The 57671-nt window shown below is 66.8% G+C and carries 55 protein-coding genes (1 of these 55 running past the window's edge); 32 read left to right on the top strand and 23 right to left on the bottom strand.

Annotated features, from left to right (window positions below):
• The 3 genes in view from ACLP9N_RS01755 to ACLP9N_RS01745 are tightly spaced (at most 25 nt apart) and all read left to right on the top strand, a layout consistent with a single transcriptional unit that may run on beyond the window.
• Positions 1-715, top strand: the final stretch of a protein-coding gene (locus ACLP9N_RS01755) for an acetyl-CoA acetyltransferase (RefSeq protein ID WP_442405786.1). It extends 1691 nt beyond the left edge of the window; the window shows 715 of its 2406 coding nt (coding positions 1692-2406); its start codon lies beyond the left edge, outside the window; the stop codon is at positions 713-715.
• On the top strand, positions 712-2811 hold the full coding sequence (locus ACLP9N_RS01750; protein ID WP_442405785.1) for an acyl-CoA dehydrogenase family protein: 2100 nt from the start codon (positions 712-714) through the stop codon (positions 2809-2811). Before ACLP9N_RS01755 ends, ACLP9N_RS01750 begins: the two co-directional genes overlap by 4 nt.
• A gap of 25 nt (positions 2812-2836) precedes the next feature.
• The gene (locus tag ACLP9N_RS01745; RefSeq protein ID WP_442405784.1) at positions 2837-5239 is read left to right on the top strand and encodes a CaiB/BaiF CoA transferase family protein; all 2403 of its coding nucleotides are present in this window, start codon (positions 2837-2839) and stop codon (positions 5237-5239) included.
• Between the two features lie 65 nt (positions 5240-5304).
• Here ACLP9N_RS01745 and ACLP9N_RS01740 read toward each other — a convergent pair whose 3' ends face one another.
• The 3 genes from ACLP9N_RS01740 to ACLP9N_RS01730 form a co-directional block, all read right to left on the bottom strand.
• Entirely contained in the window at positions 5305-5970 is a 666-nt protein-coding gene (locus ACLP9N_RS01740; RefSeq protein WP_442405783.1) for an HAD family hydrolase, read from the bottom strand.
• Between the two features lie 42 nt (positions 5971-6012).
• Positions 6013-6792, bottom strand: coding sequence for an enoyl-CoA hydratase/isomerase family protein (locus tag ACLP9N_RS01735; RefSeq protein ID WP_442405782.1), 780 nt, complete (start codon positions 6790-6792; stop codon positions 6013-6015).
• 155 nt (positions 6793-6947) lie between these two features.
• The gene (locus ACLP9N_RS01730; RefSeq protein ID WP_442405781.1) at positions 6948-7553 is read right to left on the bottom strand and encodes a MarR family transcriptional regulator; all 606 of its coding nucleotides are present in this window, start codon (positions 7551-7553) and stop codon (positions 6948-6950) included.
• Between the two features lie 167 nt (positions 7554-7720).
• Here ACLP9N_RS01730 and ACLP9N_RS01725 point away from each other — a divergent pair, with 167 nt between their 5' ends.
• Together ACLP9N_RS01725 and ACLP9N_RS01720 are read left to right on the top strand one after the other, a co-directional pair.
• Positions 7721-8542 (top strand): SDR family NAD(P)-dependent oxidoreductase, encoded by an 822-nt coding sequence (locus ACLP9N_RS01725; RefSeq protein ID WP_442405780.1) that lies wholly within the window; start codon positions 7721-7723, stop codon positions 8540-8542.
• Positions 8526-9182 carry a hypothetical protein gene (locus ACLP9N_RS01720; RefSeq protein ID WP_442405779.1) on the top strand — a complete coding sequence of 219 codons (657 nt, stop codon included), beginning with the start codon at positions 8526-8528 and terminating at the stop codon, positions 9180-9182. Before ACLP9N_RS01725 ends, ACLP9N_RS01720 begins: the two co-directional genes overlap by 17 nt.
• A 5-nt stretch (positions 9183-9187) precedes the next feature.
• On the opposite strand, the gene ACLP9N_RS01715 is transcribed toward ACLP9N_RS01720, so the two are convergent.
• Positions 9188-9793 (bottom strand): TetR-like C-terminal domain-containing protein, encoded by a 606-nt coding sequence (locus tag ACLP9N_RS01715; protein ID WP_442405778.1) that lies wholly within the window; start codon positions 9791-9793, stop codon positions 9188-9190.
• Between the two features lie 215 nt (positions 9794-10008).
• Between ACLP9N_RS01715 and ACLP9N_RS01710 the strand changes: the two genes are divergently transcribed.
• Positions 10009-10989 carry an acyl-CoA dehydrogenase family protein gene (locus tag ACLP9N_RS01710; RefSeq protein WP_442405777.1) on the top strand — a complete coding sequence of 327 codons (981 nt, stop codon included), beginning with the start codon at positions 10009-10011 and terminating at the stop codon, positions 10987-10989.
• A gap of 46 nt (positions 10990-11035) precedes the next feature.
• Here the strand turns inward: ACLP9N_RS01710 and ACLP9N_RS01705 are convergent, their stop codons facing one another.
• Positions 11036-11893: a spirocyclase AveC family protein gene (locus ACLP9N_RS01705; protein WP_442405776.1), complete on the bottom strand. Its 858-nt coding sequence runs from the start codon at positions 11891-11893 to the stop codon at positions 11036-11038.
• 107 nt (positions 11894-12000) lie between these two features.
• On the opposite strand from ACLP9N_RS01705, the gene ACLP9N_RS01700 reads away from it, so the two are divergent.
• Positions 12001-12672 carry a TetR/AcrR family transcriptional regulator gene (locus ACLP9N_RS01700; RefSeq protein WP_442405775.1) on the top strand — a complete coding sequence of 224 codons (672 nt, stop codon included), beginning with the start codon at positions 12001-12003 and terminating at the stop codon, positions 12670-12672.
• Between the two features lie 288 nt (positions 12673-12960).
• Here the strand turns inward: ACLP9N_RS01700 and ACLP9N_RS01695 are convergent, their stop codons facing one another.
• From ACLP9N_RS01695 to ACLP9N_RS01665, 7 genes are all read right to left on the bottom strand, one after another.
• A complete protein-coding gene (locus tag ACLP9N_RS01695; RefSeq protein ID WP_442405774.1) occupies positions 12961-13794 on the bottom strand; it encodes an SDR family NAD(P)-dependent oxidoreductase in 834 nt (277 codons plus the stop codon).
• 12 nt (positions 13795-13806) lie between these two features.
• Positions 13807-14964, bottom strand: coding sequence for an acyl-CoA dehydrogenase family protein (locus ACLP9N_RS01690; protein WP_442405773.1), 1158 nt, complete (start codon positions 14962-14964; stop codon positions 13807-13809).
• A gap of 15 nt (positions 14965-14979) precedes the next feature.
• Complete coding sequence (locus ACLP9N_RS01685; RefSeq protein WP_442405772.1) at positions 14980-15756, bottom strand: SDR family oxidoreductase; 777 nt, start codon at positions 15754-15756, stop codon at positions 14980-14982.
• Entirely contained in the window at positions 15753-16643 is an 891-nt protein-coding gene (locus ACLP9N_RS01680; RefSeq protein WP_442405771.1) for an enoyl-CoA hydratase/isomerase family protein, read from the bottom strand. The genes ACLP9N_RS01685 and ACLP9N_RS01680 overlap by 4 nt, the downstream gene beginning before the upstream one ends.
• Positions 16640-17833: an acyl-CoA dehydrogenase family protein gene (locus tag ACLP9N_RS01675; RefSeq protein WP_442405770.1), complete on the bottom strand. Its 1194-nt coding sequence runs from the start codon at positions 17831-17833 to the stop codon at positions 16640-16642. The genes ACLP9N_RS01680 and ACLP9N_RS01675 overlap by 4 nt, the downstream gene beginning before the upstream one ends.
• A 97-nt stretch (positions 17834-17930) precedes the next feature.
• Complete coding sequence (locus ACLP9N_RS01670; protein WP_442405769.1) at positions 17931-18773, bottom strand: amidohydrolase family protein; 843 nt, start codon at positions 18771-18773, stop codon at positions 17931-17933.
• A 5-nt stretch (positions 18774-18778) separates the two neighbouring features.
• Positions 18779-19930, bottom strand: coding sequence for an acyl-CoA dehydrogenase family protein (locus tag ACLP9N_RS01665; RefSeq protein WP_442405768.1), 1152 nt, complete (start codon positions 19928-19930; stop codon positions 18779-18781).
• A gap of 139 nt (positions 19931-20069) precedes the next feature.
• Between ACLP9N_RS01665 and ACLP9N_RS01660 the strand changes: the two genes are divergently transcribed.
• The 3 genes from ACLP9N_RS01660 to ACLP9N_RS01650 all read left to right on the top strand — a co-directional run bounded on the left by ACLP9N_RS01660 (position 20070) and on the right by ACLP9N_RS01650 (position 23590).
• The gene (locus tag ACLP9N_RS01660; protein ID WP_442405799.1) at positions 20070-21701 is read left to right on the top strand and encodes a pyruvate, phosphate dikinase; all 1632 of its coding nucleotides are present in this window, start codon (positions 20070-20072) and stop codon (positions 21699-21701) included.
• A gap of 33 nt (positions 21702-21734) precedes the next feature.
• Positions 21735-22490, top strand: coding sequence for a FadR/GntR family transcriptional regulator (locus ACLP9N_RS01655; RefSeq protein ID WP_442405767.1), 756 nt, complete (start codon positions 21735-21737; stop codon positions 22488-22490).
• A 68-nt stretch (positions 22491-22558) separates the two neighbouring features.
• Complete coding sequence (locus ACLP9N_RS01650) at positions 22559-23590, top strand: acyl-CoA dehydrogenase family protein (RefSeq protein ID WP_442405766.1); 1032 nt, start codon at positions 22559-22561, stop codon at positions 23588-23590.
• 23 nt (positions 23591-23613) lie between these two features.
• Here ACLP9N_RS01650 and ACLP9N_RS01645 read toward each other — a convergent pair whose 3' ends face one another.
• A complete protein-coding gene (locus ACLP9N_RS01645) occupies positions 23614-24138 on the bottom strand; it encodes an SRPBCC family protein (protein WP_442405765.1) in 525 nt (174 codons plus the stop codon).
• A gap of 97 nt (positions 24139-24235) precedes the next feature.
• On the opposite strand from ACLP9N_RS01645, the gene ACLP9N_RS01640 reads away from it, so the two are divergent.
• Entirely contained in the window at positions 24236-25324 is a 1089-nt protein-coding gene (locus ACLP9N_RS01640; protein WP_442405798.1) for an NAD(P)-dependent alcohol dehydrogenase, read from the top strand.
• Between the two features lie 221 nt (positions 25325-25545).
• On the opposite strand, the gene larC is transcribed toward ACLP9N_RS01640, so the two are convergent.
• Positions 25546-26796, bottom strand: a complete 1251-nt coding sequence (larC, locus tag ACLP9N_RS01635) for a nickel pincer cofactor biosynthesis protein LarC (protein ID WP_442405764.1) — start codon at positions 26794-26796, stop codon at positions 25546-25548.
• Complete coding sequence (gene larB, locus ACLP9N_RS01630; RefSeq protein WP_442405763.1) at positions 26793-27491, bottom strand: nickel pincer cofactor biosynthesis protein LarB; 699 nt, start codon at positions 27489-27491, stop codon at positions 26793-26795. Before larB ends, larC begins: the two co-directional genes overlap by 4 nt.
• Before the next feature lie 73 nt (positions 27492-27564).
• Here larB and ACLP9N_RS01625 point away from each other — a divergent pair, with 73 nt between their 5' ends.
• From ACLP9N_RS01625 to ACLP9N_RS01600, 6 genes are read left to right on the top strand one after another with little or no spacing between them, the layout of a single operon-like run.
• On the top strand, positions 27565-28359 hold the full coding sequence (locus tag ACLP9N_RS01625) for a hypothetical protein (protein WP_442405762.1): 795 nt from the start codon (positions 27565-27567) through the stop codon (positions 28357-28359).
• Positions 28356-29195 (top strand): adenine nucleotide alpha hydrolase, encoded by an 840-nt coding sequence (locus tag ACLP9N_RS01620; protein ID WP_442405761.1) that lies wholly within the window; start codon positions 28356-28358, stop codon positions 29193-29195. The genes ACLP9N_RS01625 and ACLP9N_RS01620 overlap by 4 nt, the downstream gene beginning before the upstream one ends.
• 40 nt (positions 29196-29235) lie before the next feature.
• A complete protein-coding gene (locus tag ACLP9N_RS01615; protein WP_442405760.1) occupies positions 29236-30546 on the top strand; it encodes a TetR/AcrR family transcriptional regulator in 1311 nt (436 codons plus the stop codon).
• A gap of 31 nt (positions 30547-30577) precedes the next feature.
• Positions 30578-31231 carry a 4Fe-4S dicluster domain-containing protein gene (locus tag ACLP9N_RS01610; RefSeq protein ID WP_442405759.1) on the top strand — a complete coding sequence of 218 codons (654 nt, stop codon included), beginning with the start codon at positions 30578-30580 and terminating at the stop codon, positions 31229-31231.
• A 2-nt stretch (positions 31232-31233) separates the two neighbouring features.
• Positions 31234-32682, top strand: coding sequence for a hypothetical protein (locus ACLP9N_RS01605; protein WP_442405758.1), 1449 nt, complete (start codon positions 31234-31236; stop codon positions 32680-32682).
• Positions 32675-33547 (top strand): molybdopterin-binding protein, encoded by an 873-nt coding sequence (locus ACLP9N_RS01600; protein WP_442405757.1) that lies wholly within the window; start codon positions 32675-32677, stop codon positions 33545-33547. The genes ACLP9N_RS01605 and ACLP9N_RS01600 overlap by 8 nt, the downstream gene beginning before the upstream one ends.
• Positions 33548-33807: 260 nt before the next feature.
• Here ACLP9N_RS01600 and ACLP9N_RS01595 read toward each other — a convergent pair whose 3' ends face one another.
• From ACLP9N_RS01595 to ACLP9N_RS01580, 4 genes are read right to left on the bottom strand one after another with little or no spacing between them, the layout of a single operon-like run.
• Positions 33808-35289, bottom strand: a complete 1482-nt coding sequence (locus ACLP9N_RS01595) for an aldehyde dehydrogenase family protein (RefSeq protein WP_442405756.1) — start codon at positions 35287-35289, stop codon at positions 33808-33810.
• Positions 35279-36166 carry a hypothetical protein gene (locus ACLP9N_RS01590; protein ID WP_442405755.1) on the bottom strand — a complete coding sequence of 296 codons (888 nt, stop codon included), beginning with the start codon at positions 36164-36166 and terminating at the stop codon, positions 35279-35281. The genes ACLP9N_RS01595 and ACLP9N_RS01590 overlap by 11 nt, the downstream gene beginning before the upstream one ends.
• On the bottom strand, positions 36166-36948 hold the full coding sequence (locus ACLP9N_RS01585) for an SDR family NAD(P)-dependent oxidoreductase (protein WP_442405754.1): 783 nt from the start codon (positions 36946-36948) through the stop codon (positions 36166-36168). Before ACLP9N_RS01585 ends, ACLP9N_RS01590 begins: the two co-directional genes overlap by 1 nt.
• 55 nt (positions 36949-37003) lie before the next feature.
• Positions 37004-38923, bottom strand: coding sequence for a linalool dehydratase/isomerase domain-containing protein (locus ACLP9N_RS01580; protein WP_442405753.1), 1920 nt, complete (start codon positions 38921-38923; stop codon positions 37004-37006).
• A gap of 362 nt (positions 38924-39285) precedes the next feature.
• Between ACLP9N_RS01580 and ACLP9N_RS01575 the strand changes: the two genes are divergently transcribed.
• The gene (locus ACLP9N_RS01575; protein ID WP_442405752.1) at positions 39286-40008 is read left to right on the top strand and encodes a TetR/AcrR family transcriptional regulator; all 723 of its coding nucleotides are present in this window, start codon (positions 39286-39288) and stop codon (positions 40006-40008) included.
• On the opposite strand, the gene ACLP9N_RS01570 is transcribed toward ACLP9N_RS01575, so the two are convergent.
• On the bottom strand, positions 39959-40801 hold the full coding sequence (locus ACLP9N_RS01570) for a mycofactocin-coupled SDR family oxidoreductase (RefSeq protein ID WP_442405751.1): 843 nt from the start codon (positions 40799-40801) through the stop codon (positions 39959-39961). The two genes, ACLP9N_RS01575 and ACLP9N_RS01570, sit on opposite strands and share 50 nt — an antisense overlap.
• 120 nt (positions 40802-40921) lie before the next feature.
• Here ACLP9N_RS01570 and ACLP9N_RS01565 point away from each other — a divergent pair, with 120 nt between their 5' ends.
• From ACLP9N_RS01565 to ACLP9N_RS01505, 13 genes are all read left to right on the top strand, one after another.
• The gene (locus ACLP9N_RS01565; protein ID WP_442405750.1) at positions 40922-42142 is read left to right on the top strand and encodes a CaiB/BaiF CoA transferase family protein; all 1221 of its coding nucleotides are present in this window, start codon (positions 40922-40924) and stop codon (positions 42140-42142) included.
• Between the two features lie 92 nt (positions 42143-42234).
• On the top strand, positions 42235-43767 hold the full coding sequence (locus tag ACLP9N_RS01560) for a class I adenylate-forming enzyme family protein (RefSeq protein ID WP_442405749.1): 1533 nt from the start codon (positions 42235-42237) through the stop codon (positions 43765-43767).
• Positions 43768-43913: 146 nt separating this feature from the next.
• Positions 43914-45068 (top strand): amidohydrolase family protein, encoded by a 1155-nt coding sequence (locus tag ACLP9N_RS01555; protein WP_442405748.1) that lies wholly within the window; start codon positions 43914-43916, stop codon positions 45066-45068.
• Positions 45065-45337, top strand: a complete 273-nt coding sequence (locus ACLP9N_RS01550) for a hypothetical protein (RefSeq protein ID WP_442405747.1) — start codon at positions 45065-45067, stop codon at positions 45335-45337. The genes ACLP9N_RS01555 and ACLP9N_RS01550 overlap by 4 nt, the downstream gene beginning before the upstream one ends.
• Positions 45334-45978 (top strand): HAD family hydrolase, encoded by a 645-nt coding sequence (locus ACLP9N_RS01545; protein WP_442405746.1) that lies wholly within the window; start codon positions 45334-45336, stop codon positions 45976-45978. Before ACLP9N_RS01550 ends, ACLP9N_RS01545 begins: the two co-directional genes overlap by 4 nt.
• A gap of 68 nt (positions 45979-46046) precedes the next feature.
• Positions 46047-48704: an NAD-dependent epimerase/dehydratase family protein gene (locus ACLP9N_RS01540; protein WP_442405745.1), complete on the top strand. Its 2658-nt coding sequence runs from the start codon at positions 46047-46049 to the stop codon at positions 48702-48704.
• A gap of 15 nt (positions 48705-48719) precedes the next feature.
• Entirely contained in the window at positions 48720-49727 is a 1008-nt protein-coding gene (locus ACLP9N_RS01535) for a hypothetical protein (RefSeq protein WP_442405744.1), read from the top strand.
• Positions 49724-50173 (top strand): Zn-ribbon domain-containing OB-fold protein, encoded by a 450-nt coding sequence (locus ACLP9N_RS01530; RefSeq protein WP_442405742.1) that lies wholly within the window; start codon positions 49724-49726, stop codon positions 50171-50173. The genes ACLP9N_RS01535 and ACLP9N_RS01530 overlap by 4 nt, the downstream gene beginning before the upstream one ends.
• Complete coding sequence (locus ACLP9N_RS01525; protein ID WP_442405741.1) at positions 50173-51354, top strand: thiolase family protein; 1182 nt, start codon at positions 50173-50175, stop codon at positions 51352-51354. Before ACLP9N_RS01530 ends, ACLP9N_RS01525 begins: the two co-directional genes overlap by 1 nt.
• Positions 51355-51390: 36 nt before the next feature.
• Entirely contained in the window at positions 51391-52323 is a 933-nt protein-coding gene (locus ACLP9N_RS01520) for a 3-keto-5-aminohexanoate cleavage protein (protein WP_442405740.1), read from the top strand.
• Positions 52316-53500, top strand: a complete 1185-nt coding sequence (locus ACLP9N_RS01515; RefSeq protein WP_442405739.1) for a cytochrome P450 — start codon at positions 52316-52318, stop codon at positions 53498-53500. The genes ACLP9N_RS01520 and ACLP9N_RS01515 overlap by 8 nt, the downstream gene beginning before the upstream one ends.
• The gene (locus ACLP9N_RS01510) at positions 53497-53637 is read left to right on the top strand and encodes a hypothetical protein (RefSeq protein WP_442405738.1); all 141 of its coding nucleotides are present in this window, start codon (positions 53497-53499) and stop codon (positions 53635-53637) included. The genes ACLP9N_RS01515 and ACLP9N_RS01510 overlap by 4 nt, the downstream gene beginning before the upstream one ends.
• Before the next feature lie 17 nt (positions 53638-53654).
• The gene (locus tag ACLP9N_RS01505) at positions 53655-54698 is read left to right on the top strand and encodes a hypothetical protein (RefSeq protein WP_442405737.1); all 1044 of its coding nucleotides are present in this window, start codon (positions 53655-53657) and stop codon (positions 54696-54698) included.
• 39 nt (positions 54699-54737) lie between these two features.
• Here the strand turns inward: ACLP9N_RS01505 and ACLP9N_RS01500 are convergent, their stop codons facing one another.
• The 3 genes from ACLP9N_RS01500 to ACLP9N_RS01490 all read right to left on the bottom strand — a co-directional run bounded on the left by ACLP9N_RS01500 (position 54738) and on the right by ACLP9N_RS01490 (position 57219).
• The gene (locus ACLP9N_RS01500) at positions 54738-56237 is read right to left on the bottom strand and encodes a class I adenylate-forming enzyme family protein (RefSeq protein WP_442405736.1); all 1500 of its coding nucleotides are present in this window, start codon (positions 56235-56237) and stop codon (positions 54738-54740) included.
• Positions 56238-56260: 23 nt separating this feature from the next.
• Positions 56261-57013, bottom strand: coding sequence for a maleylpyruvate isomerase family mycothiol-dependent enzyme (locus tag ACLP9N_RS01495; protein ID WP_442405735.1), 753 nt, complete (start codon positions 57011-57013; stop codon positions 56261-56263).
• Between the two features lie 77 nt (positions 57014-57090).
• Positions 57091-57219, bottom strand: a complete 129-nt coding sequence (locus tag ACLP9N_RS01490; protein WP_442405734.1) for a hypothetical protein — start codon at positions 57217-57219, stop codon at positions 57091-57093.
• A 183-nt stretch (positions 57220-57402) separates the two neighbouring features.
• Here ACLP9N_RS01490 and ACLP9N_RS01485 point away from each other — a divergent pair.
• On the top strand, positions 57403-57671 hold a 269-nt coding region (locus ACLP9N_RS01485; protein ID WP_442405797.1), incomplete at its 3' end, for an alpha/beta hydrolase-fold protein.

Below are 57671 nucleotides of genomic sequence, written 5' to 3'. Positions count from 1 at the left end.
GCCCGACGTTCGCAACTGCCTGCATGCGCCGGCCCACGAGGAACTCGACGAGGTGTTCGACGCATTCTTCGCCGACCGGGACCTGTGGGTGGCGATCATCACCGGCGAGGGCACCAAGGCGTTCTGTGCCGGCAACGACCTGATCTACAGCGCCAGCGGTAAGCCGATGTACGTGCCGTTCAGCGGTTTTGGCGGCCTGACCGGTCGGCGGCACATGCACAAGCCGGTCATCGCCGCGGTCAACGGGTTCGCGATGGGCGGTGGCTTCGAGATCGCGCTGGCCTGCCACCTGGTGGTGGCCGACGCGTCCGCGAAGTTCGCGTTGAGTGAGGTCAAAGTCGGCCTGGTCGCCGGGGCCGGCGGGGTGATCCGGTTACCGCGATCCATCCCGCCGAAGGTCGCCAACGAACTTATCCTGACGGGCCGCCGCATCGGAGCGGAGGAAGCCCGTCAGCTGGGCGTCGTCAACCGGGTGGCCCCCGAGGGCCAGGCGCTGGCCGTCGCGCGCGAATTGGCGGCCGAAATCCTCCAGGCCTCACCGACATCGGTGCGGTTGTCGCTGAAGCTGATGGAGCAAACGCAAGGCATCGCCGACACCGTCGACGCGGTGACGGCCCCCCTCCTCATCCTCGACGAGTTGATGGCGAGCGCCGACGCGGTCGAGGGCATGACGGCCTTCGCACTCAAACGCCAACCGGAATGGAAAAACATGTGAGCAGCGCTGCGGCCGCCGATTTGGCGGCCTTCGAGGATTCGGTGGCGGGCGTTATCGAAAAATTCTGGGGTGACGCCACCGCGGCCGAGAACGGCGACGTGGGCGAGCTGTGGGAGGCTGCCGCCGAACAGGGCTGGTTCGAACTGGGCGAGGCCGGGGCGCTCGGCCTCGCGATCGCCGCGACGCGGCGCCTGGGCCGGGCGGCCTGCCCGCTCCCGGTCATGGACGGCTGCGCCGCAGCAGAGTTGTTCGACGAGCCCGGCATCGCGAGCGGTGAAGTGCGCCTGGTCCTCACGGGGGACCCGACCGCTCCCGTCGACGCGGGCGGTGCGGCCACGCACGCGCTGGTTGTACCCGCGGGGGGCGGCACCGTCCGGCTGCACACAATCACCGAGCAGACAAAGCTGCCAGGCCTCGCGGTCCCGGCGTGGAGTCGGGTCACTCTCGGCGCGACGTTGGCGGAGCGCGAAATAGACCGCACCCAGGCCGACCGGGCATTGCTGTTGACCCGGCTGGGCAAGGCGGTGCGCGCGTTGGCCGCCGCGGAGTACGCCCACGAGGTGGCGATCGAACATGCCAAGACGCGCAAGCAGTTCGGCAAGGTGATCGGCAGCTTCGGTGCAGTGCAACAGCGCACCGCGCAGTGCCAGATCGAGGTTCGGTCGGCCAACCTGCTCCTGGCGGACGCTGTGTCGGCTCTCGAGCACGATAGGGACGGCGCGCTGTTGGCCGCCGAGATCGCCGCCGCATACATCGCGGCCGTCGCCCCGAGGGTGCAACTAGGTGCCCACCACACGCTCGCCGCCATCGGCTACTTCACCGAGCACCCCGCCCCATGGCTGTTCCGGCGCGTGCACAGCGACGTCACCCTCCTCTGCACCGTCGAGCCGGCCTGCGGGTCGGTCGGCGACGTGCTCGTGGAGACCGAATCGCGTTTGCCGGCGGCCGATCTGGGGGAGACCGGCGAGGCGTTCCGCGCGGAATACCTCGAGTTCCTCGCCGAACACGGAGCGCGGGACAGGGCGCCGACCCCGGTGCACGTGGATTCCGGCGTGATCGGCGCGATAGCGGAGAACGGGTGGTTGGGATTTGGCTGGCCTCGCGAGTACGGCGGCCGCAACGCCTCGCTGGCGGAGCAGGTCGTCCTCAACGAGGAGACCACCTACAACCGGGTTGGCGCCACCAAGGCCCTGGGATCCGTGATGCTCCTTGGGTCTTCGATCCTGCGGCACGGGAGCGAAAAGCAGAAGCGGAAGTTCTTGCCGATCATTCGTGCCGGCGAGATGAACTTCTGCCTGGGCTACTCCGAGCCGGAAGCCGGGTCGGACCTGGCGTCGCTGCGCACCCGTGCGGTGCGCGACGGCGATGAGTGGGTGATCAACGGACAGAAGCTGTGGACCACGACGGCGCACACCTCCGACTGGGTGTGGTTGGCCGCGCGGACCGACCCGGACGCCCAGCCGCGGCACGCGGGCATCACCGTCTTCCTGTTCTCCATGCACACACCCGGCATCACGATCCAGCAGCACACCGCGCTGTCGGGCGAGGTGTCGTGCACCGTCTTCTACGACAACGTCCGGATCCCCGACTCCGCGCGCGTGGGCGAGGTCAACGGCGGGTGGTCGGTGATCGTCGACGCCCTGGCGGGCGAACGCATCACGATGGGCAATATCGCCGCCGCGCTGCATCGCCAACTCGACGATCTGCTCGACTTCGTCGGCCGCGACCCGGCGCACCTCGTCGGCCCGCGCGGCTCGGCCAAACGCGCGATCATCACCGACCTCGCGGTGCGGGTGCAGGCCACCCGGGCGCTCGTCACGGCGGCCGTGCAGGCCAGCTCGACCGATATCGGTGCGATGTTCGACGCCGCGATGGCCGGGGTGATGGGGGGTGACCTCGCGGAGGACTTCGGCGAGGCGACGCTCGAGATCTTCGGCCCGGCGGCCGCGTTGAGCGGCGCCGCGGGTGAGGACGAGATTCCCGGTGGCGGAGCTTTCGAATACGGGCTGCGCCAGTCGATCATGTACGTGGTCGGCGGCGGGACCAACGATGTGCAACGCGGGCTGATCGCCCGTGGACTGGGACTGCCGCGTTAGCCGGCTACCGGAGAGGACGGCGACGATGCCCGACAACACACTTCCGCTCACCGGCGTACGTGTCGTCGACTGCACCGACGGCGCGGCAGGTTTCGCAGGCCGGTTCCTGGCCGACCTCGGCGCCGATGTGGTGCTGGTGGAGCCGCCGGACGGTGCGGCGTCCCGCCGGGCAGAGCCTCAATACGCCGGCCACGGCTTGCAGTTCGCGACCGCGCATGCCAACAAGCGCGGTGTCGTCATCGACATGACCAGCGCCGAGGGACGTGAGCAACTGCTCGGATTGACCGACAGCGCGGACGTCTTTCTGGAGTCCTGCCCGCCCGGGTGCCTCACCGGCCTGGGCGTCGGTCAACGAACCATGCGCGGGCGCAACCCACGGCTGGTCGTGGTGTCGGTCACCAACTTCGGGCAGACTGGTCCGTATCGCGACTTTCACGCCAGCGAGGCGGTGTTCACGGCGCTGTCGTCGATGCTGACCCGCTCCGGGGCGCCCGGGCGCGAACCCCTTGTGCCGCCGGGCGAACTGGCGACCCAGACCGCCGCTGTCGACATCGCCTACGCCGCTCTGCTGGCCTATCTCAAAGCCGCGCGCAGCGGCAGCGGCGACTATCTCGACTGCTCGTTGTTCGATCTCGTTGCCCAGGACCTCGACCCCGGATTCGGGATGGCCGGAACCGCGACGATGGGCCAGCCGCTGTACACAGCGGCGCCGGGACGGCCCGACGTGCGGATGATGTATCCGATCGTGCCGTGCGCCGATGGACACGTCCGGATGTTCATCGCATCTGCCAAGCAGTGGCGGGCCTTGTTCAACTGGCTGGGGGAACCCGAGGAGTTGGCCGACCCGGCGTTGGAGCACCTCTTGGGCCGCTTCATGAACTGGCCCAAGATCCAGTCGGCAGTCGTCGACCTCTTCGCCGACAAGTCGCGCGACGAAATCGTCTCTCACGGTTCCCGTTTAGGAATCGCGGTCGCACCGCTGAACACCGCCCACGAAATCCTCACCAGTGACCACGTCCGCGAGCGCAACGCGTTCGTCGAGGACGAGATCGCGCCCGGCGTGCGCGCCGCCATCCCGAACGGCTACCTCGAATTCGACGGCGAGCGGGCCGGCTTCCGGCATCGCGCGCCCGAACTCGGGGAGCACACCCGGGAAGTGTTGGTCGAAACTCCCCGCGCGGCTTCAACCCCGGCCGCGGAGGTGGACGCCCGTCCGTTGGCCGGTGTACGGGTACTTGACCTCGGCGTCATCGTCGTCGGGGCGGAAACCGGTCGCCAACTCGCCGATCAGGGCGCCGAGGTCATCAAGGTGGAGAACCGCGCGTTCATAGACGGTGCCCGCCAGACGGATTCGCCCGACAAGGTCGGATACTCGTTCGCACTGGGCAATCGCAACAAACGCAGCCTGGGCCTCAACCTGCGCAGCGACGCCGGCAAGAAGCTGTTCGTCCGGTTGGTGGCGTGTTCGGATGTGGTGCTGACGAACTTCAAACCCGGAACGCTCGAGTCGCTCGGCCTGGGGTATGACCAGCTCACGGCCATCAACCCGCGCATCATCGTTGTGGAAAGCAGCGCCCTGGGCAGCACCGGATCTTGGTCCAAGCGGATGGGTTACGGCCCCCTGGTGCGGGCCACGGTCGGGCTGACCGCGCTGTGGCGTCACCCGGACTCCCCCGAGGCGTTCGGCGACGACCAGACGGTGTTCCCCGACCACGCCGCGGCCCGGGTGGGCGCCGCCGGGGTGGTGGCCGCGCTGATCGAGCGCGAACGAACCGGGGTGGGGCGATGGATCGGTGTGGCGCAGATGGAGACCGTGTTCTGTCAGCTCGCCACCGAATACGTGCGCGAATCTCTGGACCCCGGAACCATGGTCGCAAAAGGAAACGACAGCGAATTCGACTCTCCGTCAGGCGTTTACAAGTGCACGGGGGAAGACGCCTACTGCGCGGTGACGGTCCAGGGCGACGCCGACTGGGCCAACCTGGCTGAGGTCGTCGGCCGGCCCGGCCTCGCAGACAAGCCCGAGTACGCGACCGCCGCCGCGCGAGTCGCGCGCCGCGACGAACTCGACGCGCTGCTGCGGGACTGGATCGCGCCCTTGACACCGCGCCAAGCGCAGGAGCGCCTGCAGGCCGGGGGAGTGGCCGCGGGCGCCGCGGTTCACGTCAAGGACCTGCTCGCCGAGCCGCACCTGGTGGCGCGCCGTCGACTGGGCGAGCTTGCCCAGCCGGGCTACGAGCAGCCGCTGGAGGTCTTCATGGGTCCGGCTTTATTCGAGAACATCCCCGAGCCCGAGCTTCGGCCCGCGCCCGCGATGGCGGCGGACACCCGAGATATCTGCCGCAGTCTGCTCGGGATGTCCGACACCGAGATCGATGAACTCGCCGCCGCCGGCGTCCTGGAACTCCCGCATACCGCGAGCGGCTAACCGGGTGGTTGGAATGCGCGGACAGACATCAACGGATGGTTCGCCGCGCCGGCGGCCGAGATTGGTCAGGGTGAATCGCCGGTCACGCCCAATAGTCTGGCAAGCTCGGCGATCGTCGTCTCGGCCGCCTTGTGCAGCACGGCTGTCATGCCCAGCTCCCGCGCGGTCGCCAGGTTGACTTCGAGGTCGTCCACGAACACGCACTGGGCCGGCTCGACATCGACCCGCTCGGCGGCCAGCAGGTAGATGTCGCGGTCGGGCTTGCGCAGCCCGACTTCCGACGACACCACGGCCGCGGTGAACGCGGGAAGTTGTTCCCACGGATAGGTTTCGGACTTGCCCCAGGAATTGCTCACCAGCACCGTCGGCACCCCGGCCGCGATGAAGCCGTTGACGGCCGCTGTCATCGCCGCGTCCACGTCCCAGGTCACGTTCTGTACCGCCGAGAAGAACTGGTGGCCGTTCACCGGTCCCGTCGCGTAGCGGCGCAGCACCGGGGTGAGCCGTTCACTGAACTCTTCTCCGCCGATGTGACCGAGTTCCAGCAGAGCGAACGGGCTGTCCTTCGCGTGCGACGCCGCAAACGCTTCGTTGAGGAAGCCCTGACTGTCGACCCCGATCGAGGTGCATGCCGCAGAGAAAGCCTCGAGCACCGACGCCGTCAGCACCCCGCCGTAGTCGATCAGAAGTGCCATAGGCTCCCGCGCGCCGCGGGTCTCAGACGTGGTCATCGGCGCTCCATCTCGGTACTGTGGCGTGGCTGCCCGCCGGCCTCAACGGGTGCGGGGCGCCCGTTTGTTGGTGCGCGAATTCCCTTCGGCGCCCGCGTTGCCGATATGGGTGTATGACAACCCGTGCCGTTGGGCAACGCTCGGTGGCAGGTCGCGGGCTTCCCACAGCGCGCGCACGGTGCCCTGGATGGCCTGCGGTCGGCGCGCCGCGATCTCCGCTGCCAACTGGGCCGCCCGGGAACGCAATTCATCGTCCGGAACCACCTCGGTAACCAGGCCGAGGCGCAGCGCGGTGGGTGCGCTGATCCGTTCCTCGCTGCCGAGCAACGCCCAGCGCATCACGTCACCGAAGGGCACGCCCCGGGCCAGCATGCCCATCGGCTCGAGGGCGGATACGACGCCGCCGTTGGCGTGCGGGTCGAAGAACACGGTCGACTCCGAACAGATCGCAAAGTCTGCCTCGTTGACGAAATACATTGCACCACCGGCCACCATGCCGTGCAGCGCCGCGATCACCGGCTTCCACACCAGGTGCGCCTTGGGGCCCAGCAGCACGCCCGGATCCTCCTGGTTGAAGATCGGTTCGTGATACCACCACGGGCCTTTCTCGACGTCGATTCCGGTGCAGAAGGCCCGCTCGCCATTGGCCTGAACAATGGCCACCCGGATGTCGTCGTCCTCCCGGGTCCGTCGCCAGGCCGCGGCCACTTCCTCGGCCATGCGTTGGTTGAAGGAGTTCAACTTCTCGGGCCGGTTGAGCGTCAGGGTGGCGACATGGTCGCTGACGTGGAATTCGATGGTTTCAAAGCCGGGGTCTGTCACGTCGCTCCTCGTTTCCTCGGGGCCTCGGGTGCGTGCCAACGGGCAACGACGCCAATGATTCGCGCCTCGCCTAACCGGGCCTTCACGATATCGTCCCTAGCGACATAGCCAACTTAGTTTAACAGGTGTGAAATGGGTGCCGACGTCGCGTTCGCCTAGTGTGCGTGGCCGGCCTGCGCCTCGCTTTCGCGGGTGAGGCCGGCGGCGAGGATCAATTCCTCGTGCAGTTCGAACCACACGGTGTGATACGAGTCGATGATCGGCCGCGTCAGCCAGGTCGTCTCTCCCGATTGCACCTTCGCCAACGCCGTCGCCAATTTGTCCGAATAGGCTGCAAGGCGCGGAACTTCGGCTGCGACAGCCGTGGTGATCGGCAGCACTCGTTCGTGTACGTCGGCCAGCCGCGCCAAAACCGCCGAGTCGTATTCCGCGTCGTCGTGTGCGTTCGGCTCGCCGTTTTTGAGCTGCCAGTCCGCCACCAACGCCTTGAAATCGGCGTTGACGCTGCGGAAGTTGTCGTAGGCCGCCTCGACGGCGGCGTGGTTTGCCTTCTCCCGTTCCGCCGCCAGGAGCTCGCCGAGTCGGGTGCGGCCCTCTGGCGAGAGCCGGAGCGTCTTGCCCTCGACGAGGAAGCCCGCCTCGGTTGCGGCGCTGACCCCGTCGGCCACCGCCGCCGGGTCTTCGTTGGTGGTGGCGGCGATCTCGGCCGGGCCGACTCGGCCTTTGAGGCGAACTGCCTGCAGCACTTTCAGCTCGATCATCACCGAATCCTTTCGACGATCCGTCGATCACCATCGTGAGAAGGGCACTTTCCGGCCGTGGGGTCAATCCTCCAGCCCGAATGTATATCCTTCAGATGTATTGCAAGCCCCGATCATAGTCACGCCATGTCCTGGACCCGTCTTGCGACCGGAGGAGGAGACGATAGATGGCTACCAGAGTCGCGGTCGTCACGGGCGCTGCCAGCGGGATGGGCAGGTTGATGACCGCGCGGCTGGCCGAACGAGGCTGGGCGGTGGCCGCCGTCGACCTCCCCGGGCCGCAACTGGACGCTGTCGTGGCCGAGACCGGTGCCGCACCGCACCCGTGCGACGTGTCCGACGACGGCCAGGTAACCGCCGCTTCGCGCGCCGTATTGGACCGGTTCGGCGCGATCGACCGACTGGTCAACGCCGCCGGCATCGCGGTGTCGGGTCGCATCGAAGATCTACCGGGCGGTGCCTTCGAGCGTTCGATGAATGTCAACTATCTGGGAACCGTGCGCTGGGTGAAGGCGGTACTACCGGGCATGCGGTCTCGCGGCACCGGCGAGGTGGTGTTGTTCGCGTCGCTGGCCGGATGGATGCCCACGCCCGCGATGGCGGCCTACACGGCGACCAAGTTTGCGGTCGTGGGCTTCGCGGAGACGTTGGCGATGGAGGTGACGGGCAGCGGTTTGACCGTGCGGTGTGTCTGTCCCGGCGGGGTGCAGACGCCGATGCTCGACGACATCATGGCTCAGGGAATGCCCGAGAGGCTGAAGAATCTGACGTCGATAGCGGCCCCCGAGCAGGTGATCGACGCCATCGAGGCATCGCTGACGCACCGGCGCACCGGCATCTACGTGTTTCCCGGCGTGCCGGCGAAAGCGTTGTGGCGTGTGCGCCGGTTGGCGCCGCGGTTGCTCGGCGGCGCGATTCGCCGGCTCTCCGCCACGAACTGGACTGCGGGCGAGGGTTGCCCGAGGAGTAGGTATGGCAGTCGAAGGTGATGGCCCCGTGGAGGCGGCCGAGCGCGCCAAAGGCGGCCGGCATCGGCCTAGGAGTGGCGCCGATCTCGACGAAGAAGGTGTCGCGGCACCGGGTGACCGGGATGACGCCGAAGCGCCCGACGACGACGCGGCGAGCGTCGCCCCGGCGGTCGCCGGTAGCCGCGCGACGCGCGCCATCGCCTTTGGTGTGCTGCCGGCGCTGCTGGTGCTCCTGGGCGCCGGCGCCGGGTTTATGACCTGGACGGCGATCTCCGCAAACTTCCTGCGGCAGGCCCGCGTCGACTCGGTTCGTGCGGCCACGGACGGCGCCGCCGCGCTGCTGACCTACCACGCCGACAGCGTGGACAGCGATCTCCGAGCGGCGCGAGAACGACTGACCGGCAATTTCAAAACCTCCTACACGGCGTACACGCACCAGGTGGTCATTCCCGATTCGCACCGGAAGCACGTCTCGGCAGTCGCCACGGTCCCGGCCGCCGCTTCCGTGTGGGTCACCACGAGCCGGGCCGTGGTCATGGTTTTCGTCAATCAGACCTTCAACAGCGACCTCGACCCGCCGACCGCCACCGCGTCAAGCGTCCGCGTAACCCTTGCCAAAGTGGTTGGGCGGTGGCTGATTTCGGACTTCAGCCCGGTCTGAGGGTCTCACCTCTTCGGCACGGCGGCCAGAAGCATGTCGACCAGCGCTTCGGTGTAGTCGTTGCCCTCCTTGGCAAGTCGCCGGATTCGCGATGGCGGTGTCGCCATGAAATGCATCAGCAGGCCACCGAACAAGGCATCCAGCATCACCGTCACCGGCGCATTCTCCGGCAGATCGCCGCGGGCGATGCCCCGTTGCGTGATCGCCCGCATGGCTGCCGCCTGAGCCCCCACGAAGTCCGCCCAGCGCGGCGCCAGCTCGGGCACCGATCGGGCTTCGGCGCTCAGCCGGACGACAACGTCACCGATGTCGCTGGCGAGCAGGTCAAAGATGCTTCGGCTCAACACGATCAGATCACTGCGCAGGCTTCCGCTGTCGGTATCCAACGGCAGGGCGATGCGGGCCTGGAGCGTATCGAGGAGCAACGCCGTCTGGTCGGGCCAGCGCAGGTATATCGACGACTTGCCCACTCGCGCGTCGCGGGCCACCGCGTCGATGCTGAAACCGGCCCAGCCGACTCGTCCGTATAGGTCGCATGCGGCTTGGCGTACGCGTTGCTCCATCGTCGGGTCACGGGGACGGCCGCTGCCCGCATTCGCCGATGGTGTCATGACCGTCCTTGCCCTTTTCGACTCGGTCTCAGGTGCAAACTACCGGAGCGCTGTTATGGTCCGGAACAGGCGCTCGCAGCGTCGAAGATGACGGAACGTCAATGGGTCGTGAGCGGGTTGGCAGACTGTGGCGACGGAGCCTTGGGCTCCCGCTCCGCAGCAAATCGTATAACCTGGTTGCAGATCTCAGCAGCGAGGAGTGGTCGGAGTTATCGATGTTCGATGAGCGTTGGCCGCAGGAGGCGAAGGAACTCTCGGACGCGCTCGCCGCGCTGTTGGCCAAATATTGCACGTCGGAAGCCCTTCGGGCCATGGACACCACTGAATCGGAGGAAGTCGGATCCGTTGAGCAGCTCGATCGGGTGTTGCGCGATTTCGGGTTGTGGGACCTTCCCCCCCACCCGTACCTACTGACCGCGGCGGCGGTCGCGCTTGGCGCGCACCTCGCCCCGATACCGTTCGTCTCGGCAATGCCGGCGAGTCTCCTGCTCGGTGAGCCAGGGGTGGCCAATGGCGTCGACCGGCCGGTGGTGCCGGCGGGCCTTGCGCGGGTGGCGGTTTCGATGGGCTCCGGCCTCGGCCTGGCACCGCTGCCCACAAGGGTGCGCCGCAGCGCCGCGGGGGAGCGGGTTGTCCTGGTCGCCGATGCAGAGCCGCAGCCGTGCGACGGTGACGTCGACGCGATGCGCGCCTGGGGGTTTCTCCTGGAATCGGCGCGGCTGGTCGGTGCCAGCCAGGCGCTGATCCGGGATGGCGTCAACTATGTCGCCGGGCGCCGGCAGTTCGGGGTGCCGGTCGGAAGCTTCCAGGGGGTCTCCCACCCCTTGGCGGATGCGGTGACCGCCGTGCAGGCCGCCGACCTTCTCGTACGCCACGCGGCATACCTGGGCGCGACCGACGGCGCCGTGCCGATTTTCGCCGCGGTGATGGCGGCGGCCAAAGCCCGGAAAGCGTCGCGGCAGGCGGCCGCCACCGTGCATCAGGCACTGGGTGGTTACGGGTTCACTGTGGAGGCGGATTGTCAGCTGTTCTCCCGGCGCATCCGTGCGTGGAGCGCCGCGATGCCCGACCCCGGCCCCTGGCTGGCCCGACTGGCCCGGACTTTGGCCGATCCCGCGACCCGCGACAAGGTCACCGATTTGTGGCAGTTCGACCGCGGTTTCACCTTGCCGAGGTGGGCGCGCGAGATCGGCTAACTGTCGATACGAATTACTCTGCGCGGCCCGGCTATCCGGGCGCCGATCAGAACGGGAACGGATAGGCGGCCACTCCGAACGGATTCGCCAACCCCACCTGGGTCGCCCACCCGGCGTACCGGACGATGAGCGCGGGAACCATCACCAGCGCAAAGCCGATCTGGCACGACGCCATCGAGGCAATGAGGTTGGCGGCCACGCGGTCGTCATGCCCGCCGAACGCGCGCAAGTTGCCGAGTCGCGACCAGAGACTTGTCGGCTGCCTGGATGCGTGGCCGGCGGGCGCGGGCAGGGGTGCCGACGAGCCGACGCCGACGCCGGCAAATTCCTTGGCCGGTGCCGCCGGTACGGTCGATGCCCTCAGCCCGCGCACCATCATGATCGTGAAGAACGCCATCACGGGTGCCATATAGACGGCGACCAGCAACGGATACTGCTGCTGTGTGCCGGTAAAGAGCGCGAAACCCGGCACCGACCGGGTGTAGGAGTAGTTGCCGATGAACAGGAACGGAATCTCCAGGACCAACTCCGCGAACGCGCCGGCGACGATTGACAGGGCGACGATGTTGCGAGTGCTGACATTGCGCTCCACCAGTTTCTTGGCGAAGAAGTAGGTGCACAGGACGAACCAGGGGCCGTAGATGCATGGCATGACATACGGCCAGCCGCCGGCCATGCCCAGCACGGGAATCGATGACGGCATGAGCCAGTCCTGCTTCGGATTGAAGCGGTAGTACAGGGTCCAGTCCCAGACCGCTTCCAGCCAGGACATCGAGGTGGCGCCGATGAACATCCACGTCACGGTCCGCACGTGCCCGGCCGCCCTGTCGCCGCGATACAGCCATATGACCGAGGCCAGAAATACGGCCATGAACACGAAATTGATCAGCCGTTGCGGGTCCACGAATCCTCCTTTGCGCGGGCGGTACCGAGCATTAACAGTATGTAAATGCAGTGGCACGGTGTCAATGGCTTCGGCCGGGAACGTCCCCGCGGGTCACGCGGTGCTGCATGACGGTGCAGAATGCCGGGGTGGGTCGAACGAAGAGGTTTGGCGGACAGCGCGGCGGCGTGCAGACGTCCGTGCTCACCGAGACCGATATTCTCGACGCGGCCGTCGAGGTGATACGTAGCGCTGGACTCGATGCCTTAACGGTGACGAAAGTCGCTGAAGCCCTGGGGGTTACCGGGCCCGCGGTCTACTACCACGTTCGGGGCGGGCGCACAGGCCTGGCCTCGATGGTGGCTGCCAGCATCATGAAACGCGAATTCGCCGATCAACTGGTCCGCCGGCCCGATGAGGAGTGGGACGACGCCATCGAACGCGTGCTCCTCGTCACCGCCGACCTGACCGAAGAGTTCCCGGGCGTCGTCAACTATGTGCTCAATGCCCAGCACGGCCGGGTCGAAGATGTCGGGGTGGCCAGTTTCGTCGTGGCGCAACTGCGGGCCGGGGGCTTCGGTCCGGGCGCCAGCGCCGAGGCCTACACGGCCATATGCGCGCTGATCGCGGGATGGGCTCAACTCACGCCGTTCTCGTTGCCGCAAGACGAACCCCCGTCACCGGAACTGGCGGAAGCCATCGCGGCCAGCAGTGCGGTCTCCCCCCGCGACCACCTCCGTGCGGCCGTGCAGGCACTCCTTACCGGGCTGCGCATCAGACTTGTCGAGAGCCGCGACTGACCACATTGACGTCTTGACGGTGACACCGAAGGGCGTACCAGGGTCACCGACTCTGGTGATGATTTGGGAACCATATTGCAAATCAGTAGATTTCATCACCGTCTGTGACTCCACCGAGCCCGCTCGATTGAGCATCCGCTCGGACCGACCATTAGCTGAGTCTGATTTGCGATATCGCCGGTGATATCGCAAACGGGAATCGCCATAAGGTCGACTCAGGGTACGCACGTGGCCTATGTGATGACTGATACGACGACTATGAGGGTTGCCGCCGCAGCATGCGACAGCTCAGAAGTATTCTGAGCCGCCGTCGACGTTGAGCAGGACGCCGTTGATGTAGCCGGCGCGCTCGGAAAGCAGGAACACCATGGCGTCGGCGACGTCCTCCGGCACGCCGAACCGGTTGCCCCAGGTGGCGCCGCCCCAGGCCGCGTTGCGCTCGCGGAAGTCCTCGTCTTCGGTATGGCCGCTCTGCGCCATCCGCTGATTGCGCTCCTCGACGAGCTGCTCGTTCAAGATCATCCCCGGCAGCACGGCGTTAGAACGGATCCCTTGTGCCCCATACGCTTTCGCGAGATTCTTGGTGAAGTGCGCCAACGCCGCCTTCTGCGCAGAATAGTGAGCGATCCGCGGGATGAAGTGCCGCACCGACATGGCGGACGTGGTGACGATCGCGCCGCCGCCGCCTTCCAGCATGGCGGGGATGGCGGCGCGCGCGATCCGCACCGAGGTCATGAGAACCGACTGAAATGCCCGCTCCCACAAATCATCCGCCTCCACCGGTGAGCTCCGCACCTCACAGAGGCCGACGGTGTTGACCACCTTGTCCAGCCGTCCGTAACGCTCCAGGGTCTCCTCGACCACCTTCTCGGCGTCCCCGGACCGGGTGAGGTCGGCCACCACCGTCGACGTCGATGCCGCGCCGGCGTCGGAAACTTGTCGGGCGACCGCCCGCAGGCCCGGCTTTGTCACATAGCGGTACTCGGAATCGCCCTCTTCGCGCCCACGGGAACACAGGACCACATGCGCGCCTTCCGCGCCGAGTCGAACCGCCGTGGCGCGGCCCATCCCTTGGGTGGCGCCGAGCACCAGGGCAACCTGGCCTGTGAGACCCAGATCCATGTCGACCTCCGCTCAGCCCCGGGGGAGGCCCAGCCAGCGCCGGGCGATGATGTTGCGTTGAATCTCGCTGGTGCCGCCGATGATCGAGAGCACTGTCGACGCCCGCAGGAAGTGCTCGGCGTCCTCGGCCAGAGCGTCCCCGCTGTCGCGGGTGTAGGCGTCGGGGCCCAGGGCGTCGACGAGCCACTGGGCCACGCGCTGCGCGATCGCCGGCCCGTGCAGCTTGCTCATCGATGCCTCGCCGCTGGCCGACTTGCCCCGCTCGCCCAGTGCGACAACCTGCTGACCGAGCACTCGCTCGGCCTGCAATTCCATGACGAATTCCCCGATGTCGCGGTAGGCCGCATCGTCCAGCACGGTGCCCCGCGTGCCGACCCGGTCGAGGTAGCGGGCCAACAGCAGACGTGCCTCCCGGCCTCCAAAGCTCATCGATCGCTCCATGTCGAGCGCCTGCGACATCATGGTCCAGGCCTGGCCGGCCTGGCCGATCAGCGCCCTCCCGGCAACCCGCACGTCGTCGAAAAAACAGGCGTTGACCCGCCATCCGCCCATCACGCGCACGGGCTGGATCGTCACCCCGGGCGCTCGGGCGTCGATCATCAACAGCGACAGGCCACGATGCCGGGTGCTGTCGGGTTCGGTTCGCACCAGGGTGTAGATCCAGTCGGCCAGGTGCGCCCCGGAGGTCCACATCTTCTGCCCGGTGACAACGAAGTCGCCGTCGGGTGTCCGGGTGGCCCTGGTGCGCAGGGCCAGCATGTCGCTGCCGGCTTCGGGCTCGCTGTATCCGCCGGCGTAACTCCACGAGGCGTCCACTATGTGCGGAATGTGTTCCGCCGCCAGGTCGTCGGGCCCGAATGTGGCCAGCATCCAGCCGACCGCTTCGGCCTGCTCCAACCCGTAGGTGGGCAGTCCGGCCGAGTCGAGTTCTTCGTGGGCGACGAACCGGTCGGTCTGTGACGCGGGTCGCCCCAGTGGTTCGGGCCAGCCCAAGCCAATGACGTTCTGGCGAACCAGCCACGGATGGAAGCGCTTTGGCGCCTGGCGGTCGCTCTCCAGTTCGGCCATCTCGTCCCGCATGGCCGCCATGTCGTCAGGGCCGAACTCGTCGATGTGAGAACGCAGCTCGTCGCGAAGCGCGGCTTCACGGCCTTCCAGGCGGAATTTCACTGTCGCGAGGCCCTTTCACGCCAGCAGGCCGTAGCCGCCGTCGACGGGGATGGTCAGGCCGGTGACGAACCGGAAGTCGCTGGACAGCAGCGCGACGATGACCGAGGCCAGTTCGTCGGGACGCCCCAGCCGGCGCAGCGGGGTCTTCTGGGCCACCGCGGCCTGCATGTCTTTGACACCGGCGATGATGTCCTCCCCGCCGTGACCGGGGTTGTCCACCAGGGAGGGCGAAATGCCGTTGACCCGCACGCCGCGCGGCCCGAGTTCCGCACCGAAATAGCGGACGAGGTTTTCCATCGCCGCCTTCGCGGGGCCGATCGCCCCGTAGTAGCGCGCATAGTGATTGGCGCCCAGGCTGCTGACCGCCACCACCGAACCACCGACCTTCTCGAGTTCGGGCACGGCGGTGCGCACCGCCTCCCAGAGACCCCACACCTGCACGTCGAAGACGCGGTCGTACTCTTCGCGCGTCACCTTCATCGTGCGACCGGCGAGGATCGGCACCGCGGTGGTCACCAGTCCGCCCAGCCCGCCGAGCGCCTCGATCGCCGAGGTCACCAGACCGGCCGGTTCCGTCCCGAGGTCGCCGCGCACCAGCACCGGCTCGGGGCCGCCGGTGGCCGCGGCCATTCCCTGGGTCTCCTTGGCGGCGGTCTCGTTTTCGAGGTAGCCGATGGCGCATCGGCTGCCCGCGGCGGTCAGTTCCACAACGGTGGAGCGACCGATTCCGCGGCTGCCGCCGATGACGAGAACCTTGTCGGGCAGGGTGCGGGTGTAGGTCTGGGTCGTCACCGCGCGGACCCCTCCCCGTAGTGCTCGTCGCGTTTGCGGAACGCTTCGCTGGTGCCGCTCGCGGAGCGCTCCTTCACGAAGTTGAACTCGTCCGGTTCGAATCGCAGGTTCGTGCCGTAGCTGTGGAACAGGTAGGACGTGGTTTCCTCGAGACCCAGCGCGGAGCTTGCCTCCACGACGCGGTACGCCTCCTTGGCTATGGCGATGCCGTCCGCCGGCATCTTCGCGACTTGTGCGGCCAGCGCCTCGGTTTCGGCCGCGACGTCCTGCTCGTCGACGAAACGCGTGAACAGCTTGGCCGATTCGAATTCCGCCCCGGTGGCCATCCGGCCGGTCAGCATGAGGTCGCGCGCCACGACCGGGCCCAGCCGGTGCATGAACAAGGCGACGTTGCCCAGCACCGGTCCGAGGAAGCGGGCGGCCGGCATGCCGAGTTTGGCTTGGCGGGAAACCACCGCCAGGTCGGCGGCCAGCGCCAACTCCAGGCCCAGGCCGAGCGCATAGGACTCCACTTGGACGATGGTGGCTTTCGGGAAGCCGATGAATTCGTGGAACATCCTCTGGCCCTTGCGATCCACGGCGAGCCGCCGCCGTTGGCTGGGCCGGCGATCGTCACCCGGAGTGGCGTACCAGCCGTAGGCGCGGTTGAGGTCGACCCCGGTGGTGAAGACGCCGCCTTCACCGCGCAGCAGCACAACCTTGATGGCGTCGTCCTCGGCGATGTCGTCGAGATGGCGGCCCATCAGCTCGCAGTCCTCTGGAGCCATCGCGTTCTTCTTGGCGGGATTGCAGATGGTGATCCGCGCGATGTGCGCGTCGTGGTCCTTGGTCAGCGTCACCCGCTCGGCCTGCTCGGCCGGGGAGGTGGTGGTGTCCGCAGCGGTCATGTCAGCTCGCTCCTTCTGGGGCCTGGTGAAACTCGATCGGTGAAGAACGTCTTGTCGATGACGTCGCGGGAGAGCACCCGCAGCATCACCTCGTCGGCGCCGCCGCCGATCGACAGCAGCCGGGAATCACGGAAGAAGCGGGAGGTCCATGTCTCGGCCATGTAGCCCATGCCCCCGTGGTACTGCAGGCAGGTGTCGGCTACCCGGCGAATCAGCTTGCCCGCCAAAAGTTTTGCGCTGCTGGTGCGGCGTGTTACGTCGGCGCCGGCGACGATCAGCTCGGCGCAGGAGTGTGCGTACCGTTTCACCGCGTCCACCTCACAGGCCAGTTCGGCGAGGTTGTACTGCAAGTACTGGTTGTCGATCAGCTTGCCGCCGAATGCGGGACGCTCCGACAAGTAGTCCACGGTACGCGCGATGGCTGTCTCCATCTGCCCGACCGCCTGATAGACCGCGCAGATTCGCTCCGTTTGGAACTGCTGCATCTGCTGCTGGAAACCGCGACCGACCACCCCGATGGTGTTGCCGGCCGGAACGCGGACCCGGTCGAACGTGAGCTCGGCGGTGCCCGAGCACCAATTGCCAAGTTTCTTCAGCGAGCGGCTCACGGTCAGCCCCGGGGTGTCGGTCGGCACGATGACCTGGCTCATCCCGCGGTAGCCGCCCTCGTCGGAGGTGCGCACCAGCAGACACAACCAGTCGGCCTGCACACCGTTGGTGATGTAGGTCTTGGCCCCGCTGATCAGCCAGTCGCCACCATCCCGGGCGGCTTTGGTGCGGATGCCGGCCACGTCGGAGCCGGCGTCGGGTTCGGTCACCGCGATCGAGCAAATCCGCTCACCGGCGATCGCCGGTACGAGGAATTCCCGCTTGAGTTCGTCGCTGCCATGCCAATGCAGGGACGGCGTGGCCATGTTGGCCTGCACGTTGTAGGCCATGGGGACCCCGTTGCCGGGTAGCCGACCGAACTCCTCGCAGGCGATCACGGTGAACCAGTGGTCGGCGCCTTCGCCGCCGTAGGCCGGATCGTATTCCAGGCCAAGGAGTCCCAGCTTCGCGAATTCCGGGAACAGGTCGTGGCCCGGGAAAAGGCCCCGGTCCTCCCATTCGTCGAGGTGGGGTTCAACGGTTTTGGCCAGCATCTCTCTGACACTGGACCGGAACAACTCGTGTTCGTCGGTGAACTGCATGTCAGGCCTCCGTCGAGACGAACCGGCACCGCACCCTTAAAATAATAACCTGGTTATATAAAAGATCGGACGGGTTTGGCAAGCCGCGAGGTCCCCTTCAGAGCTTGAGCGCGAACGCCTCGACCGCGTTGTCATGCATGAACAACCGCTCGACCTCCGCGGACAGGTCGAGCGCCGCCAGCCCGGTCATTGCCGCCTCAAACGTCAGGATCGGCCAGTCGCTCGCCCAGATGCATTTGCGGCGGCCGTAGGTGCGGAGAAAGTGCACGAACTGAGGCGGGTAGTACTTGGGCACGTGCGCGCTGGTGTCGATCCACACGTTCGGGTGTTTGGCCGCGACGGCGATCATTTCGTCCGTCCAGGGCCAGCCGATGTGACCGGCGATAAGCCGCAGGTCCGGAAAGTCGATCGCAATCCGGTCGATGTGGCCGGGGCGGCCTGTCTCCGAGGTATAGGTCGACGGTCCGGTGCCGCCGACCTGTATCTGCACGGTGATGTCCAGGTCGGAACATGCCGTATACAACGGGTACCACTGGGCTTCGGTCGGCACCTTGTCGAGGATGAACGGCTCGAGTTTCAGCCCCTTGAAGCCGTATTCGCGGACGAGGGTGCGCAATTCGTGCACCGCGGGCATGACCCCGTCGGGCGACCACGGGTTGACGCTGGCCACCCCGGTCAGCCGTTCCGGATACCGCCGCACGGCCTCGACGACGGCCTCATTGGGAATGAGCGGTCCCGCCGAGCACATGGCCCTGCCGATCCCGGCCTCGTCCATCTCGTCGATCAGCGTCTCCAGGGGGATGCCGCCGCGCATCCGGGGTCCGTGCGCCATGCGGTCGGCCAGCGTGAAGTTGCGCTGCGGCATTTTGGCCACGGCGTCGGCCGGCCAGGGCTGCACCCAGGCATCGATGATCGGAACGCGGTGCGCTGCTGTGCTCATGGCCGTCAGCCTTTCGGCAATCCGAGCACGCGCTCGGCAATCATCGTCTTGACGATCTCATCGGTGCCCCCGGCGATGTGGAAGGCCGGCGCCGACAGCAGCACCAGTCGCCAGTCGTCCAGTCCGGGGTCCCGGTGCGAGAGCCGGTTGGCCAGTCGCTCCGCGACGGCATCGGCCAGGGTGCTGACCAGGGCGCCGGTGGCGAGCTTGGCGAGAGCCGCTTCGGGGCCGGGTGACACTCCAGCGACGACGCGCCGATGCATCGCTGCTTCGAAGGCCGCCAGGGCGCGTTGGTCGACGACGGCGTCGATGAACCCCTCCCGGGCGGAGCCGGCGGGCCATCCCAGCTCAGCCGCCTGTCGTACCAGCCGGCCCAGGGATCTCCCAAACGTCGAGAATCGCTCGAAGCCCAGCGTCGTCATCGCCACCGACCAGCCGCCACCGACTTCGCCGAGGACCGCCTCTGCGGGCAGGTCGACATCGTCGAAGAAAACCTCGGAAAAGGATGCGCCGCCGGTCATCTGGCGCAGCGGACGCACGTCGATACCGGGGCTGGACATGTCGACCACGAACGCGGTGAGGCCTCGATGACGCGCATGCGCCGGGTCGGTCCGCGCCAGCAGGTAGCCGTATTGCGCGTGCCGGGCCTCGGACGTCCACACCTTCTGGCCGCTCACGCGCCACCCGGTGTCGCTGCGGACCGCTCGGGTGGACACCCCGGCCAGGTCGCTGCCGGCGCCGGGCTCACTGAACAGCTGACACCACACCTCGTCGCCGCGCAGGATGGCTGCGCAGTGCCGCCTCTGCTCGGGTGAGCCGACCGCGAGCAGTGTCGGTCCGACCATCTCTAACGTGACGCCGAACAGGCCGCGGGGGACGTCGTACTCTGACTCCAGGTCGGCCCACGCCAGGGCGTACGCCGACGGCAGGCCGCGACCACCGACCTCACGGGGCCAGGTCAGCCCCGCGAACCCGTGCTCGAAGAGCAATCGCTGCCACGCGACGCAGCGAGCGCGCCATGCCTCGGGATCCGAAATCGGGCGGAATTGGGCGAACATGGCGTCGGGAAAGCCGTCGGGCCGGTGCTCGGCGTGGGTATCGAGGAATGCCCTGGCCTCGTCGAGGAAGGCGTCGACCGAATCGGGCTGGGGGGCCATCTCGCTCTCTCGTGTCGGTGCTCATCCAATTGGTATCGTAAATACTAACCTGGTTATATGTTAGGAGCATCATCCCGTCGAGGAGCGCTCAGTGACATCTCCGTCGTCCGCCGTCCGGACCGAGGCGGCCGCCTTTGGTCTGTTCGCGGCGGGCCAGCTCGTCGTTCGCCTCGACGGCAGCTTTGTCTACCCCCGAATGCTGGTCGGCGGCAAGGCCCACGGCCTGTCCAAGATCCGCGCCGCCGGTTTGCCCACTCCTCCGGCATTCACCGCGACGGTCGACGCCTGCAGGCAGTATTTCGAAGCAGCCGACGAACTCATGGCCCGGCTCTGGCCGCAGATCTGCGACGGGCTGTCGTGGCTGGAGGCCCAATCGGGCCACACGTTCGGGCGCGGCCCGGTGCCGCTGCTGGTGTCGGTGCGCAGCGGTGCACCGGCCAGCATGCCGGGAATGATGGACACCGTCTTGAACCTCGGCATCAACGACGAGGTGGAGCGGATCCTCGCCGAGAAATGCGGTGCCCCGTTCGCGCGCGACACACACCGGCGGTTCCGGGAGTTGTTCGGCCAGGTGGTCCGGCCGGCCGATGGCCGGGTGCCGGCCGATCCGCATGCCCAACTGCGCGCCGCCGTGACCGCGGTGTTCGACTCGTGGAATTCGGAGCGGGCGGTGTCCTACCGGCGCCACCACAACCTGGAGGGAAAGATGGCCGGCACGGCGGTGACGGTGCAGGCGATGGTGTTCGGCAACCTGGATGACCGGTCGGGCACCGGGGTGCTTTTCAGCCGCAATCCCCTTACCGGAGAGCCGAACTCGTTCGGCGAGTGGCTGCCCCGCGGACAGGGCGAAGATGTGGTCAGCGGCAAGTTCGATCCGCTGCCGCTGAGCGCCCTGGCCGAACAGCATCCCGACATCCACCGTCAGCTCCTCGCGGCGGCGTCCTGGCTGGAACGCGACGGCACCGACGTCCAGGACATCGAGTTCACCGTCGAGGCGGGCAAGCTCTACTTGTTGCAGACCCGGGCGGCGAAAAGGTCGGCCAAGGCCGCGGTGGCCATCGCGGTGGCGTTGCAGCGCGAGGGGCTCATCGGCATCGACGAGGCACTGTCCCGCGTCACGCCCGCTCAACTCGATGTGCTGCTCACCCCGGTGATCGACCCCGCGGCACTGGCGAGGGCAACCGTCGTCGCCTCGGGGCTGCCGGCCTGTCCCGGTGTGGGAGCGGGCCGCGTGGTCGCCGACAGCGACTCCGCTCAGGACGCCGCGGACGAGGGGGAGGACGTGGTGCTGGCCCGTGAAACCACCAGCCCCGATGACGTCGGCGGCATGATCGCCGCCCGCGCGGTGATCACCGAACAGGGCGGGTCCACCTCTCATGCCGCGGTGGTCAGCCGCGAATTGCACACCCCGTGCGTGGTGGGGTGCGGGCTGGGCAGCCTGCGCGGTCTGGCGGGAACCGACGTCACCGTCGACGGGGGAAGCGGCACGGTCTATTCAGGCCTGCTGCCACTGACCCATCCGTCTGAAAGCGGCGACCCGGACATGGCCACTCTGCTGGCCTGGGCGCGGCAGCGCAGCCCCGTCACGGTGCTGGCGGTGGCGGCCGACGACGACGAGGTCCCCGACGCATCGCGGGTCGACCACCGGGAGCCCGCCACCGTGTATCGGGCGCTGGACGCGGGCGCCGACGCGGTGGCGGCGGAGCATCCCCTGCCGTTCTTGCTGATGATCGCCGAACGGCAGCGAAACACCGGCAGCGGCTTACGCTAACCAGGATTCCTATTTAGATGCGAGGATTGAATCGTGCATCCCGACAGTGAGGCCATAACGCACCCCACCGCGGGCCAGCTTGTGGCAGACAACATCCGCCGCAAGATCATCCTCGGTGAGTTCCGCGACGGTGATTTCCTGCCGAACGAGGGGCAGCTACTGGCCCAGTACGGCGTATCGCGACCCGTTCTGCGCGAAGCGATTCGAATCCTGCAGTCCGAGTCGCTGTTGACCATCCGGCGCGGCAGCAAGGGCGGCGCCCGGATCAACGCGCCGCGCCCGGAGCCGGTGGCACGCCAAGCGGGGGGACTACTCCAATACGGCCACACCACCGTCTTCGACGTGTTCCGCGCCCGCGCGATCATCGAACCGCCCGCGGTTCGCCTCCTGGCCGAGAACGCGACGCCCTCGACCATCCAGCGGTTGCGTGAAGCGCTGGACCAGGAAGCCAACACCATCAACGACCCGCGCCGGTGGGGAAGGACGCACGCCGAATTCCACACGCTGGTGGTCGAGTTGTCCGGCAGCAACACCCTGGCGCTCTTCGCCCACATCATGGCCGAGATCACGACCGCTCACACGGAGGCCGTCTGGAGGCACGCGACCGACGACGCGCAGAAGCGCGCCGCCGCCGAATTGGCGCACCGCGTGCACCGGAAGCTGGTCCGGCTGGTCGAAGACGGCAAGGCGGCCGATGCCGAATTGCTGTGGCGCCGCCACCTGGAGGAGACCACCGAGCAGATGCTCGAAACCCAGGGGCATCGTGAGTTGCTGGATCTCATCGGCTGAGCCGCGATCCCGGACGGTCAGGGTTAACCTGGTTATACTTTTCTTCAGCCTTGCCGGAGGAGAGTGACGTGAGTGCCGAGCTGCTCGAGGACTTGAGGGCGACCACACGCCGGGCGCTGAGCGCAAATGGCGGTGACGTCGTCGATGAGTTGGACCTGGCCGCGCTGCTCGTCGATTCCGGCCTCGGTGGGCTTGGCCTGGGGGACCGCGAAATGACCCTCGTCAGCACGGAACTCGGCCGGGCGCTGTCACCGTCGAGCTTCCTGCCGACCGCCGTGCTGGCCGCGACGCTGTTGATCCACACCGACCGTGACGCGGCGGCCGGGCTGTTGGCCGGCCTGACCGCGGGCCACATCCGCTGCGCCGTCGCGGTCACCGAAGCCGACGCGGCATGGGTAGCGTCGACATCCCCTGTCGTCGCGACCGTGACCGACGGCGACTGGCGGCTCAGCGGGACCGTCTGGGGGATATCGACGCCGTCGCCCCCGGACACGGTCTTGACCGCGGCGTCCACCGACGCGGGCCTGGCCCTGTTTGCGCTGGCCGCCAACGACGTTCAGGTCGTGCCGGCGGACCAGCTCGACGCCGCCCGCGGGCTGATCACGGTCGTGTTGTCCGACACGCCCGCACGGCTGCTGTCCGGCGTCGATGCGGCCGCGAAGGCGCTCGCGGAGGCCTACCGGCGCGGACTGCTCGCCGTCGCCGCCGAGCAACTGGGCGTGGCACGCACATGCCTGGAAACGACGGTCGAATACGCAAAGACGCGCAACCAGTTCGGCTCGCCCATCGGGTCCTTCCAGGCGATTAAACACCGCTGCGCCGAGGTGTTGCTCGACGTCGAGCTTGCGGACGCCGCGCTTGACCAAGCCGTCGGGAGCGGAGCATCCGTCGACGCCGAGTTGGCCTTCGTCGTGGCCTGCCGGGCCGCGCTCAAAGCCGCCGAGTCGTGCATCCACATCCACGGTGGCATCGGATTCACCTGGGAGCACTTGGCGCACCGCTACTTGCGGCGCGCACGGGTCAACGCCACCCTGATGGGACCGTCAGCGGTGCATCGCGACGCGATCGCCGCGTCGGCCGGACTGAGTGTCCGGAACTGATCGACGGATTGACCATTTAAGGTTCATGAGGAACCCGCCGTCGCGCCCTGCTGCTCGACGTGGCGAAGCAGCCGAACCAGGGTGGCGTTGATCTGCCGATGCAGCCGGCTCGGCCGCCGCGCGAGTCGGTCGAGAACCAACACTGCCGCCGGACTGTCTACGGATTCAAAGCTCTCGGTGACGGTGGTGCCGGTCTCGTCGGAGCGCAGGTCGTAGGTCCACCGCGTCGTCGCTCCCGACGAGTGTCGCGCGGAGTAGGCGAAGCAGCGGTCGACACTGAAGACGTCGATGGTGCAAGTGGTCGACCAGCGCAGCGGACCCCATCGATTGAATCCGCGGAACCGTGCGCCGACGCCGATGTGAGCATCGGTAATCCACGTGCATCCCGTACATTCCGGACTCCACTCGCCCATCCGGGTGACGTCGGTCAGCGCGATCCAAATGTCTTGGGCCGCAGCGCTCGAGCGCGCCGTCACACCGCCCGAAAGCGGAGCTCCCCATTGCAAGATCCACTTCTTCAATGAGACCTCCATTTCGCTTTTTGCCACTGTGACAAGATTAGCCGTTTCGGACGTGTAACGTCGTAAACCATCAGGGTGCGCGGTCACCCGCGGCGCCCGCCTGACGGAAAGGGCCGGTATGCCGATAACTACCGTAGGGGCGATCTCGACTGGGCCGGCCGAACCTTTCCTCCTTCGGGAAATCACCGTCGACGATCCCCGCGACGACGAGATCCTGGTCAAGATCACCGCGACCGGGATTTGCCACACGGATCTTTTTTTCAAGAGTGTGATCCCGGCTGAAATGGGTCCGTACCTGCTCGGGCATGAGGGCGCCGGTGTCGTGGCCGCGGTCGGGTCGGGGATCGCCGATGTGCGGCCCGGTGACCATGTCGTGTTGAGCTACCGAAGTTGTGGCGAGTGCGCTTTCTGTCGGGGCGGGCACCCTGCCTACTGCGAACAGACCGCGGTGCTCAATGCCCTCGGGCATCGAGCTGACGGCACGCCCAAGTTGCACAGCGACGGAAACCCGTTATTAGGCAACTGTTTTGGCCAGTCGAGCTTCGCGGGTTACGCCCTGGCGGGCCGGGACAACGTGGTGGTCGTCGGGAATGACGTCGACCTGGCTGTCGTTGCGGCGCTGGGGTGCGGTTTCCAGACCGGGGCGGGCGCCGTGCTCAACGTCTTGCGCCCGCAGCCGGACTCGCGCCTGATCGTATACGGGGTCGGCAGCGTCGGTTTCGCCGCTTTGCTGGCGGCGCGAACCCTTGGGGTAGGGACCATCGTCGCGGTCGACCCGCTTGCGTCCCGCAGGGCCCAGGCGGAAGCCTTCGGGGCGATCGCCGTCGACCCGTCCCTCGACGGCGCCGACGCGCAGATCACATCGGCGACATCGGGTGGTGGCACGCACGCAGTAGACACCACCGGCATTCCGGCGGTAATCAGCAAGGCTCTCGCCGCATTAGCCACGAGGGGCGAGCTCGTGGTTATCGGCCTCGGCGCGCCGGAAGTCACCATCAACATTCAAGACATGCTGATCACGGGCAAGACGCTACGCGGTTGCATCGAAGGTGACAGTAGGGTCGAGGCGTTCATACCCGAACTTGTTGATCTCTACAAAGGTGGCAGATTCCCGATTGATCAGCTCGTTACGAGATACCGCAGCGAGGACATCAATGCCGCCATCGCCGACCAGGCAACCGGCAAGGTGATCAAGCCGGTGCTGACGTGGTGACCATGGACCCGGGCGGCTCGGGTGGATGAACGGGCAGCCACTCCGCACGGATGTTTCGGGGTCGACCGCCATTGGGCGAAAGTGTCAAAGCCCACTTGTCGCGGCAGGCGTCCTGCCTCTTCTGCCGGACACCGCTGAACGGTGCGGCCATCATGGTGCGAAGTCGGTTGACCGCCGCGGCGCCGGTTTGGGTTCGGCGCAGAACTCGTCGAGGCGGCTCGCTAGAGCTGCTTGCTATCTACGACATCGTTATGACCAGCAGCGCAATTTGTTTCGCTCTTGTTAGGAGACGATCCGGACGCGGATAGCTCTTGCGCCGCCCCGAGAGCCTGGGCCCATACCGACTTGACGCTGCGCCCGGTCGATTCGGCAACCCGCACGCAGTCCCGGTGTTCCGGTTTGACGTTGACGGTTTCGCCGTCGAGGGAACCGAGTTTGACGGCGATGTCGTGGCCGTCGACGGTGACCGTGCCGAATCTGCGTTCGAGGGCCCACCGGTGTTCCACCCGCCGCACCCTGACACCAAGCGTGGTGGAATGCCGCAGAATCGCCCTGGCGACTTCTCTTTCGTTGGCCGTCGACACCAGTGCCGACAGCGTGAATCCGGGCCGACCCTGTTTCATCGTCGCAGGCGTGGTCCAGGCGTCGTGGGCGCCGGCACTCAAGCATGCTGCCAACACGTCGGGCACCCATTCCGGCAGCATGTCATCGAGATTGGTCTCGAGAATCAGTGCAGCCTGGCCAGGTTCGGTAACACTGCGATCCGGCCGACCCAACAGCGCGCGGACGACGTTGGGCACACCGGGCCAATCCGCATTGCCCGCACCGGTGCCGATGACCGACAACGTCATAGCCGGCATCGCGCCGAATCGGTTGCTTAATGACGTCACCAGCGCGGCGCCCGTGGGTGTGACCGTTTCGCCCTTGACGTCGACCCCGTATGTATCGGCACCGCGAAGGATCTCCAGCGTGGCAGGTGCGGGAAGCGGAAGTACTCCATGCGCGCTGCGAATTATTCCGTACCCCAACGGAAGTGGCGAGCAGACCACCTCGTCGACGTCGAGCTCATCCAACGCCAAGGCCACGCCGCAGATGTCAACAATCGCATCGAGCGCGCCGACTTCGTGAAAGGTCACCTCCTCGGGAGAGATCTTATGAACACGGCCTTCCGCCTGCGCTAACAGCGCGAACGCCCGGTGTGCCCGAGCTTTTGCGCGGTCAGGCATCGAACCTGAGTCGACAATCCGTCGGACGTCCGCCAAGCGGCGATGAGCATGCTCGTGTGGCGCCGCCACGCTCAATGCGGTGGCGGCGATGCCGTGACGTCGCACGGCGCGCAGGTCAAGGCCGACATCGCTGACCGGCAGGCGGGAGCGAATCGCATCGAGCGACGCGCCGGCGTCGATGAGTGCCGAGAGCAGCATGTCGCCGGCGACACCGCCGACGCAGTCCAGATACAGCGTCGAAGTCATTTGGCGGCCAGCACGATCCGCGCCGCGCCGCACGCGGCGCCAAACCCGTTGTCGATGTTGGTCACCACCACACCTTGGGCACAGCTTGCCAGCATCGCGTTGAGCGCTGTCTGACCGTCGTGGGCGGCTCCGTAGCCAGTTGACGTCGGCACGGCGATAACGGGGCAGGCGACCAGCCCGCCGACCACGGAGGCCAACGCGGCGTCCATCCCGGCGACCACGATCAGCGCCTGTTCACGACGAAGCTCATCGACCCGGTCCAGCAGGCGCCACAGCCCGGCCACGCCGACGTCGACATGCAACCGGGTGCTGATGCCCAGGAACTGCAGGGTGCGTTGGGCCTCCAGCGCCACCGACCTGTCGGACGTTCCGGCCGCCACGACGCCCACGCGAGCGTCCCGCTCCGCGAGGGTGCCGTTGAGATAGGCCGTCTGGGAAAGCGGGTCGTAGTCCAGCGCGGCATGCGCGCGGCTGCTGGCCGCCTCGTACTGCTCCCGGCACATTCGCGTGAACAGCACCGGTCCAACACCGGATGCATCGAGGCGTTCGACGATCCGTATGACATCGTCGATGTGCTTGTTGAGGCAGAACACCGCCTCGGGCATGCCGATTCGATCCGTGCGGTTGTGGTCGTAGACCAGCATGCCGTCGGCCGCGGTTCCGCCGTCCTTGACATACCCATCCGTGTGGTCCATTGTTTGAGCTACATTACGGACTAAAGTAGTACGTATCAAGGGGGGCGTCACCGGTGCGGGAGGTCACTGCATTGTGAGTTCGTTGTCCGCTCCGCCCCGTCGTGTCACCGCCGAACTGCTTGCCGGCTTGTCGAGGCACTACCGCGCGGTGGTGAGCCCAACCGAGCCGGGTTTGGTCGCCGGGACGGCACTGGTCTGCCCACCGTCGACAGACCCTGCCGGACAATGGGAGATCGTCGCCGCCGAGGGAGAACAGGTCGACGCCGGACAGCCACTGATCCGCATCGACGGAAGCGCCTGGGAAATCTCGGTGGCCGAAGACCACGTGCTGGGCGTTCTGGGATTCGCCGGGGGCATCGCGCGCCGGGGCGCCGAGATCAAGACCGCAGCGCCCGATGGGCTCCGCATCGTGTGCGGTGGCTGGAAGAAACTACCCGCTGCACTCAAACCCGTGCTGCGTGCCGGCCTCGACGTCGCCGGGCTGTCTCACCGGCTGCTCGACGAGGATTTCGTCTACGTCGGCAAGAATCAGGTCGCCATGTTGGGCGGTGTCGCGGACGCGGTGACGGCCGCGCGGGAACTGCGCAACGGCCCGGTGTCCGTGCAAGTCGTCGACGTCGCGCAGGCGCTGCGGGCGGTCGACGCCGGGGCGGCGATAGTCATGGTCGATACCGGGCGGTTGGCCGATCTGGAAGCGGTCTGTGTGGCCTTGCATAATCGTGGCGACGATGTCCGCGTCGCCTACGCCGGCGGCGTGCATGCCGGCCAGCTGCGACAAATTGCGGATATCGGCGCCGACATCGTTGACATCGGTCGCGCGGTACTCGACGCGCCCTTGTGGGATTTACATCTGGAAGTCGTCCATTGACCGAGCACGCGATACTCGACAGATTGGCCGCGGCGCTGGAGCGCTCACCCCGGCGCGTGATCGCGTGCAGCGGTGGCGTCGACAGCCTGCTGTTGGCCGACGTCGCACACGAATTACGCCCGCGCACAACGCAGGTCGTTCACTCCGTGTCCCCGGCTGTTCCGCCGTCGGCCACCAGACGGGTCCGGCGAGTGGCCGCCGAACTCGGATGGCGGCTCGAGCTCGTGGAGTCACATGAATTCGAGGACGCGCGCTACCGGGAGAACCCTGGCAACCGTTGCTACTTCTGCAAGTCGAACCTGTATACGGAGCTGGAGCGGATCTCGGCGGCGGCGCGCCGGCGCGGTGCCGGCTGGACGGTTATGAGCGGCGCGAACGCCGACGATCTTGGCGAGTACCGGCCCGGTCTGGTGGCGGCCGCCGAACACGGTGTGCGGCATCCGTTCGTCGAGGCGGACATGACCAAGGCCCACATCCGAGACCTGGCGCGCAGCCGCGCCAGGTCCTGGCACGACCTACCCGCGGCGCCCTGCTTGGCAAGTCGGCTTTACACCGGAACCGCCGTCACCGCCGAACTTTTGCGTGCGGTGGACCGAGGAGAGGACCTGCTGCGTGAACGCACCCGGCTAGACGTGGTCCGGTGCCGGATCAACGGCGACGACGTCCTGGTGGAGGTCAACGCCGAAGCGCGTTATCGAGTCTCCCGCGCAGTGTTGGACGAGATATTCGAGGTGATGCGCAGCGAGGCTCCCGGACTGTGCTCGATCACCCTCGACGAGGCGCCCTATGCACCGGGACGCGCGTTCGTCGTCTTCTCGGGCCCTGGGATCGGATAAGTTGACCGCAGCAACGTTTCATGACACACGGGAGCCGAATGTGCCACAGCGCCGGCAGGGGAGCGGTCGGCCCCGAGACCCCGGTGTGGAACGCCGCGCGTTGCAGGCGGCGCGGTCGATCTACGGCGAATCCGGTAAATCGCAGGTGACTTTCGCCAACGTCGCAGCGCGGGCCGGCGTCGGAAAGCCGGCGTTGTATCGGCGGTGGCACGACCCGGACCAGTTGTTGATGGACGCGCTCCGCCACATTCCGCTGCCACCGGGCATCGAGGATCTCGGCGACGCCCAAGCAGAGCTTGCCGGCTACGCGCGCGATTTGATGCGGCTGTACGTGTCGCCCGACGGAGCGGCGATGTTGCGATTAACCACCGAATTCCATGACGAGACAGAGCCATTCAGGCAGCTGATCGCTCGGATCTCGGAGGGCATGGTTGGGTTTGCCGCGACAGTACTCGACCGGGCGGCCCGCCGGGGCGAACCCGCGCCCGACATGCCGGCCGAGGCCATCATGGAAACCCTCACCGGAACAATGCTCAGCCATATCATGGTTCGCCGGCGCGCCGGCCAGTTGCCGCCCGAGGACGAACTGGCTCGATACTGTTGGCGTTTAGCGGGATTGGTGCTTGGTCGCGCCGAGGCGGGGACGCCGCAATCGGCACGACCGGCAGAGCCCCGGCGCTCTGCTTCGCGAGAGATTCCGCCAGCGGAGCAGCAGCTCCCGCGACCGGCCAGCAGGCGTGACGAGCTGATTCGCATTGCTCAGCACGTGGCGGCGCGGCAGGGTTTCGCCGACGTCACCCTGGCCCAAGTTGCCGAATCCGCCGGCCTGACGGCTCCGGCGATCTATACGCACTTCTCCAGCCGAACCGATTTGCTTGAGCAGGTTTTGGAGACCACCGCGCGTGAGTACGCCGAGGACATGCGCAGCACCGACGACATTGCGGCTCCGGTGGAAGAGCGACTGCGGATTCGGTTGTCCCGCTGGGTAACTACGCCGAGAGCCCGGCTGCGAATTCTCCACGACGCGGTGTTGCACATACCGGAATCGGCCAGGGTGAAGCGGGCCGTTCAACGGGCTCGTGATGCCTGGGTGAACTTCGTCGTCGACGTGCTCGAGCGGGGTATTGCTCGCGGCGAGGTCCGTGCCGACATCGATGTGGATGCGGCCACCGAGTTGTTGACCAGCAGTCTGCTGGGCGTCGAGGTGGCAGCCGACACCGGATTGGCCGGCGAGTCGCTGCAGGTCCTCACCGACCAACTGGTCGATATGTTCCTGGCCTATCTGCGGTCGCCACGCCTGTCCCCGGCATCCGTTGACGGACGGACTGCGTCCGAATTACGCTCATCTTAATCCGTGTTAAGGTCCGAGGTTGGGAGAATTCATGGCTAAACGCGTCGCGATGGTGGCCGAGATCGTCGAGGACCTCTGCACCGGGTGCAACAAGTGCGTTCTGACCTGCCCCACGGTCGCGATTTCGATGCGCCCGAGGCGTCCCGACGAGCCGGGCCCGGGCCGCAAAATCGCGGTCGTTCAGGAGGACATCTGCTACAACGCACAGAACTGCATGGAGTTGTGCCCCGACGACGCCATCGTGATGCGTCCGCTGGATCAGCCTTTCGAGGTAGGCACATCCCCCGCTGAGGCCTCGCCCGAGGCGATCGGGCAGCTCTGCATGCAGGTCGGGCTGCTGCCGGACATGCTGGTATGCGTATGCACGGACACCGTGGCCGGCGAGTTGGCCGGCGCGGTGTTGGACGGTGCCCATACGCCCGAGGATGTGGCGCGGCGGACCGGTGCCCGCACCGGCTGCACCGAAATCTGTCTCGACCCGATTCTGCGGCTGCTCGCCGCGGCCGGACACGGTGATGCTCCGCGCAATCCACGCAATGGCTATCAGTGGTACGGGGTGCCGGGCAGGCTGATGAACTTCGTCGGCGCGGACGGCCAGGTCGACCTCGAGCTGGTGCACGCCTATCCGCATATGCGGTTGCAAAAGGATGTCAACGCAATGCTTTTCAAGATGGATGAGGCCTGATCATGACCATCGGCCCGATGCCGGCTCCGCAGCTGCTGCCGACCTGGAACGGTCGCCGGCCCGCAGACGTGGTCACCACTCGCGCGGCTGACCTCGACGACATCGTGACCCTGCCTATCCGTGACTTGACGCCCTGGCTGCCCGAACCGATCTGGACACCCGATAGCCGGTTGGGGCCCACCGAAGTGGACACCGTGCGGGCGCGCACCCGCGCGCGGCTGGAGAGCGTTGACTGGTCGAACATCAAACCCGGTGAGCGAGTCAACCTGTTGGCCAACCCACACGGTTTTGCCCTGTCGGGCATGGCGTATGTGGCGATGCTGGAAGAGATTCAGCAGCACGTCGAGGCGGTGACCGGAGCGACGGTGCGGTTGCGCATCGCCGAGTCCATGGGCCACATCGAGAACCCGGACTGGATGAGGATCTTCGATTTGACGCGGCGCTTCGGTGACGCCCGGGAGTGTCCACAGATCGGCCAAGGGGTGGAAATCGACACGCGCGTGGGCCCGATGTATCTCACCCGGCAGCTGTTCAGTGCTGACCACTTCATCCACACCCACGTCACCGAGATGCGGGAAGGATATCTGCACCGCATGGTGGATCGATTGTTCAAGCCGTTCGGCATGGGTTACACGCGACTGGAAACCCGGTCGGCCTACCATTTCGGTTACGGGCCGCGTACCGGGCAACTCGTCGCCCGCGCCGTCTTCGACAGCGATTTCGTCCAGCAGCGCTACGTGTCTACCGTGGTGCTCAACACCAGCCCCGAAGGGGTCATCGACGTCGACGCCGACAACGACCTGGAGCGGCTGGATCGCCGCGTGGCCACCGACATCTTCCGCAACTACGCCGTGCTCATCCGACTCATGTGCGAAGTCAAGGACGTCACGGTCGTTTTCGACGGACACGGCAGCTCGGTCTATAGCTACGCCGGCGGAATACCGTTCGACGTCCTGTACTACTCCAACGCCGATTGGCTCGACCTGGACAATCCGGCGCTGTACGCGGTGCTGCTGCCCGAGTCGATACGTGGGCTGGTGGGGCAGTACATGATGGGCGAGAACGTCAACATCAAGGCCTTCGTCATCAACTACATGGCCGGCGGGGTGCCGTACATGTATCTGTTGAAGGGTGTGCCCACCTTCGTCACCAGTCCGCAGGTGATGGACTGGTTGGAGCAGGACCCATCCGCATGCTGGATCGGTGACGCCGCCGAGGTGACCGACGGCCTCGCCGCTGCGATGCGGCGAGCCAAGGCGATTGCGAACTCCGACAACGTCATCGTGTACGACGGGCTCCCGGGTGCCATGCACGTCTCGGAATCGCTCGCGCAGGCTCTTCGCCAAGCCGCACCAAGGGTCATCGAGGACGTGGAACAGGTGCGGATGCCCAAATGGCTCGCCCAGCGTGACCTGTCCCCCGTTTCGTTGCGTCCGGCACGCGATGCCTGAAGTCGAACTTCTTGATAAGACCGAGGTTTGGGTCCGCGGTGTCACGTTGGACGGCGCGGACCTGCGGTTCCTGGCAGCGTCCGCCGCGCGGGCATTGGATCTGGAGCCGGACTTGGTCTTCGTGACCGACGCGCGCGATGACCACGTGGTGTTCGACGTGTTGAAACCTCGGATGAAGCTCGCCAGCATTGTCGGACGAGAGCCTGAGCTGCTCGCTGCCGTCGGCGAGGTGGCAGGTGTCACGGTGTCGCCCGGCGCGTCGGTCCACTCCCGCGGCGTCATGGGGATGATCGGAACCCCGTCCGACGAGGTAGCACAAACCCTGACGCGGGCAACCGAGATCGATGACCGGCTCCGTTGTTATGTGTCGTCGCGCGTTGCCGTCGTATCGACCGGCCCGGAGGTGGTGGCCGGCAGTATCAAAGACACCAATGTGTCAGTGGCCCTAGATATTTTGGGACGCGCCGGTTTCGAGGTGACGGCCGCGGGTGCCGTCGTCGACGACGAGGACGCCATAGTCGGACGGGTGCTGCGACTGGTCTCGGAGGGTTTCGGTGTCGTGATCACCACTGGCGGAGTCGGAGCCGAGGACAAGGACCGCACCATCGAGGCGCTGCAACGCTGCGATCCGCATTTGGTAACGGAAGTTCTCTCGACCTACCCGGTGGGACACGGACGCCATGTCAAACCCCACGTGCGCATCGGCATTGGCGAGGTGGCGTGGACGCGTCTGATCGCTTTGCCCGGGCCGACCCGCGAAGTCGAAGCCGCCCTGCCCATTGTGGTGCAGGGGTTGGAGCGGGGCTGGGATGACATCCGACTTGCGCACGCGCTGGGCAAGGTGCTGCGAGCCTGTCTGCGATGACGCCGCCCGGGTGATCGCGATCCCTGGCTGGCGCTAGCGGGGCCACGCGACCACGATGCGGAAACGTCAGTTGAGCCTGGTGTTTGAAGCCGGCGCGGTCGCTTTCGCAGTCTGGTCGGACCGCAGCTGCAAAAGCTGCCGCCCACATCGTCGTAGGCCCTGCGCAACTTTCGGAACGTACCGAACATCGTAGCCATCACGAGGGCACCGACCACGCAACATGCCATCGGAGTTCCACCTTTCGCCAGGCCGGGAAGCGCTCAGCGAGCGCCACGATTCCTGCGCCGGCGCGCGCGGAATCGCTCGAAACGGACATAACCGGATACCGCCGGCGACAGCGCCGCCGGATATGGCGGGGTGATGAGACCCGCGAAGCTCATCGGCAACCGGCTCGTGGTGACGGTGCGCCGATGGGTGAAGGTGTCAAAGCCCGCCTTGCCGTGATAGGCGCCCGACCCGCTGCGTCCCACGCCGCCGAAGGGAGCCGCCATGATGGCGCAGTGCACGGCGAAGTCGTTGATGGCCATGCCGCCGCTCTGCGTCTTGGCGCGGAATTCGTCGAGGCCGGAACCGCCTGGGCCGTACCAGTACACCGCCAGCGGCGAGGGACGGGCTCCGACGTAGTCACACACCTGGGTGATCGTGTCGTAGGGCAGGACGGACAGCACCGGCCCGAAGACCTCCTGACCGGTGATGCGCATCTCGTCCGTGACACCCACCAGCACCGTGGGGGGAATGCGTCGCCGCCCTGCGTCCAAGGGAGTCCTACTGTCATGGACCGTCGCGCCGCGCTCCCGGGCGTCCTCGATCAAAGCCGTCACGCGCGAGAAGTTCTTGTCGTCGACGATGCTTACCAAGCCCGCCCCGCCGTCGGCCAAGGCGGCGGCCCTCCCATGTTCCAGGGCGGCGACGACGAAGTCAGTCATCCGGTCGCGGGGAACGAAAACGTAATCGGGGCAGAGGCAAATCTGGCCGCCGTTGCCTAACCGGGCCGCCATCACCCGCCGCGCCATCGCCGGCACATCGGCGTCGGGAGCGATGACGGCAGGGTTTTTGCCGCCCAGCTCGAGGGTGACGGGGACGAGATTTTTGGCCGCCGCCGCGGCGACCAGCGCACCGACTTGGGGAGAACCGGTGAAGAACAGATGGTCGAAGGGCAGCCCGCTGAACGCCGCACCGACCTCGGGCCCGCCGATGACGACCGTGAGCTCGGTGGGATCGAAATACGTCGCGGCCTTGGCGGCGAACAGGTCGGCGGTGCGCGGCGTGACCTCGGAGAACTTGATCATTACCCGGTTTCCCGCGGCGAATGCGGAGGCAGCGGGCTGAACGACCAGGCTGACGGGGAAGTTCCACGGACCGATGACGCCGACCACACCCATCGGGTTCTTCTCCACTACCGTCGGCAACCCGAGCAGCGCGGCCGACCTGATGCGCTGCGGACGCATCCACGACTTCAGGTGCCGGCGGGTCGCGAGCAGATCCGGCAGAATGCCGGCCACTTCCGACACCAAATTGATTGCGTGCGGCCGATTGCCGAAGTCGGCGTTGAGCGCAGTCGAGAATTCGTCGGCGCCTTCCGTCAGCAGCAGGATCAGCCGGTCGATCCGGTCGCGCCGCAGGGCCACCGATGGCGATCCGGCTTTGAGGAAGTCGGATCGCTGAGCGTTCAACATCGCGTTCAACGTGGCCGACTGGCCGTCGGTTGCCGGAGGCGCCGACCGCTCGAGATCAGTGGACATTGCACTCCGTTCGAAGTCGTTGCGATTCGATGCGTTTGGCGAGTGGCAGGGTGACGACGGCGCAGGCGACCAGCATGAGCACCCCGCCCAGGCGCTGGTCCACGTTGGGCGACAACCCAAGCGCGTTGGAGTGGTGGGTGTGCGCGGACGGCCGGATCAGGGCCGCCAGGCCGAGGATTGCCGCGACCTCCTGGCCGATGATCAGGGCGCCGCGACGCACGGCGGGGCCGACGCGCCCGGCGGTGAGCAATATGGCGCCCCAGTAGGCAAGCCCGGTCATCACGACGAAGAGGGTGAGCCAGCGCGGGACGATGTCAAGGTGTGCGCCGTGATTGTGGACCGCCGGCAGATGCAGGGCGATCAGCAGGGCCGAGTTGAGCACAACGGCGACGATCACCCCCGCCGTCCAGAACGTCGAATATTTGGCGCCGGCCGTGGGGCGGTCCGGTCGCACCGCGGCGATCGACAGCAACGGCACGCCAACGAGCAGCGCCTCGAGTGCCGCCATCCCGACGAGGTGGGAGTGCAGAGCCATCACACACACCGTCTCCGACGTCCCGATGCCGATGAGCCCGGCGGCGGCGAGTAGAGCGGCGATCCTGGCCCGGGTGGCCAGCCACCAGAGCATCGTCGCCGCCGTCAATCCGGCGGCGACGAACAGGACGGGATGCCAATCCGATTCGTGCGATGACGGCGAACGCATGTCCGCCATGCCCGGCACGCCATGACCCGGCGCGGGTGCGGCATCACCGGTCCGCAGCATCAGCGTCGCGATGGCGAGGGCGACCGCGACCTCGGCGGCCGCTGCGATCCAGACGCCGGCAGAGAGCGGCCGGCCGTGATCGACCTTCGTGACATCACCCGCCCGTAGCGACATCACGGGTTCCTGATCAGCCTCGGCAAGTTCTTCTGCGACACCGCGCGCGACAAGACGGCGGCGAATTTGGCTCCCTTGCCCACGAGAGCCTGTCGCTTCCCGGCCGCAAGTGCGTCGTATCCCGCGCGGGCGACCTCGGCCGGAGACCCTGCCTTGTTCTTCTGGAACATGTTGTGCAGCATCGATTTGCCATCGAAGGAGTCGATGCCACCGGCTTCGGCGAACTTCGTCTGAGTGGCGCCGGGAGTCAAGCACGTGACGGTGACTCCGTAGGGCTTCAACTCCGTGGCCAGCGCGTAGGTGAAGGTGTTGACGTACGACTTGCTGCCCCCGTAGGAGGCAAAGCGCACCGAGGGAACCATCCCGGCGGTCGAACCGACGTTGAGTATGGCGCCATGGCCGCGCTTCTTCATCTCGCGACCGAAGAGCATGGAGGACATGGTCAGAGTAATCACGTTGAGTTCGAGCATGTTCGCCACGCGCTCCGGGGAGAGGTCGACGGCATCGCCGAAGCAGGCGAAGCCGGCGTTGTTGATCAGCGTGTCGGGGAACCAGTCGTTGCCCTGGCACCACTGTAGCAAGGCGGCGGCGGCGTCGGGCTTGGCCAGGTCCATCTGGAGGGTCTGCAGCCGCGAATTGGCGAACCGGAAGTCCTCACTCAGCTGGTCGAGTTCGGTCTGCAGGAGGCTGACCGCCAGGACCCGGGAGCCGTCCTGCAGATACAGCTTGGTGAGCTCCTTCCCGATGCCCGATCCGGCGCCGGTCACGAGAACCTTCTTCATACATTAATCCTTTAGTGGCAGAGGCATTAGAGGTGAGCTCGCGCCGAAGTGTCGACTAGGGCATCGGCGTGAGGGCGAGCTCGGTGCGGCCCGCCACATCGACGGTGATCGCCAGTCGGCCGCGGTCATCGGCCACCACTTCGTCGTCGAGCGTGCCACTCAGGCGGTAACGCGCGCGGGGGACGAGCCGTTCGACGCCAAGCTCTGCCCGTGTCGGGCCTTCGCCGGGGCGCAGCACCAGGTGAAGGTCGGTGCCGTCGGTGCGCGTCGACGCCACCAATACCTGCGGATAACTGGCACCTTCCAGGACGGGACCCGCTAATACCGCCGCGCCCGGGCCATCGGCGATCAGCGCGCGGTGACCACCGGGCGGATTGAACCGGGCGAGTGCAAGCATCGCGTTCATGTTCGTCGACAGTTCGTCGTACCACCGGGTGCCGCCGGCCTGGGCGGGTGGCAGTTGGCGGTCTAGCGATGCCGCTAAGAGCTGATAGAGCTCGGTGTCGCCCATTTCGGCGGCCGCCCACATCACCGGGGCAAAGGCACCCAGGTGGGTCTTGCGGTAGTTGCCGGTGTCGATGGCATCCCAGCCGCGCAGCGCGATGGCCGGCTCGGGTCCGGTGGTATCTATGAACTCGCGGCGCGCGATAGCCCAACAGCGTTGTGCGAGGTCAGGATCGAAGGCGTGCAGCATGCTGGCCAGTCCGCAGTCTGCGATCGTGGACGTGAGCATCGGAATGGTGACGCCCAACCGTGCCGATCGAATTGCGGTCACCCGCCCGTCCGGGGTGATGAACTCTTCGCGGAGGCGGCGACGGAAGCGGTCGCCGATCGATTCGACGAACCGAGTGCCGTGCAATCTGTCCGACATCGCCAGAGTGTTGATGCCAGTCATGTTGCAGGCGCTGTAAATCCAGTTCGGCTCGCAGGGGAACAACGTCATGCCCGACCGTTGCATGTTGTCGTGGACGGCCGCGGCGACCATGTCGTGGGTGTACGGCCAGGTGCGCTTGCCGAGCCGGAAGGGCAATGCACCGCTGCGGCGGTAACTGTCGTCGCCGGTGTTGGATTCGTAGGCGCCCAGCATCGTTCCGAGGTAGCCCGACAACATGATGTTGTCGCGCTTCATCGGGTCCCAGTCCAGGCTGAGGTTGCCCCACGTCTGCTCGAAGGCCCAGTAGCGCCAGATCGGCGGCAGTGTCAGTTTGTCGATCAGGTTGCGTTGTGCGGCGGAAAAGTAGCCGTGAAACGACGGTGCGTAGTGCAACTGGGCCATCGCGAGCGCCCATTGCATGAAGTTGAGTTGATAGCGAATCGCCGAGGTCTGGAACTGGTCTATCTTCGTGAAGCCGTCGAACTCGCCGAGCGGCTGCAGGGACCGGTCGAGCAGGGCTCGCAAGACCGCGAGGTCGTCGGTCGAAAGTTCATTGCGAACAGTGTCTTTGGGTCGGGGATCGATGCGCGGCACGGTCGCCAGGTACTGGGCCCGGACGTGGCCCCTTTCCTGCGCGGCGCGGAAGGCGCGACGCCGGGCAACGGTGCCGGCCGCCGCGGCGCCGATCAGTGCCGCCGGCACCGCCACGCGGGCGCCGTTCCACGTCGTGCGTCCGCGGGCGGCCTGCTTGCGGGCATTGAAGGCCGCCGCCACCCATAGCAACGGCGGCAGCACGATGTTCCCGCTGCCGAACCAGGCCACCAACGAGGCGGCGAACGCTCCCAGGGTCGCCAGGAACCGCAGTGGGCTTCGGGTGTAGACGTAACCGGCGCCGGGCGCCAGCGTGCCGACGGCAAGCGCGCGGGTGCCCGGCCGCTTGCTCAGCGCCGATGCCGCGATGGCCACGGCGGCAAGTGTTGCCCCACTAATTCCGGCGCGCCGCAACAGTGCTCGAACGGCCGGGCCGTTGGGCTTCTCGGGGACCGTCAGCGGGTATCCGACCTTCGCGTCTTGCCCTCGTTCGACCGTCGATGTGCTCATTCCTGCTCCCTATATCGGCAGCCCGTCACCGCGAATCGGCCCGCTCGTCAACCACCTTCGGTGGCGACCACCGCGCCGTCGCGACGGGCGACTCGCGCGTGCCCCGGCGTGAAATCTTGCGAAACGCGGCGCCGAACAGGGACGCCACCAGCACGCAGCAAGCCATCAGTCGCACCGACCCGTCATCAACATCGGGCCCGTGCCGCGTCCGCCGGGGCGTCGAATCCGTGAGGCGAGAATGGGGTCCCCTCGAGAGATGGACAAGTGTGGTCGTGCTGCAGTGTAATACCGACGCGAGCCGTCGGCAATACACCGGATCCCGTGAAAGTAACGCCTAGACTGCACTGAAGGAAAGGACGTGGATGGGTGCCAACCGAGTCGGCGTCGTAACGGCGGTAACACCAGAAAATACTCCGCCGCAACGGAGTTCGACGGCCGGCCGTCGGCGGGACCCCACGATCGACACCAGGCTCAGGCAGGCGGCGCGCATGCTGTATGGCCGGGAGGGATGGGCCGGGTTGCATTTCGAGGGAGTGGCGAGGGCGGCCGGCGTCAGCAAGGACGCGGTGTACCGGCGTTATTCCGACGCTCAGTCGCTGCTGCTGGATGCGCTGGCGGACCAAGCCCTCCCCACGCTCGCCGGTGATCTACCGGTCGAGGAGGCATTGGTCGCGTACGCCTGCGAGGTCTTCTCCTACTTCGCCAGCGGCAATGGATACGCCAATCTACGGGTTCATATCGACGGAGCGCAGTATCCGGATGTCCTGCAACAGTACCGCCTCCGGGTGGTGGAGCCGCAGATCGGGCAGGCCGTGCGTGTGCTGGAACGCGCGCGCGATGACGGACAAATGCACCCGCAGACCTCATGCACGGCCGTGATCGAGGCGCTGGGCGGAGCCGTCATGGTCCATGCGCTGGCAACGGTGCCGACCCATGGCGAGGACGTCGGTGCACCCAATACCGCCACGGTGCTCCAGCTCACCGCATTCGTCCAGCAGATCCTTTATGGACGGCTGACCGACCGGCCGGACCACGTCAAATCTTCAGCAGGGCGCCGCCGTCCACGGCCAGCTGCAAGCCGGTGACGTAGCGCGACTCATCGGACGCCAGGAAGACGACGGCGTGCGCGATGTCGTCGGGTTCGACGTACGGGATCGGCATCGCCTGCATGCGGGGGAACGCCTGCTCCACGTCGGCGCGGCTCGGCGCGGGCAGATCCTTGCGAAACGCCTTGTACATGGGCGGGCTGTGCAGCATGTCGGTGTTGCAGTTGGTCGGGTGGACGGCGTTGATGCGGATGCCTTGCGTGGCCACCTGCCGGGCGAGGACCACCACGTACTGGCTGATGAACTGCTTGGCCAAGCCGTATCCAGCCCCGCCGGGGCCGTTGCCCGGATTGTTCACCGCATTGGGCAGCATGGCCGCCACCGAACCGGTCGCGATGATCGACCCGCCGGCCGACACCAGCGGCAGGGCGACGTGGATCGTGTTCAGCACGCCGACCAGGTCGACGTCGACCGCGTCGGCGAAGGCGGACACCGGATAGTCCGGTCCTATCGGGCAGATGCCCGCGTTGGCAACCACGATGTCGAGCCGTCCGAATGTGCTGACCGCCGAAGCCACCGCCTGCTGCAGCAAGGGTCGGTCGCGCACGTCGACGGCCGCCGCGACGGCGCGTCGGTCGAATTTCTCGACGAGGCGGACGGTCTCGTCCAGGTCCTCCGGCGTGGCCATCGAATAGCCGACACCGGGAATGTCGGCGCAGATGTCGAGGAGGATGACGTCTGCGCCTTCCTCCGCCAGGCGCGTCGCATGGCAACGACCTTGTCCGCGTGCGGCGCCCGTGATCAGCGCTACTTTGCCCTCAACCCGCCCCACCGCAAAACCTTTCAATCGCCCGGTTCCCGCATGGCGGTCGCACGTGGGACCGCGAACGCAAATCGTATTACGTGGTTAGTCTATTGTCACGGCGCGCGGCTCACGAAGGAGGACGGTCACATGCCTGGGGTTTTGGACGGAGTCCGCGTCATCGAGTTGGCGACCTGGGGCTTCGTTCCCTCGGCGGGCGTCGCGTTGGCGGACTGGGGCGCCGAGGTGATCAAGGTGGAGCATCCCCTGCACGGTGATCCCATGCGCGGGCTCATCAGCGCGGCGTTGACTCCGCCGGGTCAACGGCCGGTCCACTACATGTTCCAGACATTCAGCCGCAACAAGGCAAGTGTTGGAATCGATTTGACGAGCGATTCCGGCCGCGAGGCGCTCTATCGGCTCGTCGCCGGCGCCGACGTGTTCTTGACCAACTATCTGGCACCCGTGCGACGCAAGCTTCGGGTGGACGTCGACGACCTGGCACGGGTGAATCCGAAGCTGGTCTACGCCCGGGGCAGCGGCCTGGGCCCGCTGGGCGAGGAAGCGGACACCGGCGGCTTCGATCTGGCGTCCTATTGGTCGCGCGGAGGAATGGCCTACGTCAGCACCCCGGCCGAAGCCGAGTACCCGCCGCCGATGCCGGGAGCGGCCTTCGGCGACCTGCAGTCGGGGCTTTACGCCGCCGGCGGTGTGGCGGGGGCGCTGTTCGCGCGCGAACGCACGGGTGCGTCGCAAGTCGTCGACATCAGTCTGCTAGGCGCCGCGGTGTGGGGCACCGCCCCGCATATCGCCGCGTCGTCGTTGTTCGACATAGATGCCATGCCAAGCAGCGACCACCACGCGGCGCACAATCCGATCTCCAACACCTACCGGACCCGCGACGGCCGGTTCGTCGCCCTGGTGATGCTGGAATCGGACCGGTTCTGGGCACCGCTGGTCGAACTCCTCGGCCGACCGGATCTGGCGACGGATTCGCGCTTCGCCGATGCCGCCGCACGAAGTTCCAACAGCACGGCATGCATAGCCGAACTCGACGCCATCTTCGCGGCCCGCACGGCCGACGAATGGTGGGAGGTGCTGAGCCGGCAACGGGGGGTCTGGGCGATCGTCCAGTCGCCGCGGGAAACACGTTGCGACCCTCAAGTTGTCGCCAACGGCTACGTCGGATCGATGGACGTCGACAACGACGCGTCCCTCACCGTCGCGATGCCGCCGGTTCAGTTCAACGGCGACCAACCGAGGCCCCGCCCGGCGCCGGAGCTGGGCGCCGACACGGACCGGGTCCTGCTCGAGCTGGGCTACGACTGGGACCAGCTGGTGGAGATGAAGGTCGCGGGCGTCATCACCTGACGGTTGCAGAACGTGTCTACGGGCCTGTTAATATAACCTGGTTAGTTAAATGTGCTGGAATGTGCATCGGATGGCGCGGCGCGAGGCGACGTATGGATCTCCCGGACCAGATGCGGGCGCGGATCTCCGCCCGCGGTGGGGACCCGTTGCTGTGCTACGACGGGTCATGGCACAGCCAAGACGAGTTCCGCGCCGTCGCCGGGCAGATCGACTCGGCGCTGTCGGCCGGGGGCATCGGACCCGGTTGCCCGGTGGGCGTGTACATGCGCAACCGGCCCGGTCCGGTTGCGGCCCTGGCCGTTTTGCTGGCCGGTCGCCGACCGCTGGTCGTCCTCAACCCCGCGATGCCCGACGCGACGGTCGGACAAGACGTCGGTTCACTGCGGCCGGCGGCCGTCGTGGCCGACTCGGAGGATTGGCGCCGCGCGGCGGTGGCCGAGGCGGTCGGCGACACCGGCGCGCTCGGGATCCGGGTCGACTTCGCCGCCGGAAGTGACGACGCGGTCGACGTGATCTTCGAACGCGCCCCGGGCCACGAGCACGCCTTCGACGACGGCGTTGCGGTTTTGGTGCCCACCAGCGGAACCACCGGGCCACCCAAGCGAATCCCGTTGCGCTATCAAGAGATCGAGCATGCGCTGCGCGGCGCCCAAGAGCACTACATGAGCGGGAGCGCGCGTGCGGGCAGCGTTCGCGGGGCGGGGGTGCAGATCTGCGCCCTTCCGCCGACCAACATCAGCGGGCTCTGGGCGCTGATCACCGCACTCAGTGGCGGTGGGCGAATCCTGTTGCAGGACAAGTTCGAACCCGAGACGTGGTCGCAGGCCGTGGCGAAATACCGGCCGCGATCGGTGTCACTGCCCCCGGCGGCACTGCGAATGATCCTCGACGCCGGTGTGGATCGAGACAAGTTGTCGAGCCTGAAGGCGGTCTGGGCCGGCGCCGCGCCCGTGGGCTCGGACCTCGCAGACGCGTTCGAGGGGGCCTACGGCTGCCCGGTTCTGCTCAGCTACGGCGCGACGGAGTTCACCGGTGGAATCACGGGGTGGTCGCTGCGGGACTGGCAACTATGGAAGGACACCAAGCGCGGCAGCGTCGGTCGCCCCCATCCCGGCGTCGAGATCGCCGTCGTCGATCCCGAAACCGGAGAAGACCTCCCGCCGGGACGGTCCGGCATGCTGCAGGTCCGCTCGGCGCAGGTGGCCGGCGGCGACGGCCGATGGGTCCGCACCAACGATCTGGGCAGCGTCGACGAGGACGGCTTCGTCTGGATCCACGGACGAGCCGACGACGTGATCAACCGCGGCGGCTTCAAGGTCTTTCCCGCCGAGATCGAGGACTGCCTGGAAGCGCATCCGCAGGTGCGTGAGGCGGTCGCCTTCGGCATTCCCGACGAGCGACTCGGGCAGGTGCCGGTCGCGGTGGTTGTGGCGCAAGGTGCCGTGAGCCCCGGTGAGCTCGTCGCCTGGGTTAGGTCCAGGCTGCCCGCATACAAGGCGCCGGTGCAGGTGTCCGTCACGGAGTCCATTCCACGCAACGCGGCGATGAAGGTGCTGCGCGGCCAAGTTCGCCGCCAATTCGAAGACCTTGCCGCGCAATCCAACGAGTGCAGAACCGGGAGGTGATCAGGCGGTGGGCGCGACGGGGCCTTCATCGGACCCTTCATCGGGCAGATGGCGGGTCGAAGCGGCCTGATGACCTTAGTCCCTAACGACGCCTACACTCGTGGGTGGGCTTCATAACTAACCAAGTTAACTATCAGGAGGCCGACGTGCCGTTGCAGGACTACATGCAGTTGATCTCTGTCGACGACCACCTCATCGAGCATCCGCGCATCTGGGCTGACCGGCTCCCCGCCAAGTACCGGGCGTTGGGACCGCGCATCGTGGAAGTCCCTCGGGCCAAGGGCGGCCCGCCCAGCCAGGTGTGGGAATACCAGGGTCAGACGTACCCGCAGATCGGCCTCAACGCCGTGGCGGGAAAGAAGCCCGAAGAGTTCGGCATCGACCCATCGCGGTACGACGAGATGCTGCCCGGCTGTTACGACCCGGTTCAGCGGCTTGCCGACATGGACCTCGACGGCGTGGAGGCGGCGCTGTGCTTCCCGTCGTTCCCCCGCTTCGCCGGGACGGTGTTCTTGGAGGGCGACGACCGCGACGTCGCGCTGGCCAGCGTCAAGGCATACAACGATTTCATCCTGGACGAGTGGTGTGCCGCCGCGCCAGATCGATACATCCCGCTGGTCATCTTGCCGTTGTGGGACGTCGACCTCGCGGTGGGGGAGGTGCATCGCACTTTCGCCAAGGGCGCCAAGACCATCGCGTTCCCGGAGAATCCGTCGCCGCTGGGTCTGCCGTCGGTCCACACCGATCACTGGGATCCGCTGTTCAGCGCGGCCGAGGAGTACGACCTGCCGTTGTCGATGCATTTCGGCACCTCGGGCATCTCGCCCAAGCCGTCACCGGAATGTCCGATGGCGGTCAGCATCACGCTGTTCAGCTGCAACTCGATGTCGGCGCTGACCGATCTGCTGTTCTCGCCTGTTTTCCATCGGCATCCCAGGCTGAAAGTGGCGCTGTCCGAAGGCGGCATCGGCTGGGTGCCCTACATGCTCGAGCGCGCCGACTATGTATGGGAGCGGCATCGCTTCTACCAGAACGTCAACCAGGAACACCGGCCGTCGGAGCTGTACTACAGGCACGTGTATTCGTGCTTCATCGACGACCGTCACGGACTCGGCGCCCGCGACGAGGTCGGGTTGGACAACATCCTCTGGGAATGCGACTACCCGCACTCGGATTCCAACTGGCCCAACAGCCGCAAGGTCGCCGAGGAAGTGTTCGCGAAGGTTCCGGACGAGGACGTCCATAAGATCGTCGAACTCAATGCCAGGCGAGTGTTCAACTTTCCACGCGCCGGCAAATGAGCGTGGGGCCGGTCGAGCCCATCTCGCCCGAGGACATGCCGGGTGCGTCGGACTGGGGCGACGAGGACCTGCTGACCATCGCCGAAGCGTCGGAACGACTGGCCCAGGAGATCGACGCGGCGCGGCGGCGGATCCGCCACGCCGAAGAGGTTCTCGGCGACCAGGAGTCGCCGGCCGCCGCCACGGTGTCCGCCGAACGCAAACGCTTGGCGGACCTCATGAGCGCGGCCGAACGCATCCGGGCGGCTCGGGCGCACGCGCCGAAGTGATCGCGTCGGCCGAACCGGAGGAAACAAGCGGCCCCATCGACGCCGTGGTCTTCGATATGGGCGGCGTGCTCACCGTCGATCCGTTCGAGGCCTGCCGGGTCTACGCCGCCGAGTTGGGCGTCCCCACCAACACTTTCGTCGACCAGTTACGCGGCCCGGAATTCGCCGACGTGGAAACCGGCCGGCGCTCGGTGCGGGAGTTCCTCAAGTTCGCGTGTCGTGACGTCGAGCAACGGTTAGGGGTACGCGTCGACATCCGTTGCCTCGCCGATTGCCTGGCCGCGGGACAGCGGGTGCGCCCCGAGATGGTCGCGCTCATCGAGGACCTCGTCCGCGGCGGCGCGAAGGTCGGCGTGTTGACCAACAACGCCAAAGAGGCCAGATCCTGGTGGACCAGCGGTGTGCTGCCGATCGACACCTTCGCGGCCGTTGTCGATTCCTCGGAAGTCGGCCGGCGCAAACCCGACCCGGTGATCTTCGCGCTCGCGGCCGAGCGCATCGGGTGTGCGCCCGACCGGTTGCTGTTCTTCGATGACGCCGAGGAGAACGTCGTCGGGGCGGCGGCCTGCGGCCTGGTCGCCCGGTTGTTCACCGAACCCCTTGCGTGCCGGGGGGAGTGTGCGAAACACGGACTGCTGTGACGAATGGCGTTTGTGCCACAGGCCACAGTCAAATACTATAACCAGGTTAGCGTTACTCGGTTGGCGACGTGATCTGTGAAGGCGAGATGTCGGGACGAGTTCTGGTTACCGGAGGCACCGGCGCGGCGGGCGCCGCGACGGTCAAATGGCTGCGGCGAATGGGCGCCGATGTCGTCATTCTGGCCAGGCGCAGTCCCGCGGTGCCCGTCCCCGGCGTGACCTATGTGGCCGCCGACATCCAGGACCCGGAACGGGTGTCGCGCGCGGTAGCGGGCTGCGATGCGATAGTCCACTTCGCCTGGACGGTCTCGGCGATGCAGAGCGCAGCAGTCGCGGAGGGCATCGACATCGGCGGCACCACAAATCTGTTGCGCGCGATGGGCGATCACGATTGCCGACGGATGGTGTTCGCCTCCTCGATCACCGTGTACGGCGGGCATGCCGACCACCCGCAGCCGTACACCGAGGACGAGACACCGCAGCCGGCTGCGTCTTTCCACTACGAGCGCAACAAAGTGCGTGCCGAGAAGATGATCGCCGACTCCGGAGTGGACGCAGTCAACGTGCGCCCCACCGTGATCGTCGGCCGATCGGCCTGGAGCGCGCCGGCCAACATCTTCCGCCAACCGGTGGTGGTCACCCCCGGACGGGACGCCCGGATGCAACTGGTTCACGTCGACGACGTAGGCCGGTTCTGTGCGCAGGCGGCGCTCGGCGGTCCTACCGGGATCGTCAATCTCAACGCGGATGACGCGCTGTCCTTGACCGAAATGGCCCACATCGTCGGAAGGCCGGTGGTGAACTCCGGCGAGCGGTTCTCGCGGATGCTGGCCGGCTTGATCGGCAAGGCCCGCAATTACGAGTCCGTTCCGGATCTCATCGAGTTGTTCATGCACTACCCGCTCGGCGATACCCGCAGGCTCCGCGAGGACTTCGGCTTCGACTGCGCCTACTCGTCGGCCGAGGCCGTCGCCGACATGACCGACTGGTCGTCGGGCAAGTGGACCGTGGGCACGCGCTCGGTCCGCAAGCCCATCCGCCTGGCCGAACCGGTCGTCTTCCCGCGCGACACGTGTGGGCCGGACGGCAGCTCGGTGCGGATCGTCCCGCCGGAGTACACCGGCGAATTCGACAACGTCACCGGCGATCCCGCGTTGCCCGAGTGGAGCGCGGCGAATCTGTCCGAGGCATTCCCGGGTCCGATGACACCGTTCTCGCTGGCCCTGGCCAACCGCACCCTGTTCAGCGCGGCGAATTTGTTGGACCATCTGTTCCCGCTCGACGGGGAGCTGACGGCGATGGTCAGCGCCAAGCAGGTCGGCACCATCGGACACCGGTTCTACAACAACATGACGGTCATGAAGGAACTGGCGAACGCCATCCCGGGTCAGACACCGGAGAGCTTCGAGCACCAGATGAACGGCACCCCGTTGCCCGAGGGATACCGCCCGCCGCGGATGTCGGTCGCCGACGCCGTGGCCGGAGCGCGGGCGGCGGCCAAGGGCGGCCCGCAGATCGCCGGGCTCGGGCACGAGGTGTCCACCATGGAGCGGCGAGCCGAACGGCTGGTCGCCGACCGCCCCGACCTGGGGGCGCTCCGTGACCCGAAACTGCTGGCACGCATCGAGCTGGTCAGCGACATGGTGGTGCGGGCCTGGGACATCAACTGCATGAACACGTTTGTGGTCAGCCTTCCTATGAACCTCATCGCGCAGCGCTACGGGGACGACGTCGCGATGAATGTGCGGACCGGGACCCGGAATTTGCGCAGCGCGGCTCTTCTCGCGGGCGTGCGAGAGCTTGCCGACATCGTCGCGACGGACGACGGCCTGCGCCGATTGATCGAGGAGAGTCCGCGCGAGGTGGTGCTGGACAAACTGCGCAGCGACGCAACGGTTTTCGCCAGGAATTTCGATCGGTTGCTGGTCGACTGTGGACATCGCGGGCCCGGCGAGACGGAACTGAGCAACCCCGTCTATGCGGACGCACCGGAGCTGTTGCTGCGCTCGGTGATGGGGAGCATCCGGGCCGATCACGAGACCCCCAGGGCCCCCATGGCCGTAGTGCCGACGCCCGTGGGGCGAGCGCTGGTTCGCGTCGCCGTCGCCGCCATCGAGCGACGCGAACGCGGGCGCGACGTGTGCATGCGCATCACCCACGAACTCCGGCTGGCCCTGCGCGAATGGGGACGGCGGCTGGCCGGGCGCGGAACGCTGGCCTCGGCCGACGACGTCCACTATCTGTCGACGGACGAGATCTATTACCCGCCCGCGGAATCGAAGGATCTCGTCGCGCGCCGACGCGCGGAGCGTTCCCGGTTGGCCGCGCTGGATTACCCGGTTCACTTCCGCCAGCCCTGGACACCGGATCAGCGCAGCGAGGTCATCGACGGCGCGGTGGTCACCGGCCTGGCCGCGTCGCGGGGCACCGCACGCGGCCGGGTGCGGATCATGGGCCACGCCGACGACGACCTCGAACCGGGGGAGGTGCTGGTGGCCAACGTCACCGATACCGGGTGGACTCCCTTCTTTGGTTGCGCCGCGGCGATCGTCACCAACGTCGGCGGCCCGATGTCGCACGCCGCCATCGTGGCCCGCGAATTCGGGGTGCCGGCCGTGGTCAACACGCAGACCGCGACCCAACGCCTGAGGAACGGCCAACTGGTCGAGGTCGACGGTACGGCGGGCACCGTGCGCATCATCGACGAAGAACCGCCTACGGTGTAGGAAGGGACGAATACCGTGGCAACTAAGGGTGATTACGGTCATCGCACCCTCGTCGGAACGTTTGACCCCACCGGGGACGACTCCGATCCGACCCGGACCTACTTCGGCCTCTCGCTGTCGATCACCTGGTTCTACCTCAACTTCCGTGACGTCGATGGCAAGCTGCACTTCGCCTACCGCGGCGTGCTCGGCTTGGAGGGATCGCTGCACGGCACGTGCTTCGAGTCCCGGGACGGCGCGCTCCGCAAAATGACCATGCCGACCGGACGGGAGTTCTTCCGCGGGCCGGTCGTGACCACCGCCTCCGACGACGGGTACCGCATCGCGAGCAAACCCCCCGAACCGGGCTACGCCACCGGGCAACCGTTCGAGATGGCTCGCACCGCAACCGACTTGCGATACCGCGAAGGGGAGGAATTGCAGTTCAGCGGCCGGCGGATCGGACCGGGAATGCAGGTGTACGTGCCCAGCGGACCGACGCCGCTGTTCTACACGTCTCTGCTGCACCGGGTTTCGGGCACGGCGTTCGGAAAGTCCGCGGAGGGCTTCCTGTGGCTGGACCACTGCTACCTGCCGCCCGGGGTGACATGGCGCAACAGCGACTTCTTCAAGGGGGTCGAACTCGCGTGGACGCCGTTCGGCGCGGAGTTCTCCGATGGCTCCGTCGAAATGGGTCATATCTGCTACGGCGCCGACGGCTTCAACTTCGCCATGATCGTCGACGGCGACGGCGACGTCGTGCACGCGACCTCGAACGTCGGCGCGCGCGACATCAAATACAAGCCGAACACCTTCCCCGAGCATATGTATTACGAAGTCGACGGGGTCGACTGGGAATGGTCGGCCGTCGATGACGGCGAGTTGCCCGAGCAGGCCTCGGGGCACGACTTCTACCGGTCCTCGGAGGGCTACCTGCGCCGCGCCGGGGAGACCCGCGCGCCGGTGGTGTACCACTCGTACAACGAGTTCTTCCCGCCGGCGATCAGCGCATGGGAGAAGACGGGACGGATCATCGGTCGGTGAGCAGCGACATTCAGGCGGGAAGGCCGCCGCGAGTGGGGCCGCTGCTGCGGCCCGCGCCCACCCGCGACGAGGAGGAGTTCTGGCGCTCGGGTGCCGACGGCCGGCTGCGGATGCAGCGCTGCCGCGGCTGCCGGCGCTGGCAGCACCCGCCGAATCCGGTCTGCTTCCAGTGCCTTTCCCGCGAGGTTGCCTTCGCGCCGGTCAGCGGCAGCGGTACCGTGCATTCCTTCACGATCAACCACCAGCCGTGGCTGCCGCATCTGCGCGACCCGTACGCCGTGATCGTCGTCGAACTCCACGAGCAGCCCGGGCTGCGCTTCGTCAGCCGCCTGGTGGACACGGACATGGCAGAGGTTCGGATCGGGCTGCGCGTGCGGGTCGTCTTCGAGCCGTTGGGTGAGGGCCTGTTCGCGCCGCTGTTCACCGCGGCGGGGGAGGACCGGTGATGACGCGCCCCGAGCGGCAGGCGGTGATCCGAGGTTTCGGCTCGTCTCAGGTCGGCCGCAGACTGGCGGCCAGTGAGATGGGGTTGACCGTCGACGCCTGCCTGGCCGCGCTGGCCGACGCGGGCGTCGACCGCGGCGAGATCGACGGCCTGGCAACCTTTCCCGGTGGCGGTTTCGACACTCCGGGCCTGGCCGGTCCGGGAGCCGACGAGGTCCATGCGGCGCTTGGCTTGGAAACCAACTGGAAGTTCGGCGGCGCCGAGGGCGGCCAACTGAGCGCGTTCTTCTCGGCCTGCCTCGCGGTGGCCACGGGACTGGCCCGGCACGTGCTGGTCTACCGGACCGTCGGTGAGGCATCCGTCCAGGGCGCCGCGGGGCGGGCGGGGGCGCTCGCCGGTGCGGCCGATACCGCCGTTTCGGGCTTCCGGCGTTGGCTCGCGCCGTTCGACGCGCACTCGCCGGCCAACTGGATCGCGCTGTACGCGCAGCGCCACATGCACGAATTCGGCACCACGCGTGAGCATTTGGGCATGATCGCGGTCAACAACCGGCGGAACGCCGGCGGCAATCCGAACGCGGTGTACCGCACGCCGATGACGATCGACGATTACTTCAACGCCCGGATCATCAGCACACCGTTCGGCATGCTCGACTGCGACGTCCCCTGTGACGGGTCGGTCGCGTTCGTGGTCTCGCACGTCGACACGGCGGACGACGGGCCGCATCCCGCGATCGGCATCGAGTCGATCGGGTGGGCCATGCGCCACCGGCCGCTGTGGGATCAGTGGGCCGACATGACGGAGATGGCCGCCTGGGACGCCGCGGCTCACCTGTGGGAACGAAGCGACCTGGGTCCCGACGATGTCGACCAAGTCCAGCTCTACGACGGGTTCTCCTTCCTTCCGCTGGTGTGGCTGGAGGCATTGCGCTTCTGCGGCAAGGGGGAGTCGGGTCCGTTCCTGGCGTCCGGCAACCGCATCGCGCTGGATGGTGAGCTGCCGTTGAACACCGGTGGCGGCCAGCTGTCGGCGGGTCGGCTGCACGGCTGCGGATTGCTCTACGAGGCGTGCGTGCAGCTGCGCGGCCAGGGTGGCGACCGGCAGGCGGGCCGGCCCGACACGGTGGCGGTCGGTGTCGGCGGGGGACCCACGGCCGGGGCGGCACTGTTGGTCCGCCGATGAGCACGGTCGTCCGTTCGGTGCGGGGAGAGGAGCGCGATGAGTTTCCGTGAAGACGGCAAGGTGTACCTCGAGGTCGGCGTCAACGAGGTGGTCGGCAAGGACGACAACCCGAACGTGCCCTACGGCGCCGAAGAGACGGCACGCAACCTGGTGGAGTGCATTCGGCACGGCGCCACGGTGGTGCACTTTCACGCCCGCCACGAGGACGGGCGGCAAGCGTGGACCGATGACGAGGTCTCGCGCACTGTCCTGGCGACGGCGGCGCGCGAGGTCGATCCGCTGGCCTACCCCAGCTACCACGGTAGCCTCGACCACATTTGGGCGCTGGCGCAGCGTCCGCCGACCGGCACCCGCCTGCTGCTCACCCCGTTCGATCCGGTCCAGCACGTCAAGCGAGTCCTGTGGGTGGAAGAGGAAAACCGTTTCGGTGTAGTGAGTTTCGGGCCCGACGATCCGAACAACTCCAATCCGCCTTACCCGCCGGAGCTGGATCGGTTCGCCGAGCTTGGGCTGGTGCCGAACATTGCCGTGTTCAACGCCGCCGACATGCGCTGGGTGGTGTTGGCCGCGCGCATCGGCATACTGCGCCAGCCGCTTAACATCAAGCTGTTCTTCTCCGATCGCTGGGTGTCCAACAACGACCCCGATCCCGATGTTATCGACTTCCTGATCTCGCGCATTCCCGCGGGAATCGATCACGAGACGGTCGTGGTCCCCTATGCGATGAGCTCGGCGGAACGGTGCCAGCACCTTTGGGGACGCGCACTCGACCGTGGGCTGGGCATCCGGGTCGGAATCGGCGACTGCCCGTGGGCGTTCCCCGCCGCGACCAACGCCGACATGGTCGACCTGGCGGTAGACCTGATCACGAAGCGGGGCTTAGCGCCGGCCACGCAAGCCGACCTGCGCGCCCGAGTTGGCGAGAGTCCAAAGACACCCCACGACAGTGAGAGGCCATCCCATGCGTGAGGCGAACGTCGACCCGGGGCAGTCGTTCGATCCGTTCACCCCGATGGTGGATCCCTACACCGCGCTGAAGGATGCGGCGTCGCGTTGCCCCGTCTTTCCCGTGCGCAACGGCGCCTACGTCGTCACCGGCGCCACCAACGTTGCTGCGGTCTTCAAGGACTCGTCCGCTTTCCGCAGCGAACTTCGCCCGCGCACGCCCGGAACTCAGCCCAGCATGGTGCATCTCGACGGCGAAGAACACACGCGCACGCGCAAGCTCGTCGTCAAAGCCTTCACACCGCGGGCGGTCAAGAACCTCGAAGATCCCACCTACGCGATCGCCCACGAGCTCATCGACCGCTTCGCCGCCCGCGGGACCGCGGACCTGTGCGCGGACTTCGCCTTCTTGTTGCCCGCCATGGTGATCGCGGAGCTGGTCGGCATCCCGGCCGGCGACCGCTCGAAATTCGTCAAGTGGGCGGACGACGCCATCACCGCCGCGGGGCCCGACTCCGGTGGATACGCCGAATCCGACCCCGCGCTGCGCCAGTACGTGTTGGGCATCATCGACCAGCGCCGCAAGACACCGGGCGAGGACCTGCTCAGCCGGCTGATCGGAGTGCACGACGGCGAAGATCGGCTCGCCACAGAGGAACTCGTCGCACTGGTACGGATGCTGATCCTCGCCGGCACCGACACCACCGCGAACCTGATCGGCTCGATGCTGCACTACCTGCTCTCCGACCGGACTCGTTGGGAGCGGCTGCTGACCGACCGCTCGCTGATTCCCAACGTCGTCGAGGAGACACTGCGCTGCGACCCACCACTGTATTGGGTGCCCCGGAGGACGGCCGGCAACGTGGAACTCGCGGGCACCACCATCCCGTCGGGAGCGCTGGTGTGCAACGCCGTCGCCAGCGCCAACCGGGACCCCGAGCTGGTCGAGCGGCCCGAAGAGTGGGACATGGACCGTCCGGCCGTCCGGAACCGCACCCATCAGACGTTCGGTTTCGGTGAGCACTTCTGCCTCGGGTCGTCGCTGGCGCGGCTGGAGGCCAGCGTCGTCCTCGAGGTGTTGCTGGACCGCCTGCCCGACATCGCACTCGCCGACGACTACGTGTACCTTCCGCACGGCCCGTTGATGATGCGCGGAGTCAAAGCCATGCCGGTGACCTTCACCCCGGCCCCGCCACGATGACGTCAGTGCGTTCCGTCGGTACCCAACTGCTCATCGACGGTGAGCTGGTGGGTGTCGGCCGCGAAGTCGGTCGTGAGGGACTGCTCGAATACACCACCGTCAAGTACATCGGTTGGCAGATCCCAGCCGTCGATTAATCCGGAAAGGACCAGGTATGCTTCACGTTTCGAAGGTCGGCGACCTCGATTTCGCCACCGCCGTCAGCTGTTACGAGCCGAATCTCGACATGCACCTGCCCACCGCGCGGCCGTTCGGCCTCACTGAGGAGTCCACCTACCTTTACGGCGGCTGGCGCGACGAGTCGGGTGCGCTGCACATCGTAGAGCGCAAGTTCTGCGGGCCCATGACTGCGGGGCTGTGGATGATGACCACGCGCTCCGGCAAAGTCAGCCTGGCCCCCGAGTCGCTGCAGACTGTGCGTGGCGAGGTCAAGCGTGAATACGCGGCCACCGAACATCATCTGCATGGCTCACTGCTCGGCAAGGCCGGGGGAGCGCCCGAAGAAGGATTCGACTACCGGCTCAGCCCGGGAGCGATGCAGTGGCGTGAGGGCACCATCCTGCAGCTGGACGCCGCGTTGGTCGGCCCCGGCATTCAGATCGGGTCGCTCGACCACGACGAACCGTTCTTCTACACCAGTGAGCTGTATAAGGCGCGCGGCACCGTTCTGGGCGAGTCGGTGGAGGGCTTCGTGTTCCTGGACCACGGCTACTGGCCGCACGGGCGGGACTGGAAGGAGTGGCGAATCTTCAACGGCACCCAGCTTTCGTGGTCGGCGTTCGCCACCGAGTTCGACGACGGCCACGTGGAATGGGGCCACGTCGCCATCGGTCGCCAGAAATTCAATTTCGTTGCGGTGGCCGATGAGAACGGCCCGCTGGTGATGGACGTCGACACCGCCGGCGGGATCGAACCCGACCCGGACGACTGGGCCCAGCGCATCGCTCACCAAGCCCATGACGGGCGCACCTGGGTCTTCGAGTTGGAGCCGGGTGGGCAGATGTCGCAGTTCTCGGCCGCGCGCTGGGGCGGCTATCGCGCTCAGGCCGGCCACATTCTCCGCCATGGCGACACCCGCGACGTCAAGGTCGCGTTCTCCTGGGGTGAGACCTTTATGGAACGCTGCCGCGAAGATGGTGTCGGGTCGGTCGACGACTTGCTTGCCGGGTCAGACAACACCAACCGGGTGTCGGCCTGACCGCGTCGAGGCGAGACGCCGCCGTTCTGCGCCCGGCGGTCAGGGTCGCTCGGGCAGACGGATCGAAGTCGCGGGGTCATGCGCCGCGCGCAGGTCGGGTTTAACGACCTTCGCTGTCGCGTTGCGGGGTAAGTTCGCGACGAAGTCGTACCAACGTGGGCGCTTGAACGCCGCGAGGCGATCGAGGCACCACCGGTCGAGCTCTTCGGCGGTCACCTCCTCGCGAGCGACGACCACGGCCTTGACGGCTTCGCCCCAGCGATCGTCCGGAACTCCGATGACTGCGCATTCCACTACCGCGCGATGAGAGGTCAGCACGGCTTCGACCGCGATCGAGTAGACGTTCTCGCCACCCGGCTTCACCATGTCCTTCTTTCGATCGACGAAGAAGATCAGGCCGTCGTCATCGGCGCGACCGAGGTCGCCTGTATGCAGCCAGCCGTTACGTAACGCCTCGGCAGACGCCTCTGGCAGGTTCCAATAGCCAGGCGTGGTCGCCGCCCCCCGGAAGCACAATTCACCAATCTGGCCGTGTGGCACCGGCTCGTCATCGTCGTCAAGCACCGCGGCGACCATGCCGAGCAGCGGTCGTCCGAGGACGGGTCCCGGCCGAAGACACTCGTCGCCGAACGCGACGAGCGCCATACCGCCCAGCTCGGTCGCACCGTACGACGTCGCGATGGTGACACCCGGAAGCGATTGCACGAGTGCGTCATTGGTATGTTGAGAAAACGCCAGCCGGATGCGGTCCAACGATCGACTCGCATCAGGATGCGCGACGAGGTCGAACGGGTTAGGGAACAGTGTGGCTACCGTGACCGCTCGCGTCCGAATCACCTCCCAGAAGCGCCCCGCATCGCCGGGTCCGTCGACCACATAGGTGCCTCCCGTGGCAAGAGTGGTGAACAAGAAGTGCAAGCCGGCGACGTGAAACAGCGGTAACTGCGCCCATACGACGTCCCGGCTCGACATACCCGTCGCATGGGCCCAGCCCGCGATGCTCGAAAGCCACCCGCGGTGCGTCAGCAGACAGCCCTTCGGCCGACCAGTGGTGCCGGAGGTGTACAGCTGGACCACGACGTCGTCAGACGAGGGGCGCAGGCCCCGGTATGGCTTCCCTGAGTCGGCGAGCTTCTCCAGATCTTCTCCGGAAGACCATGAAGGACGGTTCAGCAAGCCACCGGCCCGGGCGAGCGGTTCAAGTTCGGCTTGGACGAATGCGAAGCCGACATCGGCGTCGTCCGCTTGGAAGGCGAGGTCGTCCGCGGTGGCGCGCGGGTTCAGCGGCACCACGACCGCTCCGATCATGCTGGCTGCCAGGCAAATCTCGACGACTCCAGGGTCATTGGCGGCAAGAACCGCCATGCGGTCACGCGGCCGCACGCCTGCCGCGGCCAGCGCGCCGGCGAGGCGATCAACCCGATCGGCGAGCTCGCCATACGTGCGCGACATCTGCTCACCGATAATCGCATCCTTGTTTCGATACTGCGACCGGCCGCACGCGAGTATGTCGCTGACCACCATGTCGGCGCTGTGCACTGAACCTCCTCGATCGCAATGAGTTACAGGTATGCCTTCAGATGCGGCAGGGCTGATTCGGCTAGAGGTCCGTTGGCCCGCAAGCTCGTGGCGTCGTCCAGCCGCATACGACGCACGCCGACGCGGGCGAATTCGGCCGCGGTGCCCTCAATCCGGTTGGGCGCCCCCGGCCGGCCGAAGCGCCAGAGTTCGCCCGTCGGCGAGGACACCTCCACCACGAGATCGTCGAGCGGTGCCGGCATGGCCAGGCCGGCCTGCATCAAGGCATTCGGTATCGCTCGGTATGCGATGTGGCACACAGGGCGGAGCCGCTCGGTGTCCACCGGCTTCACGCCGAGTGCCATGAAGCAGTCGAGGCCGTGCGCCCAGGTCTCCATCAGGCGCGCCGTGCACAAGCTGGCCGCGGCCATTCGGTTGGGTCCCCACGGGACACGGGCGCCGGGATCGATTTGCCGGAACGCCTCAACTTCAGCGGTGCGTGCCCGTCGCCACCGCGCGAGTACCTCGCGACCGGACCTGCCCGCGCCGGGACTGCGAATGAAATCGGCGTCGCCGGAGCGCATCGCTGCTTCGAGTTCGGCGAACCGGGCTTCGCCTCCGCCGCGCAAAGAAGCCACAGCGACGAAGTCGAAAAAGGCGAGATGACCTATTTCGTCGCGAACACTCCAGCCGGCGGCTGTCGACGGCGTACCCCATTGCTCCTCGTCCAAGTTCCGCACGAGCTCATCTAGTGCCGTCTGCTCATCGGCAAGATCATCGACCATCGAGGAGCCCATTCCGTGCCCCCTGCTTACTGCATCGACGGACCGAGCACCCATCGGGCAGTCGTCGACCGCAATGGAGACGAGCCGGTTTACCCGCCCGCGCCCGTCATCACCGGCGGATAGGCCGGTGGCGGATAGTGGCCCCTGAGGATCCATGCAAACCAGTTGATGCCGTACTCGAACTCGTCACTGACGTCGTAGTCAAGAGTCGGATCCATGTCATAACCCTTCGAGGCCGTCGCTCGATCCTTGCTTCCGTTGGCTCCCGATTATTGCACTAACATAACTTCGTTAAAAGGGTCGGCCACGACGGCAGACGCCGGGAAGGTTGGACGATGAAGTTCAGTCTGATGCTGCCGCTACGGGGAGCGCTGGTGACGGTGCTTGCACTGGCCTTGCTGATGCCGGTCTCGACCGGCGCGGCCAAGGCCGCGGGCGTGGAAAACCTGATGGTCCCGTCGGCTGCCATGGGCCGCGACATCCCGGTTACGTTCATGGCCGGCGGCCCGCACGCGGTCTACCTCCTCGACGCCTTCGATGCGGGGGATCCCGTCAGTAACTGGGTGACCGCAGGGAATGCGATGAATACCCTTGCGGGCAAGGGCATCTCGGTGGTGGCACCGGCGAGCGGCGCCTACAGCTTCTACACCGACTGGGAGCAGGACGGCAG

This window comes from Mycobacterium sp. (assembly GCF_052144515.1).
Taxonomy (GTDB): domain Bacteria; phylum Actinomycetota; class Actinomycetes; order Mycobacteriales; family Mycobacteriaceae; genus Mycobacterium.
Note: the sequence above shows the minus strand (reverse complement) of the source record. Positions and strands in the feature narration are given on the sequence as shown.

Coding starts and splice junctions, on each gene's coding strand:
- larB (WP_442405763.1), bottom strand. CDS start 27,491: ATGGACCACACGGATGGGTATGTCAAGGACGGCGGAACCGCGGCCGAC.
- ACLP9N_RS01585 (WP_442405754.1), bottom strand. CDS start 36,948: ATGAAGAAGGTTCTCGTGACCGGCGCCGGATCGGGCATCGGGAAGGAG.
- ACLP9N_RS01720 (WP_442405779.1), top strand. CDS start 8,526: ATGGCAGTCGAAGGTGATGGCCCCGTGGAGGCGGCCGAGCGCGCCAAA.
- ACLP9N_RS01670 (WP_442405769.1), bottom strand. CDS start 18,773: ATGAGCACAGCAGCGCACCGCGTTCCGATCATCGATGCCTGGGTGCAG.
- ACLP9N_RS01510 (WP_442405738.1), top strand. CDS start 53,497: ATGACGTCAGTGCGTTCCGTCGGTACCCAACTGCTCATCGACGGTGAG.
- ACLP9N_RS01730 (WP_442405781.1), bottom strand. CDS start 7,553: ATGATCGAGCTGAAAGTGCTGCAGGCAGTTCGCCTCAAAGGCCGAGTC.
- ACLP9N_RS01740 (WP_442405783.1), bottom strand. CDS start 5,970: ATGACCACGTCTGAGACCCGCGGCGCGCGGGAGCCTATGGCACTTCTG.
- ACLP9N_RS01610 (WP_442405759.1), top strand. CDS start 30,578: ATGGCTAAACGCGTCGCGATGGTGGCCGAGATCGTCGAGGACCTCTGC.
- ACLP9N_RS01695 (WP_442405774.1), bottom strand. CDS start 13,794: ATGGATCTGGGTCTCACAGGCCAGGTTGCCCTGGTGCTCGGCGCCACC.
- ACLP9N_RS01715 (WP_442405778.1), bottom strand. CDS start 9,793: ATGACACCATCGGCGAATGCGGGCAGCGGCCGTCCCCGTGACCCGACG.
- ACLP9N_RS01595 (WP_442405756.1), bottom strand. CDS start 35,289: ATGTCCACTGATCTCGAGCGGTCGGCGCCTCCGGCAACCGACGGCCAG.
- ACLP9N_RS01490 (WP_442405734.1), bottom strand. CDS start 57,219: ATGGATCCGACTCTTGACTACGACGTCAGTGACGAGTTCGAGTACGGC.
- larC (WP_442405764.1), bottom strand. CDS start 26,796: ATGACTTCGACGCTGTATCTGGACTGCGTCGGCGGTGTCGCCGGCGAC.
- ACLP9N_RS01605 (WP_442405758.1), top strand. CDS start 31,234: ATGACCATCGGCCCGATGCCGGCTCCGCAGCTGCTGCCGACCTGGAAC.
- ACLP9N_RS01725 (WP_442405780.1), top strand. CDS start 7,721: ATGGCTACCAGAGTCGCGGTCGTCACGGGCGCTGCCAGCGGGATGGGC.
- ACLP9N_RS01590 (WP_442405755.1), bottom strand. CDS start 36,166: ATGTCGCTACGGGCGGGTGATGTCACGAAGGTCGATCACGGCCGGCCG.
- ACLP9N_RS01665 (WP_442405768.1), bottom strand. CDS start 19,930: ATGGCCCCCCAGCCCGATTCGGTCGACGCCTTCCTCGACGAGGCCAGG.
- ACLP9N_RS01700 (WP_442405775.1), top strand. CDS start 12,001: ATGACGGTGCAGAATGCCGGGGTGGGTCGAACGAAGAGGTTTGGCGGA.
- ACLP9N_RS01575 (WP_442405752.1), top strand. CDS start 39,286: ATGGGTGCCAACCGAGTCGGCGTCGTAACGGCGGTAACACCAGAAAAT.
- ACLP9N_RS01580 (WP_442405753.1), bottom strand. CDS start 38,923: ATGAGCACATCGACGGTCGAACGAGGGCAAGACGCGAAGGTCGGATAC.
- ACLP9N_RS01565 (WP_442405750.1), top strand. CDS start 40,922: ATGCCTGGGGTTTTGGACGGAGTCCGCGTCATCGAGTTGGCGACCTGG.
- ACLP9N_RS01495 (WP_442405735.1), bottom strand. CDS start 57,013: ATGGGCTCCTCGATGGTCGATGATCTTGCCGATGAGCAGACGGCACTA.
- ACLP9N_RS01505 (WP_442405737.1), top strand. CDS start 53,655: ATGCTTCACGTTTCGAAGGTCGGCGACCTCGATTTCGCCACCGCCGTC.
- ACLP9N_RS01675 (WP_442405770.1), bottom strand. CDS start 17,833: ATGCAGTTCACCGACGAACACGAGTTGTTCCGGTCCAGTGTCAGAGAG.
- ACLP9N_RS01600 (WP_442405757.1), top strand. CDS start 32,675: ATGCCTGAAGTCGAACTTCTTGATAAGACCGAGGTTTGGGTCCGCGGT.
- ACLP9N_RS01560 (WP_442405749.1), top strand. CDS start 42,235: ATGGATCTCCCGGACCAGATGCGGGCGCGGATCTCCGCCCGCGGTGGG.
- ACLP9N_RS01745 (WP_442405784.1), top strand. CDS start 2,837: ATGCCCGACAACACACTTCCGCTCACCGGCGTACGTGTCGTCGACTGC.
- ACLP9N_RS01525 (WP_442405741.1), top strand. CDS start 50,173: ATGACGCGCCCCGAGCGGCAGGCGGTGATCCGAGGTTTCGGCTCGTCT.
- ACLP9N_RS01550 (WP_442405747.1), top strand. CDS start 45,065: ATGAGCGTGGGGCCGGTCGAGCCCATCTCGCCCGAGGACATGCCGGGT.
- ACLP9N_RS01515 (WP_442405739.1), top strand. CDS start 52,316: ATGCGTGAGGCGAACGTCGACCCGGGGCAGTCGTTCGATCCGTTCACC.
- ACLP9N_RS01520 (WP_442405740.1), top strand. CDS start 51,391: ATGAGTTTCCGTGAAGACGGCAAGGTGTACCTCGAGGTCGGCGTCAAC.
- ACLP9N_RS01710 (WP_442405777.1), top strand. CDS start 10,009: ATGTTCGATGAGCGTTGGCCGCAGGAGGCGAAGGAACTCTCGGACGCG.
- ACLP9N_RS01680 (WP_442405771.1), bottom strand. CDS start 16,643: ATGACCGCTGCGGACACCACCACCTCCCCGGCCGAGCAGGCCGAGCGG.